The sequence below is a fragment of the Variovorax soli genome, from assembly GCF_031454625.1.
Taxonomy (GTDB): Bacteria; Pseudomonadota; Gammaproteobacteria; order Burkholderiales; family Burkholderiaceae_C; genus Variovorax; species Variovorax soli_A.
On record NZ_JAVDRF010000001.1, the window covers coordinates 721401 to 777985 of the forward strand.

General features: G+C 69.4%; 50 protein-coding genes (3 of these 50 running past the window's edge). 21 read left to right on the forward strand and 29 right to left on the reverse strand.

From position 1 onward, the window contains the following. Window positions 1–74, forward strand: the final stretch of a protein-coding gene (locus J2739_RS03500; RefSeq protein ID WP_309898552.1) for a cysteine-rich CWC family protein. 202 nt of this gene lie to the left of the window's left edge; the window shows 74 of its 276 coding nt (coding positions 203–276); its start codon lies off the left edge, out of view; the stop codon is at window positions 72–74. On the opposite strand, the gene J2739_RS03505 is transcribed toward J2739_RS03500, so the two are convergent. Continuing rightward, a protein-coding gene (locus J2739_RS03505; protein WP_309898554.1) for a zinc-binding metallopeptidase family protein crosses the window boundary here: on the reverse strand, window positions 1–1299 show its 5' portion. It extends 6 nt beyond the left edge of the window; 1299 of the gene's 1305 nt are visible here — the first part of the coding sequence; it begins with the start codon at window positions 1297–1299; the stop codon falls past the left edge of the window. The two genes, J2739_RS03500 and J2739_RS03505, sit on opposite strands and share 80 nt — an antisense overlap. Window positions 1300–1419: 120 nt before the next feature. On the opposite strand from J2739_RS03505, the gene J2739_RS03510 reads away from it, so the two are divergent. Further along, window positions 1420–2871: an MFS transporter gene (locus J2739_RS03510; RefSeq protein ID WP_309898557.1), complete on the forward strand. Its 1452-nt coding sequence runs from the start codon at window positions 1420–1422 to the stop codon at window positions 2869–2871. A gap of 27 nt (window positions 2872–2898) precedes the next feature. Beyond that, window positions 2899–3663 (forward strand): class II glutamine amidotransferase, encoded by a 765-nt coding sequence (locus J2739_RS03515; protein WP_309898559.1) that lies wholly within the window; start codon window positions 2899–2901, stop codon window positions 3661–3663. A 45-nt stretch (window positions 3664–3708) separates the two neighbouring features. Here J2739_RS03515 and gshB read toward each other — a convergent pair whose 3' ends face one another. The 11 genes from gshB to J2739_RS03570 form a co-directional block, all read right to left on the reverse strand. Continuing rightward, entirely contained in the window at window positions 3709–4653 is a 945-nt protein-coding gene (gene gshB, locus J2739_RS03520) for a glutathione synthase (RefSeq protein WP_309898561.1), read from the reverse strand. A 186-nt stretch (window positions 4654–4839) separates the two neighbouring features. Beyond that, on the reverse strand, window positions 4840–6708 hold the full coding sequence (locus tag J2739_RS03525) for a potassium transporter Kup (RefSeq protein WP_309898563.1): 1869 nt from the start codon (window positions 6706–6708) through the stop codon (window positions 4840–4842). 162 nt (window positions 6709–6870) lie between these two features. Continuing rightward, on the reverse strand, window positions 6871–8169 hold the full coding sequence (gene gshA, locus J2739_RS03530) for a glutamate--cysteine ligase (protein ID WP_309898565.1): 1299 nt from the start codon (window positions 8167–8169) through the stop codon (window positions 6871–6873). A gap of 165 nt (window positions 8170–8334) precedes the next feature. Further along, complete coding sequence (locus J2739_RS03535) at window positions 8335–9627, reverse strand: glutamate-5-semialdehyde dehydrogenase (RefSeq protein ID WP_309898567.1); 1293 nt, start codon at window positions 9625–9627, stop codon at window positions 8335–8337. Between the two features lie 86 nt (window positions 9628–9713). Beyond that, window positions 9714–10775: a DNA polymerase III subunit delta gene (gene holA / locus J2739_RS03540; protein ID WP_309898569.1), complete on the reverse strand. Its 1062-nt coding sequence runs from the start codon at window positions 10773–10775 to the stop codon at window positions 9714–9716. Then, window positions 10775–11284 carry an LPS-assembly lipoprotein LptE gene (locus tag J2739_RS03545; protein ID WP_309898572.1) on the reverse strand — a complete coding sequence of 170 codons (510 nt, stop codon included), beginning with the start codon at window positions 11282–11284 and terminating at the stop codon, window positions 10775–10777. The genes holA and J2739_RS03545 overlap by 1 nt, the downstream gene beginning before the upstream one ends. Window positions 11285–11295: 11 nt before the next feature. Continuing rightward, entirely contained in the window at window positions 11296–13959 is a 2664-nt protein-coding gene (gene leuS, locus J2739_RS03550; protein WP_309898574.1) for a leucine--tRNA ligase, read from the reverse strand. Between the two features lie 122 nt (window positions 13960–14081). Further along, window positions 14082–14540 carry an ExbD/TolR family protein gene (locus J2739_RS03555; protein WP_309898576.1) on the reverse strand — a complete coding sequence of 153 codons (459 nt, stop codon included), beginning with the start codon at window positions 14538–14540 and terminating at the stop codon, window positions 14082–14084. A 14-nt stretch (window positions 14541–14554) separates the two neighbouring features. After that, entirely contained in the window at window positions 14555–15253 is a 699-nt protein-coding gene (locus J2739_RS03560; RefSeq protein WP_309898578.1) for a MotA/TolQ/ExbB proton channel family protein, read from the reverse strand. Then, window positions 15250–16050 carry a 4-hydroxy-tetrahydrodipicolinate reductase gene (dapB, locus tag J2739_RS03565; protein ID WP_309898715.1) on the reverse strand — a complete coding sequence of 267 codons (801 nt, stop codon included), beginning with the start codon at window positions 16048–16050 and terminating at the stop codon, window positions 15250–15252. Before dapB ends, J2739_RS03560 begins: the two co-directional genes overlap by 4 nt. A 91-nt stretch (window positions 16051–16141) precedes the next feature. Continuing rightward, entirely contained in the window at window positions 16142–16705 is a 564-nt protein-coding gene (locus J2739_RS03570; RefSeq protein ID WP_309898580.1) for an outer membrane protein assembly factor BamE, read from the reverse strand. A 92-nt stretch (window positions 16706–16797) separates the two neighbouring features. Here J2739_RS03570 and fur point away from each other — a divergent pair, with 92 nt between their 5' ends. Continuing rightward, window positions 16798–17217 carry a ferric iron uptake transcriptional regulator gene (gene fur / locus J2739_RS03575; RefSeq protein WP_309898582.1) on the forward strand — a complete coding sequence of 140 codons (420 nt, stop codon included), beginning with the start codon at window positions 16798–16800 and terminating at the stop codon, window positions 17215–17217. Window positions 17218–17242: 25 nt separating this feature from the next. Here the strand turns inward: fur and J2739_RS03580 are convergent, their stop codons facing one another. Continuing rightward, complete coding sequence (locus tag J2739_RS03580) at window positions 17243–17446, reverse strand: hypothetical protein (protein WP_309898584.1); 204 nt, start codon at window positions 17444–17446, stop codon at window positions 17243–17245. 112 nt (window positions 17447–17558) lie between these two features. Between J2739_RS03580 and J2739_RS03585 the strand changes: the two genes are divergently transcribed. Further along, on the forward strand, window positions 17559–18374 hold the full coding sequence (locus J2739_RS03585) for an isocitrate lyase/PEP mutase family protein (protein ID WP_309898586.1): 816 nt from the start codon (window positions 17559–17561) through the stop codon (window positions 18372–18374). A gap of 84 nt (window positions 18375–18458) precedes the next feature. Here the strand turns inward: J2739_RS03585 and J2739_RS03590 are convergent, their stop codons facing one another. From J2739_RS03590 to apaG, 5 genes are all read right to left on the reverse strand, one after another. Then, window positions 18459–19376, reverse strand: coding sequence for an aspartyl/asparaginyl beta-hydroxylase domain-containing protein (locus J2739_RS03590; protein WP_309898587.1), 918 nt, complete (start codon window positions 19374–19376; stop codon window positions 18459–18461). A gap of 115 nt (window positions 19377–19491) precedes the next feature. Further along, window positions 19492–20460, reverse strand: a complete 969-nt coding sequence (gene thiL, locus J2739_RS03595; protein WP_309898589.1) for a thiamine-phosphate kinase — start codon at window positions 20458–20460, stop codon at window positions 19492–19494. A 12-nt stretch (window positions 20461–20472) separates the two neighbouring features. Then, window positions 20473–21591 carry a YbdK family carboxylate-amine ligase gene (locus J2739_RS03600; protein ID WP_309898717.1) on the reverse strand — a complete coding sequence of 373 codons (1119 nt, stop codon included), beginning with the start codon at window positions 21589–21591 and terminating at the stop codon, window positions 20473–20475. 154 nt (window positions 21592–21745) lie between these two features. Beyond that, window positions 21746–23014: a cation:proton antiporter gene (locus J2739_RS03605; RefSeq protein WP_309898591.1), complete on the reverse strand. Its 1269-nt coding sequence runs from the start codon at window positions 23012–23014 to the stop codon at window positions 21746–21748. A 99-nt stretch (window positions 23015–23113) separates the two neighbouring features. Then, window positions 23114–23509: a Co2+/Mg2+ efflux protein ApaG gene (gene apaG / locus J2739_RS03610; protein WP_309898593.1), complete on the reverse strand. Its 396-nt coding sequence runs from the start codon at window positions 23507–23509 to the stop codon at window positions 23114–23116. A gap of 50 nt (window positions 23510–23559) precedes the next feature. Between apaG and rpe the strand changes: the two genes are divergently transcribed. Continuing rightward, window positions 23560–24255, forward strand: a complete 696-nt coding sequence (rpe, locus tag J2739_RS03615) for a ribulose-phosphate 3-epimerase (RefSeq protein WP_309898595.1) — start codon at window positions 23560–23562, stop codon at window positions 24253–24255. Here the strand turns inward: rpe and J2739_RS03620 are convergent. Then, window positions 24245–24517, reverse strand: a complete 273-nt coding sequence (locus tag J2739_RS03620; protein ID WP_309898598.1) for a hypothetical protein — start codon at window positions 24515–24517, stop codon at window positions 24245–24247. The genes rpe and J2739_RS03620 overlap by 11 nt on opposite strands. A gap of 74 nt (window positions 24518–24591) precedes the next feature. Between J2739_RS03620 and J2739_RS03625 the strand changes: the two genes are divergently transcribed. The 4 genes from J2739_RS03625 to ligD all read left to right on the forward strand — a co-directional run bounded on the left by J2739_RS03625 (window position 24592) and on the right by ligD (window position 29532). After that, window positions 24592–25587, forward strand: coding sequence for a succinylglutamate desuccinylase/aspartoacylase family protein (locus J2739_RS03625; RefSeq protein ID WP_309898600.1), 996 nt, complete (start codon window positions 24592–24594; stop codon window positions 25585–25587). A 329-nt stretch (window positions 25588–25916) separates the two neighbouring features. Next, window positions 25917–26843 carry a hypothetical protein gene (locus tag J2739_RS03630; protein ID WP_309898602.1) on the forward strand — a complete coding sequence of 309 codons (927 nt, stop codon included), beginning with the start codon at window positions 25917–25919 and terminating at the stop codon, window positions 26841–26843. A 123-nt stretch (window positions 26844–26966) separates the two neighbouring features. Then, window positions 26967–27929, forward strand: coding sequence for a non-homologous end joining protein Ku (ku, locus tag J2739_RS03635; RefSeq protein WP_309898604.1), 963 nt, complete (start codon window positions 26967–26969; stop codon window positions 27927–27929). Between the two features lie 10 nt (window positions 27930–27939). Continuing rightward, window positions 27940–29532, forward strand: coding sequence for a non-homologous end-joining DNA ligase (gene ligD / locus J2739_RS03640; RefSeq protein WP_309898606.1), 1593 nt, complete (start codon window positions 27940–27942; stop codon window positions 29530–29532). Between the two features lie 3 nt (window positions 29533–29535). Here ligD and J2739_RS03645 read toward each other — a convergent pair whose 3' ends face one another. Beyond that, window positions 29536–30354: a transglutaminase-like domain-containing protein gene (locus J2739_RS03645; protein WP_309898608.1), complete on the reverse strand. Its 819-nt coding sequence runs from the start codon at window positions 30352–30354 to the stop codon at window positions 29536–29538. Between the two features lie 296 nt (window positions 30355–30650). On the opposite strand from J2739_RS03645, the gene J2739_RS03650 reads away from it, so the two are divergent. The 3 genes from J2739_RS03650 (at window position 30651) to J2739_RS03660 (ending at window position 35768) form a co-directional block, all read left to right on the forward strand. Further along, entirely contained in the window at window positions 30651–30791 is a 141-nt protein-coding gene (locus J2739_RS03650; protein WP_309898610.1) for a hypothetical protein, read from the forward strand. A gap of 36 nt (window positions 30792–30827) precedes the next feature. Continuing rightward, window positions 30828–33008, forward strand: a complete 2181-nt coding sequence (katE, locus tag J2739_RS03655) for a catalase HPII (RefSeq protein ID WP_309898612.1) — start codon at window positions 30828–30830, stop codon at window positions 33006–33008. A 147-nt stretch (window positions 33009–33155) separates the two neighbouring features. Continuing rightward, window positions 33156–35768, forward strand: a complete 2613-nt coding sequence (locus tag J2739_RS03660; RefSeq protein WP_309898614.1) for an ATP-binding protein — start codon at window positions 33156–33158, stop codon at window positions 35766–35768. On the opposite strand, the gene J2739_RS03665 is transcribed toward J2739_RS03660, so the two are convergent. Beyond that, window positions 35740–39492 (reverse strand): alpha/beta fold hydrolase, encoded by a 3753-nt coding sequence (locus tag J2739_RS03665; RefSeq protein ID WP_309898615.1) that lies wholly within the window; start codon window positions 39490–39492, stop codon window positions 35740–35742. The two genes, J2739_RS03660 and J2739_RS03665, sit on opposite strands and share 29 nt — an antisense overlap. Further along, complete coding sequence (locus J2739_RS03670; protein WP_309898617.1) at window positions 39489–41033, reverse strand: hypothetical protein; 1545 nt, start codon at window positions 41031–41033, stop codon at window positions 39489–39491. Before J2739_RS03670 ends, J2739_RS03665 begins: the two co-directional genes overlap by 4 nt. Before the next feature lie 218 nt (window positions 41034–41251). Between J2739_RS03670 and J2739_RS03675 the strand changes: the two genes are divergently transcribed. The 4 genes from J2739_RS03675 to J2739_RS03690 all read left to right on the forward strand — a co-directional run bounded on the left by J2739_RS03675 (window position 41252) and on the right by J2739_RS03690 (window position 44745). Continuing rightward, the gene (locus J2739_RS03675; protein ID WP_309898619.1) at window positions 41252–41905 is read left to right on the forward strand and encodes a GNAT family N-acetyltransferase; all 654 of its coding nucleotides are present in this window, start codon (window positions 41252–41254) and stop codon (window positions 41903–41905) included. 60 nt (window positions 41906–41965) lie between these two features. Next, window positions 41966–43402 (forward strand): cytochrome P450, encoded by a 1437-nt coding sequence (locus J2739_RS03680; protein WP_309898621.1) that lies wholly within the window; start codon window positions 41966–41968, stop codon window positions 43400–43402. Window positions 43403–43480: 78 nt separating this feature from the next. After that, the gene (locus J2739_RS03685) at window positions 43481–44482 is read left to right on the forward strand and encodes a S1C family serine protease (RefSeq protein WP_309898623.1); all 1002 of its coding nucleotides are present in this window, start codon (window positions 43481–43483) and stop codon (window positions 44480–44482) included. Between the two features lie 137 nt (window positions 44483–44619). Then, window positions 44620–44745: a hypothetical protein gene (locus tag J2739_RS03690; RefSeq protein ID WP_309898626.1), complete on the forward strand. Its 126-nt coding sequence runs from the start codon at window positions 44620–44622 to the stop codon at window positions 44743–44745. A 15-nt stretch (window positions 44746–44760) separates the two neighbouring features. Here J2739_RS03690 and J2739_RS03695 read toward each other — a convergent pair whose 3' ends face one another. The 5 genes from J2739_RS03695 to J2739_RS03715 all read right to left on the reverse strand — a co-directional run bounded on the left by J2739_RS03695 (window position 44761) and on the right by J2739_RS03715 (window position 49947). Beyond that, window positions 44761–45645 (reverse strand): 2-hydroxy-3-oxopropionate reductase, encoded by an 885-nt coding sequence (locus J2739_RS03695; protein ID WP_309898628.1) that lies wholly within the window; start codon window positions 45643–45645, stop codon window positions 44761–44763. Window positions 45646–45657: 12 nt separating this feature from the next. Then, the gene (locus J2739_RS03700; RefSeq protein ID WP_309898630.1) at window positions 45658–46449 is read right to left on the reverse strand and encodes an HpcH/HpaI aldolase family protein; all 792 of its coding nucleotides are present in this window, start codon (window positions 46447–46449) and stop codon (window positions 45658–45660) included. Window positions 46450–46472: 23 nt separating this feature from the next. Beyond that, the gene (gene gudD, locus J2739_RS03705; protein WP_309898632.1) at window positions 46473–47807 is read right to left on the reverse strand and encodes a glucarate dehydratase; all 1335 of its coding nucleotides are present in this window, start codon (window positions 47805–47807) and stop codon (window positions 46473–46475) included. A 7-nt stretch (window positions 47808–47814) separates the two neighbouring features. After that, window positions 47815–48774, reverse strand: a complete 960-nt coding sequence (locus J2739_RS03710; RefSeq protein ID WP_309898634.1) for a Bug family tripartite tricarboxylate transporter substrate binding protein — start codon at window positions 48772–48774, stop codon at window positions 47815–47817. Between the two features lie 141 nt (window positions 48775–48915). Then, entirely contained in the window at window positions 48916–49947 is a 1032-nt protein-coding gene (locus tag J2739_RS03715) for a LacI family DNA-binding transcriptional regulator (RefSeq protein ID WP_309898636.1), read from the reverse strand. Between the two features lie 236 nt (window positions 49948–50183). Between J2739_RS03715 and J2739_RS03720 the strand changes: the two genes are divergently transcribed. Next, window positions 50184–51923 carry a serine/threonine protein kinase gene (locus J2739_RS03720; protein ID WP_309898638.1) on the forward strand — a complete coding sequence of 580 codons (1740 nt, stop codon included), beginning with the start codon at window positions 50184–50186 and terminating at the stop codon, window positions 51921–51923. Then, complete coding sequence (locus J2739_RS03725) at window positions 51920–53131, forward strand: OmpA family protein (protein WP_309898641.1); 1212 nt, start codon at window positions 51920–51922, stop codon at window positions 53129–53131. Before J2739_RS03720 ends, J2739_RS03725 begins: the two co-directional genes overlap by 4 nt. A gap of 53 nt (window positions 53132–53184) precedes the next feature. Here J2739_RS03725 and J2739_RS03730 read toward each other — a convergent pair whose 3' ends face one another. Next, a complete protein-coding gene (locus tag J2739_RS03730; RefSeq protein ID WP_309898643.1) occupies window positions 53185–53508 on the reverse strand; it encodes a hypothetical protein in 324 nt (107 codons plus the stop codon). A gap of 144 nt (window positions 53509–53652) precedes the next feature. After that, window positions 53653–54126: a PA2169 family four-helix-bundle protein gene (locus J2739_RS03735; RefSeq protein WP_309898645.1), complete on the reverse strand. Its 474-nt coding sequence runs from the start codon at window positions 54124–54126 to the stop codon at window positions 53653–53655. Between the two features lie 264 nt (window positions 54127–54390). Here J2739_RS03735 and J2739_RS03740 point away from each other — a divergent pair, with 264 nt between their 5' ends. Continuing rightward, window positions 54391–56535 (forward strand): CHAT domain-containing protein, encoded by a 2145-nt coding sequence (locus tag J2739_RS03740; RefSeq protein WP_309898647.1) that lies wholly within the window; start codon window positions 54391–54393, stop codon window positions 56533–56535. Then, a protein-coding gene (locus tag J2739_RS03745; RefSeq protein ID WP_309898649.1) for a ShlB/FhaC/HecB family hemolysin secretion/activation protein crosses the window boundary here: on the forward strand, window positions 56532–56585 show its 5' portion. It continues 1674 nt past the right edge of the window; the window shows 54 of its 1728 coding nt (coding positions 1–54); it begins with the start codon at window positions 56532–56534; the stop codon falls past the right edge of the window. Before J2739_RS03740 ends, J2739_RS03745 begins: the two co-directional genes overlap by 4 nt.

The following is a 56585-nucleotide window of genomic DNA, read 5'->3' on the forward strand; positions in this document are numbered from 1 at the left end:
GGGCGGGCTTGCCGGCGCCGTCTGCATCCGGCGCGCAGCCTCCGGAGGCTGCGACGGCGCTTCTTCGGGATTGAGCGGCGCCTGCGGCTGTTTGCCGCGCTTGCGCTGTTCAGCGATCACTTCGTGAATGAATTGCAGCTTTCCCACCGTCACGCGCGGCAGCACGAAGGGGTAGTAGTCGGGCTGGCCCATGCTGCGGGAGAGCTCGTTGAGCACATTGGTCAGGCGCACCCAGCCGTTGAGGAAGTCGAGGAACTCGCCGGCCTCGGGGTGCTCCGGCTGCCACAGGTCCGAGAAATCGAACAGGTCGCTGGTGAGCTCCACGTTCTGCGCGTCGACGCCGAAGCTCATCGCGGTGTCGGCGCTGTCGGCCATGTGCAGGTAGTGAGCCCAGGTCTCGGCCCAATCCTCCCACGGATGTGAGCTCGCGTAGCCGCTGACGAAGCGGTTGGCCCAGTCCGGCGGCGGGCCGCTCTCGTAGTGCGCCTGCAGTGCCGCGGCGTAGTCGCGGCGCTCGTCGCCGAAGAGCTCGCGGAAGGGCTCGAGCCAGTGGGTGGGCTGGACCAGCAGATCCCAGTAGTAGTGGCCGATCTCGTGGCGGAAATGGCCGACCAGGGTGCGATAGGGCTCGCGCATCTCGGCGCGGATGCGCTCGCGCACGGCGTCCTCGGCCTCCTGGGCGTTGAGGGTGATCACGCCCATCTGATGGCCGGTCATCACGTGCGGCCCGCCCGGGAGGTTGCCCAGGAAGTCGAAGGCGAGGCCATGCACCGGGTCGGCCAGCCGGGTGACCACGGGCAGCTCGAGCGCGAGAAGTTGCGAGATGAGCCGGCGCTTGCCCAGTTCGAGCTTGCGCCACAGCTCGCCATTGCCCTCGATGGAGAGGTCGGGGATGGTGCGCGTGACGCTGCAAGCCAGGCAGAGGCCGGGCACCAGCCCGTCGGTGTTGAACGACGGATCGTCGCCTTCGCGCGGCGCCGGCACCATCCAGTTGCAGGCCGCCGGCGTCAGCAGGTTGGCGCAGCGGCGGTAGGCCTTGCCTTGCGGGTCGCCGAAGAGGGTGAAGGTGTCGGGCTCGGCCCCCTCGCGCGTGTCGGGTGCGAGCGGCACCACCCCCAGGTTTTCGATCACGTAGCCAAGCGGCGTGTGGCAGGCCAGGCATTGGCTGTTGCGCAGGAACACGGGGCGGCCGCACTGGCACTGGTAGGCGCGCGTGACCGTCGGCGCCTTGAGCTCGGCGGCGATCGTGGGCGCAGGCTCGGTGCCGGCAAATGTCTTGTCGTCGGTGGCGGATTCCATGTCTCTCTTCTCTTTGCGCTGTGTGTGGAAGAACGACGCGCCATTGTCGAGGCGGCCGGTGCGGCGGCGGGCCGTGCAATGCCCGTATCCTTGTAGGACAGCCCGAACAGGCTGCCCCAGATGATCGACACTGCCCCGCCTCTCTCCCTCAGCGCCCGCTATGGGCCCCGCTATCGCTGGCTGCTGCTCCTCACGGTGATGGTGGGGGTGATGGCTTCGATCATGTCCTCGACCATCGTCAATGTGGCGATCCCGGGCATGAGCCACCATTTCGGGCTGGGGCAGGAGCGGGCCCAGTGGGTCAGCTCGGGCTTCATGGTGGCGATGACGGTCTCGATGCTCACCACCCCCTGGCTGCTGGCGCGCTACGGCTATCGCCGCACCTATGTCGGCACCATGCTCCTGCTGCTCGCGGGCGGCATCAGCGGCGGGCTGGCCAATCACTTTCCGCTGGTGCTGGTCGCGCGGGTGGCCGAGGGGCTGGCGGCCGGCGTGGTGCAGCCGATCCCGGCCATCATCATCCTGCGCGCCTTCGAGCCGCACGAGCAGGGCCGCGCAAGCGGCATCTTCGGCATGGGCGTGGTGCTGGCGCCGGCGTTGGGGCCGAGCATCGGCGGCGTGCTGGTCGACCTGTTCGGCTGGCGCTCGATCTTCTTCATGGTGGTGCCCTTCTGCCTGGCCTCGATCTGGCTGGCCTACAGGTTCGTGCCGGTCACCGCGCCGGGAGGCGTCACCGCCGCGCGCAGCGGGGCGCTGGACTGGGGCGGCCTGGCGCTGGGCACCGTCGGCACGCTGTGCCTGCTGAACGGCCTGGTCGAGCTGCGCGGCGAAGCGCCCCTGCAGGCGGCGGCGCTGCTCGCGGGCGCGGGGCTGGCCTTCGGCGCCTTCATCGCCTGGCAGCGGCGCGTGGCCGCCGCGGGCGGCACCGCGCTGATGAACCTGGCGCTGTTCCGGCACCGGCAGTTCGCCATGGGCAGCGTGGTGGCCTTCATCTACGGCACGGCGCTGTTCGGCTCGACCTACCTGCTGCCGGTGTACATGCAGGTCGGGCTGCATCTCTCGGCCTCGCACGTGGGCACCATCCTGCTGCCGGCCGGGCTGGTGCTGGCCTTCACCATCGCGGGCGTCGGCCGGCTGGCGGACCGGCGCCCGACCTGGCTGCTGGTGTGCATCGGCCTGGCTCTGCTGGCTGCCTCCTTTGCGCTGATGCTGCTGCTGCGGCTGGACAGCGCCATCTGGCTGCTGGCCGTCTTCGCGGCGATCGGGCGGGTGGGGCTGGGCTTCATCCTGCCCTCGCTCAACCTCGGATCGATGCGCCCGCTGGAGAAGCCGCTGATCCCGCAGGGCGCCAGCGCGATCAACTTCCTGCGCATGCTCGGCGGGGCCGCCGGCGTGAGCCTGTGCGCGATCGTGCTCGAATGGCGGCTGGCCGCGCATGGCGATTCGCTGGCGAACACCGCCACCAGCACGGCGCGGCTGGCGGCTTTCGACGAGGTGTTCATGCTGCTGGCCGGGCTGTGCGCGCTGGCCATTTGCGCGGCCTGGCAATTGCGGGAAAAGCGCGAGCCCTGAGTCCTTCGCTGCGTTCTAATCACCGGCATGTGCCAGCTTCTCGGAATGAACTGCAACACGCCGACCGACGTGACCTTCAGCTTCACTGGATTCGCGCAGCGCGGCGGGCGCACCGACCACCATGCCGATGGCTGGGGCATCGCGTTCTTCGAGGACCGCGGCCTGCGCCATTTCGTGGACCACCAGCCGGCCTGCGAGTCGCCGGTGGCCGAGCTGATCCGCCGCTACCCGATCAAGAGCCGCAACGTCATCGCCCACATCCGCAAGGCCACGCAGGGCGCGGTGAACCTGCAGAACTGCCATCCCTTCGTGCGCGAGCTGTGGGGCCGCTACTGGGTGTTTGCCCACAACGGCGACCTGAAGGACTTCCGGCCGCGGCTGCACGGCAGCTTCCGCCCGGTGGGCAGCACGGACAGCGAACATGCCTTCTGCTGGCTCATGCAGGAGCTGGCCAAGTCGCATGCCGGCGTGCCGAACGTCGAGGAACTGACGCTCACGCTGCGCGAGCTGGTGCCGCGCTTCGCACGCCAGGGCAGCTTCAACTTCATGCTTTCCAACGGGCAGGCGCTGTGGTCGCATGCCTCGACGCATCTCTGGTACATCGAGCGGCGCCATCCCTTCCTGACGGCAGAGCTGTCGGACGAGGACTTGTCCATCGACTTCGCCCAGCACACCACGCCGAATGATCGCGTCGCCGTGGTGGTGACCGCGCCGCTGACCGTCAACGAAACCTGGACCCCGTTCGCGCCCGGCGAGCTGGCACTCTTCGTCGACGGACAGCGCAGGGCCTGAACGCCGGACCCTGAACATCGTTCAGGGGCGTCCGGTCCCGATGTCCTATCTCAGCTCGGCCTCGAGCGCATCGATGAACATGGCCGGCACGTCGAAGCCGGTCTGGTCGGTGATCTCCTGGAAGCAGGTCGGGCTGGTGACGTTGATCTCGGTCAACGAGTTGCCGATCACGTCGAGGCCAATGAGCAGCAGGCCGCGCTCGTTCAGCACCGGGCCGATGGCCTCCGCGATGCGCCGGTCCTGCTCGGTCAGTGGCTGCGCCACGCCCTTGCCGCCGGCGGCGAGGTTGCCGCGCACCTCGCTGCCCTGCGGGATGCGCGCCAGGCTGTAGGGCACGGCCTGGCCCCCGATCACCAGGATGCGCTTGTCGCCTTGCGTGATCTCAGGCACGAAGCGCTGCACCATGATGGTCTGCGCGCCGTGCCGGTTGAGTGTCTCGACGATGGAGCCGAGGTTCAGCCCGTCGGGGCCGACGCGGAAGATGCCCATGCCGCCCATGCCGTCCAAGGGCTTGAGGATGATCTCCTGGTGCTCGGCATGGAAGGCGCGCACCGCGTCCGGGTCGCGCGTCACCAAGGTCGGGGTGGTGTATTCGGCGAACTCCATGATCGCCAGCTTCTCGGGATGGTCGCGCAACGCGCGCGGACGGTTGATCACGCGTGCCCCCTCGCGCTCGGCCTGCTCCAGGAGATGCGTGGCGTAGATGTACTCGGCGTCGAAGGGCGGGTCCTTGCGCATGAGCACGGCGTCGAAGGCGTGCAGCGGGCGCTCGATCACTGCGTCCTCGCGGAACCAGGGCTGTTGCTCGCCGGTCAGCACGACCTCGCGCACCTTCGCGGTGACGGGGCGGCCGCGCTGCCAGTTGAGGTCCTGCGGCACGCAGGCCGAGAGCTTGTGGCCGCGGCGCTGCGCCTCGCGCATCATCGAGAAGGTCGTGTCCTTGTAGATCTTGAACTGCTCGAGGGGATCGGCAATGAAGAGGATGTGCATCAGGAGGTCTTTCCGGCGGTCGATGAGGGACGGGCCGCGTCGTCGTCGGCGGCGGCCCGGGCGTCTTGTCTGATCTTGCAGGCAGGCGCGATGTCCTTGCCGGCGAAGGGTTTGCGGCGTCCATGCCGGATCGCCAGCGCGCGGGGCTCGGGTCCTGGAAAGTGCATGGCGGCACGGAGTGCGGGTTCAGATCTCGATTTTCGAGCCGAGCTCCACCACGGCATTGTTCGGCAGACCGAGGAAGCCGGCCGCGCCGCTCGCGTTGTGGTGCATCTGGGCGAACAGCTTCTCGCGCCAGGGCGCCATGCCGCTGCCGAGCGTGGGAATGACCACGTCGCGGGAGAGAAAGTAGCTGGTGGTCATCGGCTCGAGCTGGCAGCCGCGCAGGCGCGCATGCTCGAGCGCGCGCGGCAGGTCCACGTCGTTCTTGAAGCCGTAGTGCACCACCACCTGCCAGCAATGGTGGCCGAGCGGCTCCATTTCGATGCGCTTGTCCATCGGAATCCACGGCACCTCGTGATTGCGCACCGTGACGAACAGGTTCTGCTCGTGCATCACCTTGTTGTGCTTGAGGTTGTGCAGGAGCGCGTTGGGCACCACGCCCGGCTCGGCGGTCATGAAGACGGCGGTGCCGTCCACCCGCGCCGGCGGGTTGACGAAGACCGAGTCCAGGAAGCCGCGCAGGTCGATGGCCTCGGCCATCTGCATCTGGCCCATGAGGCGGCGGCCTTCCTTCCAGGTCAACATCAGCATGAAGATCGAGCCGCCGATGAGCAGCGGGAACCAGCCGCCCTCGAACAGCTTCAGCAGGTTGGAGGCGAAGAACAGGAAGTCGACCACGAAGAACCAGCCGGTGGCGGCGATGCACAGCGCCAGCGGGTACTTCCAGGCGTAGCGGATCACGAAGAAGGTCAGCACCGTGGTGATCAGCATGTCGGTGGTCACGGCGATGCCGTAGGCCGCGGCCAGGTTGCTGGAGGAGCGGAACATGACCACCGCCAGCACGATGGCGACGAACAGGCCCCAGTTGACGAAGGGGATGTAGATCTGTCCCGCCGTTCGCACGCTGGTGTGCTCGATGTTCAGCCGTGGCAGGTAGCCCAGCTGGATCACCTGCCGGGTGACGCTGAAGGCGCCGGTGATCAGCGCCTGCGAGGCGATCACCGTGGCCGCGGTGGCCAGCAGCACCAGCGGGATCAGCGCCCACTCGGGCGCCATCATGAAGAATGGGTTCTTCACCGCCGCCGGGTTCTCCAGCAGCAGCGCGCCCTGGCCGAAGTAGTTGAGCGTCAGCGCCGGCATCACGACCGAGAACCAGGCAACGCGGATCGGCCGCTTGCCGAAATGGCCGAGGTCCGCGTACAGCGCTTCCGCCCCCGTCACGCACAGCACGGTCGCACCCAGGATGATGAAGCTGGTGCCCGGGTTCTCCCACATGAAGCGCAGCGCGAAGTAGGGGCTGATGGCCTTGAGAATGGCGGGATGGGTGAGGATCTGCGAGACCCCCAGCAGCGCGATGGCGAGGAACCAGGTCAGCGTGATGGGCCCGAAGAAGCGGCCGATGCCCGAGGTGCCGTGCTTCTGCACCGCGAACAGGCAGAACAGCACGACCAGCGTGATCGGGATCACATAGTGCTTGAAATGCGGCGACACGACCTCCAGGCCCTCGACCGCCGACAGCACCGAGATGGCCGGGGTGATGACGCCGTCGCCATAGAACAGCGAGGTGCCGAACACGCCCACCACGAGCAGCACGTTGCGCAGGCGCGGTTTGTCGACCACGGCCTGCGAGGCCAGCGCCAGCATCGCGACCAGGCCGCCCTCGCCCTCGTTGTCGGCGCGCAGCACCAGCACCACGTACTTGAGCGAGACGATCACCGTCAGCGTCCAGAAGAACATCGACAGGATGCCGTAGACGTTCTCGGCCGTGAACGGGACATGGCCGTGGCCGAACACCTCCTTGACCGCATACAGCACGCTGGTGCCGATGTCGCCGTAGACGACGCCGATGGCCGCGAGGATCAGCGCGGCGGAGGAGGATTTGGTCGGGGACACGAAAATCGGTGCACAAGGGTGTGCGGCGTGAGATTCACGCCCCGGCGCCTCGGCGGCCTCTTGCGGCCCGCCCGTCGCCCTCCGCCCTCGGGGTTTTGCGTTGCTGTGGGGTCGCTATTTTGCCGCCACCCGGACCTGCCGCAAAACCGGGCGATTAAGAAATCATTCGTACGTCTCGGCGTCCGGGTCGGTGGCTTCCATTTCATAGCTCGCGGCCACCATGGCCAGCCGGCCGATCACCCCGTACATGTAGAAGCGGTTGGGGGCACTCGCGCCGGGCTTGGCGCCTGGCTGCGGTAAGTGCGCACTCTCCGAAAAAGCCAACGGCACGAAGCTGGCGCCGGGAATGTTGAGGTTCTCGTCGGGGCTGCGGCCGGCGTGTACGCGGTAGAAGCCGCCGACCACGTAGCGGTCCATCATGTAGACCACCGGCTCGGCCACGCCGTCATGCACGCGCTCGTTGGTCAGCACGCCTTCCTGCACGATCAGGTCGCTCGCGATCCGCAACTCGTCGTTGGCGGCGGCCGTGCGGGTGCGTGCGCGGTGGTTGAAGACCTCCAGATCCTTGAGGTCGCGCACCGTCATCACGCCCATGGGATCGGCGCCGTTGTCCGCCTTGACCACCACGAAGGGCTTCTCGTTGATGCCGTATTCCTTGTACTTGCGGCGGATCTTGGTGAGCAGCGCATCGACATGGCTGGTGAGCACGTCCAGGCCCTTGCCTTCCGCCAGGTCGACGCCGCCTGCGCGCGCGTGCATGGGGTTGATCAGCCAGGGGTCGATGCCCAGCAGCTTGCCGAAACGCTTGGACACTTCCTCGTAGCTGTGGAGGTGGTTGCTCTTGCGGCGCACCGACCAGCCCGCATGCAGCGGCGGCAGCAGGTACTGCTCGTGCAGGTCTTCGAGGATGCCCGGCGTGCCGGCCGAGAGGTCGTTGTTGAGCAGGATGGTGCACGGGTCGAAGTGCTTGAGCCCGAGGCGGCGCCGGCTGCGCACCACCGGTTCCAGGCACACGCTTTCGCCGTTCGGCAGCTCGATCGTCTTGGGCGACTTGATGGCCGGGTCGATGGAGCCCACCCGCACGTTGAGCCCGGCCATGTGGAAGATCCGCACCAGCCGCGCCACATTGGCCAGGTAGAAGGTGTTCTTCGAGTGGTTCTCGGGGATCACCAGCAGGTTGCGCGCCTCGGGGCAGATCTTCTCGATCGCGGCTTGCGCCGCCTGCACCGCCAGCGGCAGCATGTCGTCGGTGAGGTTGTTCCAGCCGCGGGGATACAGGCTGGTGTCGACCGGCGCCAGCTTGAAGCCGGCATTGCGGATGTCGACGGAGCTGTAGAACGGTGGCGTGTGCTCCATCCATTCGAGCCGGAACCACCGCTCGATGGCCGGCATGGAGTCGAGGATGCGCTGCTCCAGTTCGTTGATCGGGCCGGTCAGGGCAGTGACGAGGTGGGGAACCATGAGGCGGCCTTGTTATGCGTGTTCTGCAACGAAAGGTGGAGTGGAATTGTAGGATTTGAGGGTGCCGGGGTGGATGACAAGGCGGGATGAGTTCGGGAACGCGAAGACGCGGAGGTTTCGCAGAAGACGCGAAGCCTCTGCGCCTTCTGCGTTCGGATGTCCGCCTCAGGTCCGCACTTCGCCCTGGCCCAGCACCACGTACTTCAGCGAAGTCAGCCCCTCGATCCCCACCGGCCCGCGCGCATGGAACTTGTCGGTGCTGATGCCGATCTCGGCCCCCAGCCCGAATTCGAAGCCGTCGGCGAAGCGCGTGCTGGCGTTCACCATCACGCTGGCCGAGTCCACCTCGCGCAGGAAGCGCTGGGCGTGCAGGTGGTCGCGGGTCACGATGGCGTCGGTGTGATGGCTGGAATAGCGGTTGATGTGGGCGATGGCCTCGTCCACGCCCGCCACCACCTTGATGCTGATGACGGCCGCCAGGTACTCCTCCGACCAGTCGGACTCGACCGCGTCGACCACCCTGGCACCCGGAGGCAGCGCGCCCTCGGCCCGCAGGATGCGCGCTGCGGCGGGGTCGCAGCGCATCTCGACGCCCTTGGCCGCGAAGATGGAGCCGATCTCGGGCAGGAAGCTCTCGGCCATGGAGGCCGCCACCAGCAGGCCCTCGGCCGCATTGCAGGGGCTGTACTTCTGCGTCTTGGCGTTGTCCACGATGCGCACCGCCATGTCGAGCTCGGCCGTGTCGTCGACGTAGACATGGCAGTTGCCGTCGAGGTGCTTGATCACCGGCACCTTGGCCTCGCGGCTGATGCGCTCGATCAGGCCCTTGCCGCCGCGCGGGATGACCACGTCCACGAACTCGGGCATGGCGATCAGACGGCCCACCGCCTCGCGGTCGGTGGTCTGCACCAGCTGCACCGCCTCGACCGGCAGGCCGGCCTCGGCCAGCGCCTCGCCCACCAGTGCGGCCAGGGCGCGGTTGGACTCGATCGCCTCCGAGCCGCCGCGCAGGATCGCCGCGTTGCCGCTCTTGATGGCGAGGCTGGCGGCCTCGATCGTCACGTTGGGCCTGCTTTCGTAGATCATGCCGAAGACGCCGATCGGCACCCGCATCTGGCCCACGCGGATGCCGCTGGGCTGCTGCCGCATCCCGATGACCTCGCCGATCACGTCGGGCATGGCGGCCAGCTGCTCGCAGCCCTGCGCCACGGTCTCGATGGCCTTGGGCGTGAGCTTGAGGCGATCCACCATCGGGGCCGAGAGCCCGGCGGCCTGGGCCCGCTCGATGTCGCGCGCATTGGCGGGCGCCAGGGCCTCGGCGTTCTCGCGCAGGCGCCGCGCCAGCGCCTTGAGCGCCTGGTTCTTGGTCGCGGCGGGGGCCTTCGCCATCCGGGCGGAAGCCGTCTTGGCCTGCAGCCCCAGGGCCTGCATGTGTTCGTTGACGTTGAAGGCGTTCATGGCGGTCATTTTCCCACGCGAGGCTCGTGGGACTGAGCTGCGTATGGAAACGCCGGGTTCCGGAACCAGCAACGCCCGGAGCGCGTTCAGCCCCGCGCCGGCACCGTGCAGGCCCTGCACAGCATCAGCGCCAGCCGCTGCAGCGCCTGCCAGCCGTTGGCCGGCCAGTCGGGCTGCTTCAGGCCCTTGACGATGCCGTCGACCACGTGGGCGGCGCGCAGCAGGCGTGCCAGCGCGCGTTCGTCCAGCCGCGGCAGTACGCGCTCGAAGGCACGCTCGCGCGGGCCCCAGATGCGGTTCTCGCGCAACGCCATGGGCAGCGGGCGGCCGGCCGACATGGCGTCCTTCACCCGCTTGAGCGCGCGGATGTCCTCGGCGAGCGTGTAGTGCACCAGCACCTCGGCCTCGCCCTCGGCCTGCAGGCCCTCGAGCATGCGCGCCACCCGCTGCGGATTGCCGCCCAGCACCGCCTCGGAAAGCTTGAAGACGTCGTAGCGCGCCACGTTGTTGACGGCGGCCTCGACCTGCTCCCAGCCGAGTTCGCCGGCCGGATACAGCAGCGCGAGCTTCTGGATCTCCTGGTGCGCAGCCAGCAGGTTGCCTTCGACACGGTCGGCGAAGAACTGCAGCGTGCGCTGGCCCTCCTCGCCGCCCTTCACCCGCTGCGCCTGGCGCGCCAGCCGCTGCGCGATCCACTGCGGCAGCGCCGCGCGCTCGATGGTCTCCACTGGCAGGCTGACACCCTGCGCTTCGAGTGCCGCGAACCAGGCGCCGCTGCGGGTGGCCTTGTCCAGCCGCGGCAGCAGGACCAGGGTCAGGGTGCTGTCGTTGCCGGCAGCCGCCTCGGCGATCTGCTGCAGTGCGGCGCTGCCATCCTTGCCCGGTTTGCCGGAAGGGATACGGATCTCGACGATCTGCCGATCCGCGAACAGGCTCAGCGAGCCGCCGGCCGCCAGCACCGCGCTCCAGTCGAAATGGGCGCCGGCCACCGTGTAGGAGCTGCGCTCGGTGTAGCCCTGCTGCCGCGCGGCCGAGCGGATCGCGTCGGCCGCCTCCTGCGCGATCAGGGGCTCGTCGCCGTGGATCACGTAGAGCGGCTTCAGCCCCTTTTGCAGGTGGGCTTCGAGCTGGGCCGCTGCGAGCTGCATCAGAGGCTCTTGACCGCCGCCAGCCGGCGCAGGGTCTGCTGGGCGATGTCGGCCTGCATGTCGCGGTACAGCAGCTCGGTCTCGCTTTCTTTCGCGAGGGCGGCGGTTTCGTTGTAGGTGATGTCGCGGGACTGCTCGATCAGCGTCGGCCCCAGCAGCTCCTTGCCGCCGGGGGTACGCAAGCGGATGCGCATCGCCAGACGCAGCTGCAGCTCGCGCACCTGGCCGGCCGAGTTGGTGGAGAGCACGGCGCTGCCGCGGTTCTCCGACAGGACCTCCAGGATCGCCTCGGCGCGGTCCTTCTCTTCCTCCGGCACCAGCTCGACGTTGCCGGCGGCGCGAAACTGCCGGCGCAGGGCGTTCACGAAGGCCGATTTGCCCGGCACCGCCAGCGACTTGAAGGCGAAGTCCGGCGCGCGGCGCAGCTCGAAGCCGCAGCCCGCAAGGACCAGCGCGGAGGCGGCAGCGCCGGCAAGCAGGGCCCGGCGCGACGGGAAGGATCTGTTCATGCCGTCTTTCTTCATATCACCACGTTGACCAGTCGCCCGGGCACCACGATCACGCGCTTGGCCGGGGCGCCCTCGGCGTGCTTGACGAAGGCCTCGCTCGCCAGCGCGATCTTCTCGATCTCCGACTTGCTGGCGTTGGCCGGCACGCGCAGCGAGCCGCGCAGCTTGCCGTTGACCTGCAGCATCAGCTCGATCTCGTCCTGCTCGAGCGCGATCGTGTCGACCTCCGGCCAGGGCGCGTCGAGCAGCACGCCGTGCAGCTTGTCGTAGCCGAGCGCATGCCACAGCGCGTGCGTGATGTGCGGCGTGGCCGGGTAGAGGCAGCGCAGCAGGATGCCGAAGCCTTCGCGCACGGCCGCCCGGTCGCCCGGGCTGCCATCGGCCTTGAAACCCTCCAGCGCGTTCAGCAGCTTCATCGCGCCCGACACCACGGTGTTGTATTGCATGCGCTGGTAGTCGTAATCGATCTGCCGCAGCACGGTGTGCACCTCGCGGCGCAGCGCCTTGGCTTCCTTGCCGAAGGCCGAGCGCGGATCGACCGTCTCGATGTCGATCTCCGTGCCTTCGGGCACGGCCGCCTGCGCCGTGCCGAGCGCGACGCCGTAGTTCCAGACCCGGCGCAGGAAGCGGAAGCTGCCTTCCACCGCGGCGTCGTTCCACTCCAGCGTGGCCTCGGGCGGCGCCGTGAACATGGTGTAGAGACGCGCGGTGTCGGCGCCGTACTTCTCGATCAGGTCCTGCGGGTCGACGCCGTTGCGCTCGCTCTTGCCCATCTTGCCGACGCCGCCGTACTCGACCGCCGTGCCGTCGGCCAGCGTGCCCCCGGTGATGCGGCCCTGCGCATCCACCGCCTGCGTCACCTCCGAAGGCGGGAAGTACTCCTTGCCGCCCTTCTCGGTGCGCCGGTAGAAGATGTGGTTGAGCACCATGCCCTGCGTGAGCAGCTTGCTGAAAGGCTCGTCCACCTTCACGAGGCCGAGGTCGCGCATCACCTTGGTCCAGAAGCGCGCGTAAAGCAGGTGCAGGATCGCATGTTCGATGCCGCCGATGTATTGGTCCATCGGCATCCAGTACTCGGCGCCCTCGGCGACCATGGCCTGGTCGTTCTTCGGATCGCAATAGCGCATGAAGTACCAGGCGCTGTCGACGAAGGTGTCCATGGTGTCGGTTTCGCGCCGCGCCGGCTTGCCGCAGACGGGGCAGACCACGCCGGCATGGAAGGCCTCGTGCTTGTGCAGCGGGTTGCCCGAGCCGTCGGGCACGCAGTCGGTGGGCAGCACGACCGGGAGATCCTTCTCAGGCACCGGCACCGCGCCGTGCTGCTCGCAGTGGATGATCGGGATCGGCGTGCCCCAATAGCGCTGGCGGCTCACGCCCCAGTCGCGCAGGCGCCAGGTGGTCTGCATCTCGCCCAGGCCCTTCTGGCCCAGCGCATGCGCCACCGCCTTGACCGCCTCCGCATAGGACATGCCGCTGAAGTTGTCGGAGTTGATGGTCACGCCGCGCTGCTTGTCGGCGTACCAGTCCTGCCAGCGGTGATAGTCGAAGTGCGGTTCGTCGTCGACCAGCACCACCTGGATGATCTCGATGCCGTACTTGTTGGCGAACGCGAAGTCGCGCTCGTCGTGCGCCGGCACGCCCATCACGGCGCCGTCGCCGTAGCCGATCAGCACGTAGTTGCCGACCCACACCGGCACCGGCTCGTCGGTGATCGGGTGGCGAACGTGCAGGCCGGTGGGCACGCCCTTCTTCTCCTGTGTCGCCAGCTCCGCCTCGGTGGTGCCGCCGCTCTTGCATTCCTCGATGAAGGCGGCGACCTGGGGCGCGTTCTTCGCGGCGTGCAGGGCCAGCGGGTGCTCCGGCGCCACCGCGCAGAAGGTGACGCCCATGATGGTGTCGGCCCGCGTCGTGAAGACGTACATGCGGCCGCCCTGGATGAGCTCGCCCTTCTCGTCCCGGATGTCGTGCGGGAAGGCGAAGCGCACGCCCTCGCTCTTGCCGATCCAGTTCTCCTGCATCAGCTTGACGCGCTCGGGCCAGCCCGGCAGCTTGTGCTGGGTGTGGTCGAGCAGTTCCTCGGCATAGTCGCTGATCTTCAGGTAGTAGCCCGGGATCTCGCGCCGCTCGACGGTCGCGCCGGTGCGCCAGCCCTTGCCGTCGATCACCTGCTCGTTGGCCAGCACGGTCTGGTCGACCGGGTCCCAGTTGACCACCTGCGTCTTGCGATAGGCGATGCCCTTTTCGAGCATCTTGAGGAACAGCCACTGATTCCACTTGTAGTAGCTGGGGTCGCAGGTCGCGATCTCGCGGCTCCAGTCGATCGCGAGGCCCATCGCCTGGAGCTGGCCCTTCATGTAGCCGATGTTCTCGTTCGTCCATTTCGCCGGTGGCACGCCGTTCTTGAGCGCTGCGTTCTCTGCCGGCAGGCCGAAGGCGTCCCAGCCCATGGGCATCAGCACGTTGTAGCCGCTCATGCGCAGGTAGCGCGTGAGCATGTCGTTGATCGTGTAGTTGCGCACATGGCCCATGTGCAGCTTGCCGCTGGGGTAGGGCAGCATCGAGCAGGCGTAGTACTTCTTCTTGTTCGCGTCCTCGGTCACGCGGTAGGCATCGGCCGCCGTCCAGGCGGCCTGGGCGGACGACTCGACATCGCTGGGTTTGTAGCTGGGGTTCATTGGGCAGAGAGCAACAACAGCCCGGCAGCGGCTGGCCGGGGAAGGGTGATTATCGCGGCTGGCCGCGCCCGCAGCTGGCCGAATCCCGGAAGGCCCGGCCGGTGTCCTCTCGCTGGAGGATCTCAGGGCTTCCTGGCGGGCGCTTCGGTCACGAAGCCGATGCGGCTGAGCCCGGCTTTGTTGGCGATGCCCATCAGCTCGACCACTTTGCCGTAGGGAACGGTCTGGTCCGCGCGCAGCTGGACCTCGGTGTCGCGGCTGTCGGCTGCAGCCTTCTGGAGCCGGGCTGCGAGTTCCTCGGCCGTCACGGGCTGGTCGTTGAGGAAGAGCCGGCCGGCCGCATCGACCGACAGGCTCACGAACTTCGGCGTGTCGGTCGGCTGGCCGGCGTCGGTGCGCGGCAGGTCCAGCCTGATCGAGCTGGCCATCAGAGGGGCGGTGATGATGAAGATCACCAGCAGCACCAGCATCACGTCTACCAGCGGCGTGACGTTGATGTCCGACAGCGGCCGCTGCCCGCCTGCGCCGATCGCACGGCCGCCGGTCGCGGTGCTGCCGAGGGAGGTGCGACCGAAGGCCATCGCGTGTCCGCGGGCTACGCAGGCATGGGCCGGGCAGGCGGCAGCGGCGCCTCGCGCGCCGGATCTTCGCCGAGGGCGCCCAGCAGGTCGTGCGCGAAGCCCTCGAGCTCGGCCTCGATGCGGCTGACGACGCGGCCGAACACGTTGTAGGCCAGCACGGCCGGAATGGCCACCGCCAGGCCGAAAGCGGTCATGATGAGCGCCTCGCCCACCGGCCCGGCCACCTTGTCGATGGTGAACCCGCCGGCTTCGCCGGCAATGCCCGTCAGCGCGCCGTAGATGCCCCAGACCGTTCCCAGCAGCCCGACGAAGGGCGCGGTGGCGCCGACGGTCGCCAGCAGGATCTGGCCCGACTGCAGGCGCCGAAGGGCGGCATGCAGGGCGTCGCGCAGCACGCGCGTGAGGCGCTGGGCGCGGGCCACTGCGCCTCCGAGCGTGGCCGGATCGGGCTGCGCGCCCAGCTGTCTGACCGCGCTCACCGCCGGCCAGACCAGCGCCGCGCGGTCGAAGCCGCGCAAGCGCTGCTCGGCGTCCCCCAGCGAAGCCGACTGCCAGAAGGCCGCGATGCTTCGCACCACGTCATGGGTGCCGCCGCGCAGCAGCCACGCCTTCCAGAGAATCACGACCCAGCTCGCCACCGACATCAGCAGCAGCAGCGCCGCCACCGAGCGGCTGACGCCATCGCCGTGGGTGAGCAGCTCCAGGACCGTCATCGCAGCCCGAGGACGTCGAACATGTCGTACAGGCCCGTCGTGCGCTCGGCCAGGAAGCGGACCGCGCGCAGGCTGCCCTGCGCGTAGGTGGCGCGGCTGGCGGACTTGTGCGTGATCTCGATGCGCTCGCCGGTGCCGGCGAAGAGCACCGTGTGGTCGCCCACGATGTCGCCGCCGCGGATCGCCGAAAAGCCGATCGTCGACGGGTCGCGCTCGCCGGTGATGCCCTCGCGCGCATAGACCGCGCAGTCCTTGAGATCGCGGCCGAGCGCGCCGGCGATCACCTCGCCCATCTTGAGCGCCGTGCCCGAGGGCGCATCGACCTTGTGGCGGTGGTGCGCCTCGATGATCTCGATGTCGTAGCCGGTGGACAGGGCCTTGGCCGCCATTTCCAGCAGCTTGAAGGTGACATTGACGCCCACGCTCATGTTGGGCGCCATCATGATGGCGATGTCCTTGGCGGCGGCAGCGATCTCGGCCTTCTGCGCCTCGCTGAAGCCGGTGGTGCCGATCACGGCCTGCACGCCGAGCTCGCGGCACACGGCCAGGTGCGCCAGCGTGCCTTCAGGCCGGGTGAAGTCGATCAGCACCTGGGCGTCCTGCAGGCCGGTGCGCAGGTCGGACACGATGGGCACGCCGCTGGTGAAGCCCAGGAAGGCGGCGGCATCGCTGCCGATGCCCGGGCTGCCGGCGATGTCGAGGGCGCCTGCCAGGCGGCAGTCCTGCGCTTCGCGCACGGCCTCGATCAGCATGTGGCCCATGCGCCCGGAGGCGCCGGCGATGGCGATGCGGCGCAGCGGCAGCGTGGAGGAGGAGGGGGAATCGGTCACGCGGGGGCCTTCGTGAAAGGCCGGCCGGTGCGGCCGGCAGGGAGGCGGGGGAGTCGTTCTAGCGCGTCGCTTCGAGCGGCGGATAGCTTGGGGGCAGCGGCGGCAGCGAAGCGGCGGAGGTGTCGGCGTCGCCGTCCTTGACCTTGTCCTTGGCCGGCTCGAACTTCTTGAGCTGGTCTTCGGTGGCTTCCAGGACCGGTACCTTGCCGGCGTGCCCGCGGGCGTCGACCGCGGCGACGAATTCCTGCTCGCTGGGCATCGGGTCGCCCTCGAAGCGGTCGAGCACGTCGCCGTTGAAGAACAGCGTCAGGCGGCGCTGCTGGGCTTCGACGCCCTGGCGCCGGATGGTGAAGACATAGTCCCAGCGATTGGCGTGGAACACGTCGGCCAGGAGCGATGTGCCGAGGAGCTCGCGCACCTGCTGGCGCGACATGCCGGGCTTGAGCTGCTCGACCTGCTCCTTGGAGACGAAGTTGCCTTGAACGACTTCGACCTTGTAGGGCGTGATGGCGGTGAGCGCACTGCGCGAGCGCTCGCTGAAGCTGCTGCAGGCCCCCAGGCTCAGCGTCGCGGCGACGGCGCCGGCGAGCAGCCAGAGGCGGCTTTGGGAAATCTCAGGCATGAAAAAGGGCCAGGAGGGCAAGCGATATGATCGGCCCATTGTAGCGGCTGGCCCTGCGTGGGCCCCTCGCAGGGACGGGCGCAGGAACCATCATGGGCAACATCGACGAACTCAAGAACACCGGCCTCAAGGCCACGCTGCCGCGCCTCAAGATCCTCGAGATCTTCCAGAACGGTGGCCAGCGCCACATGACGGCGGAAGACGTATTCCGGGTGCTGCTCAACGAACATTCCGACATCGGCCTGGCCACCGTCTATCGCGTGCTGACGCAGTTCGAGCAGGCGGGCATCCTCGAGCGCAGCCACTTCGAGAGCGGCAAGGCGGTGTATGAGCTCAACGAGGGCAAGCACCACGACCACCTGGTGTGCACCGGGTGCGGCAGGGTGGAGGAGTTCTACGACGCGGAGATCGAGCGCCGCCAGCAGATGATCTCGAAGGACAAGGGCTGGATCCTGCAGGATCACGCGATGTCCCTGTACGGCCTGTGCGCCGACTGCGCCAGCAAGCGCTAGGGCCGACCTGCGCAGGCGCCTGGCATCATTCGCAGCGGAACAGCACGCCCTGCTCGGCCGGAGCCTTGCCCAGCATGCGGGCGGTCGACCCCTTTTCCCGGCAATGGTCTGCGGCCTGGACGTAGGTGGTGGCGCGCAGGGTGCCGTCGCGCAGCGGAACGACCTGGTTGGGAGGCACCCCGCAGCCGGCGATGAGCAATGCGACGGGAAGGGGTGCGAGCCAGTTCATCCGGGTATTCTGCAGTAGTTCCGCCGTCCCGCCGCCGCTGTGCGGTTCTCGCTGTTCTATAACCTGGCTGGATGGCGTCCGAAGCCGACCACCCTCTCAAACCGAGGTTCCCATGACCCGTACCGTTGCCGAAAAGCGTGCCCTTTTCCGCCAGCTCCATGCCGAGGGCTGCTTCGTGCTGCCCAATCCCTGGGACCTGGGCAGCGCGCGATTCCTGGAGAGCCTGGGCTTCCAGGCGCTCGCCACGACCAGCTCCGGCTTCGCCTGGTCGCGCGGCCAGGCCGACGGCGCCCTTTCGCGCGCGCAGGTCCTGGCCCACCTTCGCGAGCTGGTCGCGGCCACCGAGCTGCCGGTGAACGCGGACTTCGAAAGCGGCTTCGCCGCCGACGCGCAGGGCGTTGCGCAGGGCGTGCGCATGGCCATCGACACCGGCGTGGCCGGACTGTCGATCGAGGACTCGACCGGCGATGCGGACCATCCGCTGTACGACATCGACGTGGCGGTGGCGCGCCTGCGCGCCGCGCGCGCGGCCATCGACCAGGAGGGCGGCGAGACGCTGCTGGTCGGCCGGGCGGAGAACTTCTTTCTGGGGCACCCCGACCTCGCGGACACCATCGCACGGCTCAAGGCCTATTCGGAGGCCGGTGCCGACTGCCTTTACGCGCCGGGCATCCGCACGCGCGAACAGATCTCCGCCGTGGTGGCCGCAGTGGCACCCAAGCCGGTGAACCTGCTGATCGGCTCCACCAGCGAGTTCACGCTGCAGGACATTGCCGGCCTGGGCGTGCGGCGCGTGAGTGTCGGCGGCGCGTTGGCGCGCGCGGCGTGGGGCGGATTCATGCGTGCCGCGCGCCCCTTGCTGGAGGGCCGCTTCGACGGCTTCAGGGACGCGGCCTCCGGGCAGGAGCTCAACCAGCTGTTCGGCTAGGCCTCTGTCAGCCCGGGTTGGCCGTCACGCGCCGTCGATCGTCGATGGGTCCTCGGGTTGGCGAGCCGCCGGCGAGCGCAGCGCTCAGAAGAACAGCCAGTAGAACAGCCCGCCGAAGATCGCCCACTTCACGAGGTAGTAGCTGGGCTTGTTCCAGGCCTTCAGGCGCTTGCCCAGCACGCGGATCTTGTAGACCTGCGCGAAGGCCTTGTTCAGCCCGCCGATCGGCTCGCCGTCCACGTTCTGCGTGGCCGCGGCCTTGATCATGCGCCAGCCGATCTCGCGGTTGATCCAACGCGCCACGGGGTTGCTGAGCGGCCGCTCGATGTCGCAGAAAAGGATGAGCCGGGTCTCGTCCGTGAGGTTCTCGGCGTAATGGATGTAGGTCTCGTCGAACATCACGGCTTCACCCTCTTTCCAGTGGTAGGGCTGGCCATCGACGAAGATGCGGCAGCTCGGCGCGTCCTGCGGCACCTTGAGGCCCAGGTGGTAGCGCAGTGAGCCGGCGAACGGGTCGCGGTGCCGCACCAGCGTGCTGCCCGGCGGCAGGATCGCAAACATCGCCGCGCGCACGGAGGGAATGCCTGCCAGCAGCTCGGTGGTCTTCGGGCACAGGCCCTTGGCGGACGGCAGGAAGTCGCCGTACCAGTTGAGGTAGAAGCGCTTCCAGCCGGTGCGGAAGAAGGAGTTGAAGCCGATGTCGGTGTAGCCTGCCGCGGCGCGGATATGGCCCTCGTCGAACAGCGCCAGGCCCTCGTCGCGGATGGTCTGCCAGTTGTTCCGGAGCACGTCCAGCTCGGGGAACTGCTTCAGGTCGATGTAGGGCTTCGAAGGCACCGACGAGAACCAGTACATCACCACGTTGAGCGGCGCCAGGAAGGTCGAGTGGTCGCTCAGCTGCCGGCCGAGCCGGTGCCGCACCTGGCCGCGCAAATGCACGTAGAGGCCGGAGCCCAGGAAGACGAGCGGGATCAGGAGCTTGTAGGAGAGAAAGCTGAACATCGGTGCGCGGGAGACGTGACGACCCTGGGACGTCGTCGCCGGGAGGAAGCGGGGCCTGGATTTTCGCTGAATCTCCCGTGGGGCGCAGCCCCGGACCCCGCAAGGCCGCGGCGCCCTACGTCCGGACCTGGAAATGATCGAAGGCCGCGAATGGCTGCACGACCGGCACGCCCTGTGCATCGACGATGCGCAGGCCCGCCGCCGCCTCGATGCGGCCGATGCGCGCGACCGGAGTCGCACTCTGCCGACCGGCCTCGCGCACGGCGGCCGCCGCGGCAGGCGGCGCGCTGAAGAGCAGCTCGTAGTCGTCGCCCCCGGCCAGCGCGCAGGTGCGGCGCAGCGCCGGGTCCAGCGCGGCCGAGGCGGGAACACCGGTCACGGCGCAGGCGGCATCGGCATCGACCGTCGCGCCGACGCCGCTGGCAGCCAGGATATGGCCGAGGTCGCCGACCAGCCCGTCGCTCAGGTCGATCGCGGCGCTGGCGATGCCGCGCAGCGCCTGGCCCAGCGCGACGCGCGGCTCCGGCAGCTCCATGCGCCGGCGCGCCTGCTCGAAGGCCTCGGGCGGCAGCGCCAGGGTGCCGCGAAAGACTTCCAGCGCCAGCCGCGCATCGCCCAGCGTGCCGCTGGCCCAGAGCTCGTCCCCCGGCCGGGCACCGGAGCGCAGCAGCGCCGCGCCGGCCGGCACCTCGCCGAACACCGTGATGCACACATTGAGCGGCCCGCGGGTGGTGTCGCCGCCGACCAGCTCGCAGCCGTGCGCATCGGCCAGCGCGAACAGGCCGCGCGAAAAAGCCTCCAGCCAGGCCGTGTCGACCGCCGGCAGCGACAGTGCGAGGGTGAAGGCCAGGGGCTTCGCCCCGCAGGCGGCCAGGTCGCTGAGGTTGACCGCGAGTGCCTTGTGGCCCAGGCGCGCGGGGTCGACCGTGGAGAGGAAATGGCGGCCTTCCACCAGCATGTCGGTGGACACGGCGAGCTGCATGCCCGGGGCGGGTGCCAGCAGCGCGCAGTCGTCGCCCACGCCCAGGGGCGAACGCGTGGCCGGACGCTTGAAGTAGCGTTCGATGAGGTCGAACTCGCCCATGGTCATGGCTTCTCAGCCGTGGCGGAAGCGCAGCGCCGCCTGCCGCACGACCTCGGCCAACAGCCGCTCCCTGGCCTGGCGCTCGCGCAGCCAGCGCGCGTCGTTGCGGTTGGCTTCCACGCTGGTGCGCAGCTGGCCCAGGGCCTGGGTGGCGTCCAGGGCCTCGCTGTGCCATTCGAGCTGGGTCATGGTCATGAGGATATGGTCGCGCAGCGGCATGTGGCTGCCGGTGGCGGGGTCGACGTAGAGCGCGTCCAGGCCGAAGCGGCAAGCCTGGAAGCGGTTGTAGGTGTAGACCAGGTAGTCGTCCTCGGTCGGCGTGAAGGGCTGCTCCTGCAGGAACCAGGCCGCCAGCGATTGCACGTAGCCGGCCAGCGCCGCGGCGCGTTCCACCGTGAGCGGCGTGTCGAACACCCGGATCTCGATGGTGCCGTATTCGGGCTTGGGCCGGATGTCCCAGTAGAAGTCCTTCATGCTGCGCACGACGCCGGTACGGGTCATGCGCTCGAAATAGGCGCCGAACTCCTTCCACGACAGCGTGAAGGGCGCGCGGCCCGACAGCGGGAAGGCGAACACCGAGTTGAGCCGCGCCGAATCGAACTGCGTGTCCTGCCCCTGCACGAAGGGCGACGAGGCGGACAGTGCGATGAAGTGCGGGATGTAGCGCGACATGCGGTGCAGCATCAGCAGGGCGCCGTCCGCGTCGGGACAGCCGATGTGCACGTGCTGGCCGAAGATGGTGAACTGCTTCGACAGGTACCCGTAGAGCTCCGACAGCTCGCGAAAACGCGGCTTGTCGTAGATGCGCCGCTCGTGCCACTGCTGGAAGGCGTGCGTGCCGCCGCCCACCACCGCGATGTTGAGCTTGTCGGCATTCTTCACCAGCGCATCGCGAATGGGCGTGAGCTGCGCCACCACGTCCTTGGCCGAGTGGCAGATGTCGGTCGAGATCTCGATCATGCTCGACGTCATCTCGGGCACCACGCTACCGGGCAGCGGCGTCTGGGCCATCAGGCGCAGCATGTCCTCGGCATAGGGGGCGAGATCGTAGTCGTGGGTGTTGACCAGCTGCAGCTCGAGTTCGACGCCCAGCGACAGGGCGACCGACTTGTTGAAAGGCTCGAGCGGCACGACGCGGCTCTCGGGGGAGCCGGGCACGGGCGGCGTCCCCGCGAGCGGCACGCCGGTGTTGAAGACGCTCATATCGACCCCCGCGCTCTGCACTTCGTGTCATCGCTGCCCCCCGAGGAGGCGCGAGCTTGCCTGGGGCGGCGCTGCGCTGCGCTCATCGCTGCGTCTCCTCCGTGATGCTGAACGCTTCGGGCATCCACGGCCTGGAGCTTTCGCCGGCGCCGTGGATGGCGACGGTGGCCATCACCGCGCCCAGGATTTCCATCAGCAGGATCGCCGGGAGCGCGATCTGCGTGATCATCGCGCCCAGCAGCGGCGAGGCGGTCACGAAGCCGGAGGTGATCAGGAGCGCGATCGAGGACAGCGGCGCCATCGCGCAGCCCACCCACAGGGCCTGCCGCCAGCTCGCGCCGCTGCCCGGGTTGGCGATCGCCACGCCGGCGATCTTGGCCACCGTGCGCACGGCGATCACCGCCAGCACCACGCTGGCAATGGGCAGGCTCCAGTCGGCCTGGGCCGCCACCACCGACACCAGCACGAACATCAGCATGGTCAGCAGCGAAGCGGCGGTGCCCAGCTGCCGCGGCCAGACCCAGGGCTTGGGATGCAGGGCCTTGAGCAGCACGCCGCCGATCAATGCCGCCAGCGGCGCCGAGCCGCCGAAGTGCGCGGCCAGCGCGGCGCCGGCCGCGATGATCGCGAGCAGCAGGATGGAGGTGTTCTCGCTGGTCGGGCTCATCACGCGCAGGGCGGAGCGCAGCGACAGCGCCATCAGCGCACCCACCACGAAGGACAGGCCCAGCACCACCGCCACCGGATAGAGCTTCTGGAGCAGGCCCAGCGGTGCATGCTCGATCAGCCCCGCCTGCGCGTAGCCCAGGGCCAGCGCGTAGAAGGTATTGAGCGTGGCCAGCGTCAGCGCCCGCTCCGTCACCGGGCCGGAGCCGCGGGTGTCGATCACGACCCGGCTGAGCACGGCCGGCGAGGCCACGATGGCCATCAGCGCGATCGGGTTGGCCACGGGGTCGGGCACGTCCATCCAGTGCAGCACCCAGAACACGCCGAAGTAGGTCAGCGTGGCTTCGAGCAGGCTCTGCACCAGCACCATCGGGTTGTGGCGAAACCAGCGCAGCGGCAAGCGGCCCCCGGCCTCGAACAGCACGATCGCCACGCCGAGCTCGAGCAGGAACAGGCTGATGCCTTGCAGCGGCCACATCGCGCCCTCGAAGCCGGCCAGGCCGACCAGCGTTCCGACCATCGAATAGCCGACCACCTTCGGCATGCCCGCGTAGCGCTGCACCAGGTGGCCGGCCGCGGCCGCGGCGGCCAGCAGCAGCGACCACAGCACGGTGGGCAGGCCCGCCGAGGGTCGCAGCCACTCGGACCAGAAGCCGAGGAGGTCATCGGGAATGAAAGAACTCATCTTTCCAATCTGTTCAACAAAGTGCGCGGGCGCCGGGCAGGCGCTGCGCATCGAGCAGAGCGCACGCGGCGTTCATGGCTCGAGGAAGAAGGCTTGCGTTCAGTGCAGCACGCGCGAGACGGGCGGTGCGCCCGCGTCGGCTTCCAGCACGAACATGGGGATCGCGACGTCGAAGCGTTCGCCGCGCTCGGTCACGAAGAAGTAGCTCCCATGCATGGTACCGCTGGGCGCCTGCAGCCGGCATCCGCTGGTGTAGCGGAAGGACTGCCCCGGCGCCAGCAGCGGCTGCTGGCCGATCACGCCGAGGCCCTTGACCTCCTGCGTCTGTCCGCTTGCGTCGTTGATGACCCAGTGCCGCGCGATCAGCTGCGCCGCCACGTGCCCCGTGTTGGTCACGGTGATCGTGTAAGCGAAGGTATAGACCCGGTCTTCGGGCGAAGACTGTTCGGGCAGGTAGCGCGGCTCCACCTGGATGTTGATCGGATGGCTGGACATCGGCGCGATGTTAACAATTGGTGAAGCACGGCCTGCGACAATTCGCCCCCATGAGCAGCAGCCGCACTTTCCGCATCGCCCCCTCCATCCTCTCGGCCGACTTCGCGCGGCTCGGCGCCGAAGTGGCCGATGTGATCGCCGCAGGCGCCGACTGGATCCACTTCGACGTCATGGACAACCACTACGTGCCGAACCTCAGCTTCGGCCCCATGGTCTGCCAGGCGCTCAGGCCGCATGCGAAGACCGCCGGCGGCACCGCGGTGCCGATCGACGTGCACCTGATGATCGAGCCGGTGGATGCGCTGGCGGCCGCCTTCGCGCAGGCCGGGGCCGACTACATCAGCTTCCATCCCGACGCCTCGCCCCACACGCACCGCAGCATCCAGGCCATCAAGGCGGCCGGCTGCAAGGCCGGGCTGGTTTTCAACCCGGGCGCCGGGTTGGAGCCGCTGGACTGGGCGATCGACGACATCGACCTCATCCTCATCATGAGCGTCAACCCGGGTTTCGGCGGTCAGAGCTTCATCGATTCGGCCCTGCGCAAGATCGAGCTCGCCCGCAAGCGCATCGAGGCCAGCGGGCGCGACATCCGGCTGGAGGTCGATGGCGGCATCAAGGCCGACAACATCGCGCGCGTGGCAAGCGCGGGCGCGGACACCTTTGTGGCCGGCAGCGCGATCTTCAATGCCGAGAATTACGCGGACGTGATCGCGGACATGCGCGCCCGGCTCGAGCTCAAGGCTTGAGCTTCTCGTTGTAGACCCGGTCGGCCGCCGGGCCTCGGTCGGTATCGACCACGCCGCGTTCCACGTCCTCCATGCCCTTGCGGCCCCGCTCGGCCGAGCCGCCCTGGTTCTGCTGGCTGTCGGACGACTGGTCGCGCTCGTGCGGCAGGCGCGGCGCCGATTCGCCGCCTTGCTCGACCTGGGTCCTGCCATCGCCGGCGTCCTTCGGCCGATCGGTTTTCGCGGGCGCCTTCTTGCTGGCCATTGCTTGCTTCTTGCTCATGCCTGCCTTGTGGCACGGCATCGCGGAAAGCCCGGTAGGACCGCCATGCGCCGCCCTGTAGGATCAGCGGCGAGATGAGCGCGCAGCAACCCCACGTTTCCGACCTTCTTCGCATCCATGGATTCACCGCCCTCGAGCCCGGGCCGAGGCTGATCGTCCTCGGCGGCGTGCATGGCGACGAGACCTGCGGCACCGCAGGCATCGAGCGCACGCTGGCCGAGCTGGACGGCGGCGCGCTGCAGCTGCTGCGCGGTCAGCTCACGCTGGTGCCGGTGGCCAATCCGCTGGCGCGCCGATTGATGCGGCGCGAGGGCGAGCGCAATCTCAACCGCCTGTTCAAGCCCACGCCGGCGGGCGAGGCGCCGGCCGATTACGAGGCCCGCATCACGAACCTGCTGTGCCCGCTGCTCGAGCGGCACGACGTCCTGCTCGACCTGCATTCCTTCCAGAGCGCGGGCGAGGCCTTCGCGATGATCGGCCCGCGCGACAACGCCGGCACGCTCGAGCCCTTCGCGCGCGCCTTCGAGGAAGGTCAGCTGGCGCTGCACATGGGCACGCCGCGCGTGGTCGAAGGCTGGCTCGAGATCTACGCCGCCGGCCTGGCGCAACGCGCCGGCGGCCGGCCGGCCGACGAGGCCGCGCTGGCCTTCGGCTGGGGCACCAACGAATACATGCGCAGCCGCGGCGGCTACGGCGTCACGCTCGAATGCGGCCAGCACGAGGACCCGGCCGCGCCCGAGGTCGCGCACCGGGCCATCCATGCGGCGCTGCGGCTGCTGGGCATGGTCGCGCCCGATCCACACGCGAAGCCGCCGGCGACGCCTTCGCTGCTGCGGCTGGTCAGCGTGACCGATCGAGACGACGAGGACGACCAGTTCGTGCGCGAATGGGCCACCTTCGACCCGGTGGCCAAGGGCGAGCCCATCGGCGTGCGCGCCGATGGCAGCGTGCTGGCGGCCGACCGCGACGGCTTCATCGTGTTCCCGAACGCGCAGGCCCTGCCCGGCGCCGAGTGGTTCTATTTCGCCGTCGAGAGCGATCGCGACCTGCGCCGGCCGGCCTTGCCGTAGCTGTTCGAGCACGCTTCCTTGGAGCGGGAACAACGCGTCACAGGCGTGTTACGAAGAAATGGCCGGCGCGTCTGCCGGAGTCTCAGCCGAGGAGCCTATGTCGACAGCCCCCAACGATTCACCGGTGCGCGTGACCCATGGATAGGCGCACCCGCCATTACCTTCAACAAGCCCCAAGCTCGCCGCGCCCCCGGAACGCGGTAGAAGCGCAGCAAGGCCAGCAACCAGTGCCGGTCGTTCAGGATCCGTGGCCACTCAGAAATGCCGTTCGCGCGAGCGGCTTGCAAGGCCGCCTCTTTCCCACCACCATCCCTGCTCTCACGCCGATCATGGAATTCGTGCCGAACGCACTCGTGCGCGAGTTTCCGCCACCTCTGCCGATCGAGAACCCGATGCGCAGGCATCTCATTCCGGCGGATGACGAATCGTTCGACGAAGACGAATTCGAGCATGGGCTCGAACGATTGCCAGTCGAGCAGGATCAGGACCTCCGTTCGAGCAAGCGGCAGCGCACTGAAGAAGCGGCACTCCGCGAGGGCGGCACCTTTGCACATCCCCGGTCCCCCGCGCACCTGCGCCACCTTCACTCCGAAGGCCTGCATCTCCAGCCGCCGCATCCTCTTCGGGTGCAGGCGCATGGGTGCCTCGTCCATCCGCCAGGCGCTGAGCACCCCGGTGAACGAGCCTGGACTTTCGTGGAGGAGATGCTGCCGCCCGGCCCCATGCCGCGGCCGTTGCGCCCGCTGCGGACGCAGACGCGGATCCCGGCTCCGCAGAGCATGGCTGCACCGGAAAACCAGCGATCGGACAAGTCCGGCACGGTCCTCGCGAAGGCATTTGAAACCCACCGGATGCGCGCTCAGATCGACAACGAGTCAATCCATCTCGCGGAGCTGGGTCAACTGGATTCTTTTCACCGCATGGTGGGGTATGTCGCCCACCTCAAATCGATTGCGTCGCAGTCTCTCGCCACAACCTTGCTGAAGTTCGCTTGGACGGGGGTGACCGATGTGGGCTCGCGCGACGTGCCGGCGGCGCATCTCGCCACTGTGTTGTTTCTCTTCACCTACCGGGGTTGCCCGATGGGGTTCACGAAGCGCCTGGCCCAGCTGCTGCCCCGTGAGTGGCCCGCCGACATTGCGGCCCTGCGAGCAGATTGCGTCGAGCGCTGGAGGCGCATCTCGCCATGCACGCCGCAGCGAAAGATCGTTCAGGGCATCGTCTTGAGCCGTTACGGGGAACCGGATCGAACTTGATTCCCCGTGGCGCCGCGAGCTCGATGCCGCCGCCCGAGACGCCCGGCCCTGACGCAGGCCCCCGCCGCGTTCCTACATCCGCCCCCGCCCCGGCCGCCTAGGGTAGCGTTCCGGAGAATCGCCATGCCTGCCTCGAAGACCAAGACCCCCGCCCCGCGCGTCCTGTGGAAGGGCGCCATCAGCTTCGGCCTGGTCCACATCCCCGTGGCGCTCTATTCGGCCACCGTCGACCACAGCATCGACTTCGACTGGCTCGACAAGCGCAGCATGGACCCGGTGGGCTACAAGCGCGTCAACAAGAAGACCGGCAAGGAGATTGCGCGCGAGCAGATCGTCAAGGGCGTGGAGGTCGAGGACGGCCAGTACGTGGTGCTGAGCGACAAGGAGATCTCCGACGCCTATCCGCGCACCACGCAGACGATCGAGATCGAGACCTTCGTTCCGGCCAACAGCATTCCCTTCGTCTACCTCGAGCGGCCTTACTACCTCGCGCCGATCAATCGCGGCGGCAAGGTCTATGCGCTGTTGCGCGAAACCCTGCAGCGCACTGGCCGCATCGGCGTGGCGCGGGTGGTGATCCAGACCAAACAGCATCTCGCGGCCCTGGTGCCCGTCGGCCCGGGGCTGGTGCTGAACCTGCTGCGCTGGGGCGAGGACATCCGTCCTTGGAAGGACCTGCCGCTGCCTGCCGAGGATGCCAAGAAGGCTGGACTGGCGGAGCGCGAGCTCAAGATGGCCACCGAGCTGGTCGAGGACATGAGCTCGGACTGGGACCCCGAGTCGTTCAAGGACTCCTTCAAGGACGAGATCCTGCGGCTGGTCGACCGCAAGATCGAAGCCGGCAAGACCGAAGCCGTGGCCAAGCTCGGCCCCGTCGAAGAGCAGGAAGCCCGCCCGAGCGCGAAGATCCTGGACCTCACCGAGCTGCTGCAGCGCAGCCTGCGCAAAGGCAGCAAGGCTGCGGACGCCGAGGATGAAGGCGGCGAGGAAAAAGCGCCCGCCAGGACGCGCAAGCCGGCCGCCAGGCGCGCTGCCGGCAAGCGCGCACCGGCCCGCAAGGCGGCGGCACGCCGCAAGGCCGCCTGAGGTTGCCGGCGTGGCCAGAAGCCCACGTGCAAGCGAAGCGCTGGCGCCTTACCGGCGCAAGCGCGATTTCAAGAAGACGCCGGAGCCGCACCAGGTCGGCCGCGGCAGTCAGCGCGGCGATTCCTTCGTGGTGCAGAAGCACCATGCCCGCCAACTGCACTACGACTTCCGGCTCGAGCTCGACGGCACGCTGAAGAGCTGGGCCGTGCCCAAGGGCCCCTGCCTCGATCCGTCGGTCAAGCGCATGGCGGTGCATGTGGAGGACCACCCGGTGTCCTATGCCGGCTTCGAAGGCACCATCCCGCCGCAGCAGTACGGCGCGGGCACGGTGATCGTCTGGGACCGCGGCGAATGGCAGGCCGAGGGCGATGCGCGCCGCGGACTGGCCGAAGGCAAGCTCAAGTTCGAGCTGCGCGGCAACAAGCTGCGCGGCCACTGGACGCTGGTGCGCATGCGCGGCAAGGGCGAGAAGCAGGAACCCTGGCTGCTGATCAAGGAGCAGGATGCGCATGCGCGTCCGCTCGCCGATTACGACATCGTCGAGGCCGAGCCCGACAGCGTGTTGAGCGGCCGCGACGTCGATCATCCACCGGAGGTGACCTACGGGCGCAAGGCCGACCCGGCGCCCGTCCCCGCGTCCCCCCGCGCGCCAGCGCCGCGGAAGCAGGCCGCGGCCGCCCCCCATCCCGACCCCGAAGCGAGCCCCTCGATGAAGGCACTGCACATCACCCATGCCGAGCGCGTGATCGACAAGACCAGCGGCGTCACCAAGGGCGAGCTGGTCGCCTACTACGACCAGGTCGGAGCGCTCATGCTGCCGCACCTCAAGGGCCGTCCGGTCGCGCTGGTGCGCGCACCCGAGGGCGTGGGCGGCGAGCTCTTCTTCCAGAAGCACGCGAACCAGAACGAGATGCAGGGCGTGAAGCTGCTGGACCCCGCGCTCGACCCGGAGCACGAGCCGCTGCTGCAGATCGACAGCGTGCGCGGGCTGCTCTCCGCTGCGCAGATGAACGTGCTGGAGCTGCACACCTGGAACGCCACCTCCAACGCGATCGACCGGCCCGACCGCATCACGCTGGACCTCGATCCGGGCGAGGGCGTCGAATGGGCGACGATGCAGGAGGCCACCCTGCTGGTGAAGACCCTGCTCGACGAGCTGGCGCTGCCGGCCTTCCTCAAGACCAGCGGCGGCAAGGGCATGCACGTGGTGGTGCCGATCCGGCGGCACTACGGCTGGGAGGCGGTCAAGGGCTTCGCGCAGGCGCTGGTGATCCACCTGGCAGAAACCATCCCGGACCGCTTCGTCGCCAAGAGCGGACCGCGCAACCGCGTCGGCAAGATCTTCGTCGACTACCTGCGCAACGGCTTCGGCGCGACCACGGTGAGCGCCTGGTCGGCGCGCTCGCGGCCGGGGCTTGGCGTGTCCGTGCCGATCGAGTGGGACGAATTGCCGATGCTGCAAGGCGCCGCACACTGGACGGTGCGCGCGATCGGCGAGCGCCTGGCCATCGGCAACAAGCCCTGGGCGGCGATGGAGAAGAGCCGCAAGGGGCTGGCTGCGGCGATGAAGCACATGGGCTACACGCCCCCGGATGCGCCCTGAGCCTCAGCCCACCACTTCCTCCGTCACCACCTCGAAGCGCTCCAGCGTGTGCTCGCCGAACACCATGGTGATCGGCACATCCGCCGCGTCGCGGCCGTGCGCGATCATGATGCGGCCGATGCGCGGCTGGTTGTGGCGGGCATCGAAGGCCCACCAGCGGTCGCCGAGGTAGACCTCGAACCAGGCGCTGAAGTCCATCGGGTAAGGGACCGGCGGTATGCCGATGTCGCCCAGGTAGCCGGTGACGTAGCGTGCCGGCACGTTCATGCAGCGGCACAGCGTGATGGCAAGGTGGGTGAAGTCGCGGCACACGCCCGCGCGCTCGCGCCAGGCCTCCAGCGCGGTGCGCGTGGGGCGCGCGCGCTGGTAGTCGAAGACCAGGTGCTGGTGCACGTAGTCGCAGATCGCCTGCACCAGCGGCCAGCCCTTGGGCACGTTGCCGAAGCTGCGCCACGCGAAGCCCAGCAGCTCGCCATCCACTTCGCAATAGCGGCTGGGCAGCAGGAAGCGCAGGGTCTCCACAGGCAGCTGGTCCGGCGTGTGCTCGACGGCGCCGAAGTCGATCGGGTCGGGCCAGCCGGAGTCGAAGACCTGCGCCTCGTTGCGCAAGCGCACCCGCTCGACCCCCGCGGGCACGCGCACGCGTGCGCATTCGTTGTCGAAGGCATCGCGGTAGAAGTCGGTCGCGAGCGGCGGACTGATGGTGATGTTCTCGTCGCCCAGCACGTCGCCGGCGCGCGAAGGGTGCACCTGCAGCATGTAGATCAGGGCGGTCGGCGAGCTCAGGGTGAGTTCGATGTCGAAGCCGATTCGGATGAGCATGAGCGATGCGAGATGGGAGAAGGTGAGGGTGTGCCAGGACGAAGAAAGATCCTAAGCGGCCGTGCTCCCTTTGTGCGTGGGCCGTCGCGCGAAGGTGCGTAGGCCGCCTTTCAAATCCGTCAGTGCGGTCCTACCGCGGCCCGCTGGGACCTCCCACAGACGCCGGTGCGGGGCCACTACGGTGCGGCAGCGGCGACCCGCCTAAGCTCCTACCTCGCATGCGGCCGCCTTGCCGGCCGCGCCCGCCACGCATCCGGACCCGAGAGTTTGCCCACCACCATGACACGGAGAGAACCATGGAGCTTTCCACGCTGCTCAGCGTCCTCGATGCACCCTGGATCGACGATCTCATCATCTGGACCGTGGCAGGCGTGGCCGGCATCGTCGGCCTGGCGGTCGTGGTCAACGCCCTGGACGTCTTCTTCGATGCCGGCTGATGCCGCGGCGCTCCGGGACCACCGAAAGAACTCCCGATGACGCCAACGAACAAGAGCGCGGGCAGCCGCCGCCCCAAGCCGACCGACGGCAGCAACGAGAAGCAGGACCAGCTGGCCGCGTCGACCGCCGAGAACGCGCCGCGGATCACGACCAACCAGGGCGTCCAGATCCCGGACAATCACAATTCGCTGCGCGCCGGCGTGCGCGGCCCCTCGCTGCTCGAAGACTTCATCCTGCGCGAAAAGATCACGCACTTCGACCACGAGCGCATCCCCGAGCGCGTGGTGCATGCGCGAGGGGAGGCGGCCCACGGCTACTTCGAGGTCTACAAGTCGATGTCGCAGTTCACCTCGGCCGATTTCCTGCAGGACCCTTCCGTCAAGACGCCGGTCTTCGTGCGCTTCTCGACCGTGGCCGGCTCGCGCGGCTCGGCCGACACGGTGCGCGACGTGCGCGGCTTCGCCGTCAAGTTCTACACGCGCGAGGGCAACTACGACCTGGTGGGCAACAACATCCCGGTGTTCTTCATCCAGGACGCGATCAAGTTCCCCGACCTGATCCACGCCGTGAAGCCCGAGCCGCACCACGAGATGCCGCAGGCCGCCAGCGCGCACGACACCTTCTGGGATTTCGCCTCGCTCATGCCCGAGACCACCCACATGCTGATGTGGATCATGTCGGACCGCGCCATCCCGCGCAGCCTGCGCATGATGGAGGGCTTCGGAGTGCACAGCTTCCGCTTCGTCAATGCGCGCGGCGAGAGCCACTTCGTCAAGTTCCACTGGAAGCCCAAGCTCGGCATCCATGGCCTCGCCTGGGACGAAGCGCAGAAGATCGCCGGCAAGGACCCGGACTTCCACCGACGCGACCTGTGGGAGGCGATCGCGCGCGGCGACTTCCCGGAATGGGAGCTGGGCGTGCAGATGATCCCGCAGGACAAGGAGCATTCGCTGCCCTTCGACCTGCTGGACCCGACCAAGCTGATCCCCGAGGAGATGGTGCCGGTCCAGCGCATCGGTCGGCTGGTGCTCAACCGCAACCCCGACAACTTCTTCGCCGAGACCGAGCAGGTCGCCTTCCATCCGGGCCACCTGGTGCCCGGCATCGATTTCACCAACGACCCGCTGCTGCAAGGGCGGCTGTTCTCGTACACCGACACGCAGCTCTCGCGGCTGGGCGGGCCCAATTTCCATGAGCTGCCGATCAACAGGAGCGTCTGTCCCTTCCACAACTTCCAGCGCGACGGCATGCACCGCCAGACCATCACGCGCGGCCATGTGGCCTACGAGCCGCACTCGCTGAACGACGGCAGGGAGTTCCGCATCGACGGCGGCAGCGCCGGCTTCCAGTCTTTCCCCGAAGAGATCGCGACGCCCAAGCTGCGCCGCCGCAGCCCGAGCTTCGACGACCACTTCACGCAGGCGCGCCTGTTCTTCAACAGCCAGAGCGCGGCCGAGAAGGAGCACATCATCGCGGCCTTCCGCTTCGAGCTCTCGAAGGTGGCGGGGGCGATCATCCGCCAGCGCATGGTCGACAACCTCGCGCTGGTCGACGAGAAGCTGGCGCGCCGCGTGGCCGAGCCGCTGGGCATCGGCGCGCCCGATCCGAAGGCCGCCGCCGGCCGCGCGGGCTATCGCGAGCACCGGATGAAGCTGCCCCTCGAGGAATCGGCGGCGCTACGCATGGCCGACACCGGCGACGGCTCGATCAAGACCCGCCAGGTCGCGATCCTGGCCACGGACGGCATCGACTCGGCGTCGCTCAAGCCCATCCGCGAGGCGCTCGAGCAGGCCGGCGCGCAGTGCAAGGTGGTGGCGCCGCGGCTGGGCACCGTCACCAGCGCGTCCCGGCGGCAGCTCGAGGTGGACGCCACTTTCCAGAACATGCCCTCGGTGATGTTCGACGCCGTGCTGGTGCCGGCCGGCGCACAGGGCTGCGAGGCGCTGGCGCGCAACGGCGACGCGGTGCACTTCGTGCTGGAGGCCTACAAGCACTGCAAGGCGATCTGCACCGTGGGCGAGGGCGTGCAGCTGCTGGCAACCCTGGGCATCGGCGCCGGCGCCAGGTCGTACCCGGCCGGGATGGTCGTGGCCACCACGCCGACCACCAACCTCGGCGACAACACGGCCGCCCTGAAGATCGCGCACGAGTTCATCGCGGCCATCGCGAAGCACCGCCACTGGGACCGGGCGAACCTCGACGGCGTTCCCGCCTAGACTTGCGCGCCGGCCCGCGGCACGCCCGTCGGGCGCCGGGGCGGCCTGGCCGCTGGTCCAGGCAACAATTGTTACCGGAGTTGTTACTTTCGACCGACGCGGTTACAAACCTGGGTTTGCCAGTGTTCATACCGCTTGAGGTTGCTCGTGCTTCCCAATGATTCGATCTACCGCTTCGACAACATCGAACTGCGCCCTTCCACCCGTCAACTGCTGGTAGAAGGCCAGCCGGCCCCCCTGGGCGCCCGGGCGTTCGATGTGCTTTCGGCCCTGATTGCCCACCGCGAGCGGATGTTGACCAAGAACGAGCTGCTCGAAATGGTGTGGCCGGACGTGGTGGTGGAGGAAAACAACCTCCAGGTGCACGTGAGCGCCCTTCGCAAGCTGCTGGGGCCCAAGGCCATCGTCACGATTCCAGGCCGAGGGTATCGCTTCGCTGCCGCGCTGGATGCCCTGCCCGCATCCGTCCCTCCCGCTGCCGTGCGCGCCGGTGCGCCTGCACTGAACACCCGGGGCGCTCCGATGGCTTCAGCCGCCCGGTCCCTGCGCTCGGACACCGGCAACCTGCCTGCGCTGCTGCCTCCTTTGCTGGGCCGGGATACGGAGCTGGCAATGCTGCACGCGCAGGTGCAGGCGCATCGGCTGCTCAGCCTGCTGGGCCCGGGCGGCATCGGCAAGACCAGCCTGGCGCGCGCCGTGGCCCGCCAGGTGGCGCATCGCTTCCGGGACGGCGCCTGGATGGTGGAGCTGGCCTCCGTCTCCGACCCGGCCGCGCTGCCCGGCGCGGTGGCGCTGTCCCTGGGCATCCACCTGCCCGGCCGGTCGGACCCGGCCTTCGAGCTGGCCGAGCGCCTGCGCGGCCACGAACTGCTCGTGCTGGACAACTGCGAGCACCTGATCGAAGCCGTGGCCGCGCTCGTGGGCCAGCTGCTCGAAGCCGTGCCCCTGCTGCATGTCCTGGTCACGAGCCAGGAGCCCCTGAAACTGGCCACCGAGCGGCCAGTGCGGCTCGGTGCATTGGCCGTGCCGGACCATGCCGTCCTGGCCGATGCGGCGACGCACGGCGCGGTGGCCCTGTTCGTCGCCCGGGTCGGCGCCACGCAGCCGGGTTTCCGACTCGACGAAGGCAACCTGGATGCGGTGGTCGACATCTGCCGCGAGCTCGACGGCCTGCCGCTGGCGCTGGAGCTCGCCGCCGCGCGCGTGCCGCTCCTGGGCGTGCAGGGCGTGCGGCAGCACCTGGCCCAGCGCCTGCATGTGCTGAAGAACGGCGTGCGCGATGCGCCCACGCGCCATCGCACCTTGCGTACCACGCTCGATTGGAGTCATGCCCTGCTGAGCCCGGACGAGCAGAAGGTGTTCCGCCGGCTCGGCGTGTTCGTCGGCGGCTTCGGCCTCGAACTGGCGCAGCAGGTCGCGTGCGACGAGCACATCGACGTCTGGGCGGTGCTGGACCATCTCGGCAATCTGGTCGACAAGTCGATCGTCGTGGTCGATGCCGGGCCGGTGCCGCGCTACCGCCTGCTGGAGACCGCCCGCGCCTACGCGCGCGAGCAGCTGGAGGCGGCCGGCGAATGGGACACCCTGCGGCAATGGCATGCGCGCTGCATGCACGCGGCGCTCGACCGCCGCGTCTACGCGGGCCGTCAGGGCGCCGAAACGGTGGACCAGTGGGTGCTGGCCTGCACCCCGGAGATCGACAACCTGCGCAGCGCGATCGAATGGGCCTGCGGGCCGGGCGGCGATGCCGCCGTGGCGCTCGACCTGGTGAACGTGGCCGCCGTGCTGATGTACCAGGCCGGCCGCTATCCCGAGTGCCTGCGCTGGATGCTGATGGCCGAGCCCCTGATCGACGAGTCCACGCCGGCGCAGGTGGTGGCCGAGTTCAGCCTGGGCCTGGCGCTGGTCGGGCTGCATGGCGGCGTCGGCGTCCAGCGGCGCGTGGAGCTGCTCGACCGGGCCTGTGACATTTTCGAGCGGCAGCCGCCGGACGGCCTGCTCGCCCTCAGCCTGTGTTCGAGCGCCTACGTGGCCGCCGTGAGCGGCGACTTCGACAAGGCCGAGCGCAGGCTGGCGCAATGCCGCAAGCTGGTCGAGCAGCCCGGCCTGCGCGCCTTCAAGGGCACCTTGCTGTACTGCACGGGCATGGTGCGGCGCTACCAGGACCAGCCGGTCCAGGCGCTGGCCGCCTTCACCCAGGCGCTGCCGCATGTGCGCTCGGAAGGCAACGCGCGAACGCTGTTCCACGTGCTCAACAACCTGGCCGCCATGCACCAGGAACTGGGGCACGTGGACGAGGCGGTCGCCCAGTTCCGCGGGCTCATCGACCATCTGCAGCGCTCGCCGCTGGCCGACGCGCAGATGATGGCCTTCGCGCTGAACTGGTATGCGCATGCGCTGACCGGCCAAGGTGCGCTCGACGAGGCCCAGGCCCAGGTGCTGCGCAGCCTGCCGCATTGCCGCCGATCGGTGGGGCTGCGTCACTTCACCGGCATGCTGGCACTGCTGGCCGCGCGCCGGGGCCGGCTGCGCGAGGCCGCGCTCCTGGTCGGCTGCGACGATGCCGCGCGCCAGCGTCGCGGCGAGCGGCGCTCGCCCAGCGACGAGCGCACGCTGGCCGCCGCCCTGGCACTCATCGGCGCCGGCCATCCGGCCGCGGACGTCGAGGCCTGGCGCCTGGAAGGGGCGGGGCTCGACGAGGACGCCACAGTGGCGCTGGTGTCCGGGCAACTCAGCGATCCCCACGCTCGAGCTGCGTGATCAGGTAGGGAAAGACGTCCCGCGCCGCATCGCGCCCGATGAACAGGTCCATGTGGGCATAGCCGTCGAAGATGTGGCGGGTGTAGAGCGCCGGGTCGTTGTGGGCCGCCAGCCAGCGCTGCGTGCGGATGCAGGTTTCCGGGAAGAAGAGCTCGTTGCCGGCCCCGGCCACGAAGCTGATCGGCAGCGCCAGCCGCGCCGCCTTCTCCGGCACCACGTAGACGTCGCGCCCCTCGCTGTCCACTGCCTTGGCCTGCTGCATCATCAGGCTCAGCTGCTCGAAGGGGCGCAGCGATACGCAGCCGAACATTTCCGCCAGCGCGATGTGGGTGGCGTTGTTCAACTGCGCATGCGTGTACGAAGGGCCGAAGATGGAGAACACGCGGCGGCACAGCGGGTTCTTGCATTCCTCGCCGGCGGGAACGGGCACCTTCCAGGCCAGCGTGTCGATCTCGCGGTCCAGGTCGGTGGTGCCGGGCACGCTGTCGAAGCGGTCCTCCAGCGGCGCATAGCTTTCCAGCATCCGGGCCAGCCCGAGGTCGGCCTTGGCATGGTTGAGCCAGTTGGTCACCGGATGCAGCGTCAGTTGCGAGCTGACGATCGAGCGCACGCCGGTCATGCCGTCGAGCAGGGCCATCAGCAGGCTCATCGAGCCGACGCAGTGCGCGATCGCCTGCAAGTCCCGCGCGCCCGTCGCCGCCAGGATGAAGCGCACCGCGGCCGGCCAGTCGATGCGCGCGATGTCGTCGATGGTGAAGGGGGCGATCGGGCTGCCCGAATCGGGGCTGGCCCGGTAGTCGAACAGCCACACGTCGTAGCCCTTCGCACAGAGCGCTTCCACCAGGTTCTGCTCCACGGTGTCGGTGGCGAAGGACGAGGCCCGCACCGAGAAGCCCGGTGCCAGCACCACCGGCCCGCGCGCGCCCCCCGCATAGCGGGTGAGCTTGATCTTGAAGCCGTCGCCGACATCCACGCTGTGCGGCACCGGCGCCGGCGCGTGCAGCGCGCGCCGCTGCAGTTGCGGCAGGTCGAGTGCCGGGAAATTGTTCAGGTCCGACAGCAAGCCGCCGTACGCGCGAAACAGCGTCGTGCCGAAGAAGCCGCCGAACTTGGCCAGGTAGACGGCGTTGATGGCGTCGCGCGCGGCCGGCACGTGCTGCTCGAGCTCGCCCAGCAGATTCGTCGGCGGCTCGAGGCGGATGGAGAACGCCTGCCGCAGCAGGTCTTCGAGATCGAGCGTCAGGATGCCCTGCGCGACCAGCGGGCTGTCGGCCTGCTCCACGTCGTGCACCCGCACGAACAGCGTGGTGGTATCGGTCCAGGGTGAGGACCCGGGCCGCTGGTGCAGCACCTTGTGGCCCTTGAAGCGAAGCCGCGCGTCGCCGCGCTGCAGCATCATCTCGTAGGTCATCGTCCAGGTCTCCACGCGCTGCGCGTCGGCGGGCAGGAGGTGGAACACGCCGCTCGCGACAGGCATGGGCGCGTGCCACAGCGCCGGGCAGGTGACGGTGCCGGAGATGGTGGCGGCGTGCGTGGGGTCCGAGACCATTCCGTAGAGGTCGTCGGTATGGATGGTCAGCTCGAAGTGCATCGGCTGGTTGCGCACGCGGCCCCAGGCGCTGGCGACTTCGTAGTCGTCGGCGATGCGCCGCGCCGTGTCGCGGCGCGCGACCACTGCCTCGGTGCTGATCCAGCCTTGCATGGTTTCGGTGAACTGGAAGCTCGGGCTCAGCAGCGCCGGGTCCTTCTCGATGAGCAGCTTGATCGCGTGCTTCGCCAGCTCGACGGCGCCCGTTTCGAGATGGCCGGCCGCGCTCTGCAGCAGCGCTTCGGCGTTGTGGGCGATCGTCGAGATCTCTTGCTGCAGCCGCTCCAGCAGGCCCGAAGACTTTGCGGCAGGCGGCGCGGCCGCGCTGCTGTGCGCCGGCAAGGCCTGGCGCGGTGCCAGGCCGAGCTCGATCGCCCAGCCGCGCGCGTCGCACAGCTTCTGGCAGGCGCGCTCGGCCAGCGCGGTGATGGTCAGCAGCGGATTCACGCCCGCCGCGCCCGGCAGCGCCGCGCCGTCGCAGACGTACAAGCCCTCGTGCACCGCCTCGCCCTCGTTGCCCGAGAACACCTGGCCCTGGTGGTTGACCACGCCCTCGCCGGCGCTGTCGCCCATGCCGCAGCCGCCGAGCGGATGCACCGTGATCAGCTTGCGCCCGAGCGATTCGCTCGACAGCGGATTCGGGATGAACTGGCCCCGCACCGCATCGTTGGCAGCCCGCAGCCACGCCTCGTCCTTGACGATGGTGGGGCTCTCGCCGGCCTTCGGCCAGTCGATGCGCAGCCGGTCGTCCTCGAGGTGCAGGCGGCCGGCCGCGTCGTCCACGCTCATCACCAGGTAGGTCTGCGTGCGGGCCACCGCGCCGGTGTAAGCCAGCCGCGTCATGCTGCCGGGGTCGTTCTGCACCGCCTCGCCGAGGGCCTGGGCGTCGAGCAGGCGCGGCTTGGCCTGCGAGGCGCCGTAGGCGAACTCGCCACCCAGCATCGCGTCGGCGAAGAACAGCGCCGGCGTCAGCATCGGGGCCAGCGCGCCGGGAATCACGCCTTCCTCGATCACCAGGGCGTCGCCCACCTCGGGCGTCTGGCGCATGTCGATCACGCCGGTGATGCACGGGCCGGGCAGGTCGGCGGGCGCGACTTCGTTGCACCCCAGGCCCACGCCGTTGATGTTGCGCTGGACCGCCTCGCCCTTCGCATCGGCATCGGACTGCCAGTAGCTGTTGTAGCCCAGGGCGAGCACGTCGCCGTTGCCGGAGAAGCGCTGGCCGAGCCGGTCCGACAGCGGCAGGCCGTTCGCCTTGGAGCGCAGCAGGATCTCGGTCGAGCCCAGCGCGCCGGCGCCGAGCATCACCACGTCGGCGGTGACGCTGCGCCGGCCCGCACCGGCCGGCCCGGCCGCGCCGCGCAAGGCGACCGCGTCGAAGACCACCCGCCAGCGCGCGCCGTCGCGCTCGACGTGGCTCACCCGCGCGCCGGTGAAGATCTGCGCGCCGTGGCCGTGCGCGTCTGGCAGGTAGTTCATGCGCGTGGTGTTCTTCGCACCCACGTTGCAGCCGCTGGTGCAATCGCCGCACAGGTTGCAGCGCGGCTGCGCCACGCCGAAGGGGTTCACCTGGTCGACGAAGTTGACCGCGATCGGCGGGCGCTTGAACGGCTTCTTCATCGTCGCGGCCGATTTCTGCAGCGCCAGCAGCTTGTTCAGCGGCGGGAAGTCTTTCGAATCCGCCGGGTAGGGCGAGGGGTCGAGCATTTCCCGTGCGCGTGCGATATAGGGGTCGAGCAGCTTCGGGTCGCGGCGGAACTCGGCCGGCCAGGGCGTCGCATCGAACAGGCGCGGATCGATCTCCAGCGCGACGTTGGCATTGATCAGCGAGGTGCCGCCCAGGCCGCAGCCCACCATCGCCAGCATGTCGTCGTTCAGGTGCAGGTTGTAGAGGCCGTCGGCGGCGCCGAGCTTGCCGCGCGCGCCGTCGATCTGCATGTCCGCCTGCGCCGTGGGGAGGTCGTTCGGAAACTGGCCGGGCAGGATCTCGCGGCCGCGCTCCAGCACGCAGACCGTCTGGCCGGCGCGCGCCAGGCGCGAAGCGGCCACGCCGGCGCCGTAGCCCGAACCCACCACGACCACCGTGTAGTGGGGCGCGATGTCGTCGAGCGAGAGGGAAATGGGCTGGATCGTCATGCGCTCGCCTTTGCCTTGGCCCCGGCCCGGGCCTGCATCCCGGCCCGCGCGCTTGCGATCACCCCGACCGAGGCGTTGAAGAACTCGTCGAGCAGCAGCGTGGCGCGGCTCTGGGTGGCCTGCTGCGCATTGCGCGAGAAGGTCTCCCAGGCCGGCGCGCTGCGCTCGACGCCAGCGGTCAGCGCCTCCAGCATCGGGTTGTCCCGGTCGCGGAAGCCGCCGACGCCGCGTGCGTGCACGGGGGGGATGCGCCCGTTCACCGGATCGTTGAACAGCCGCAGCGACGCCACGTTCAGCGCCTCGTCGATGAACATGGCCGAGGCGCCCTGCGTGCTGGTCATGGTGGGCTGGTCCATCACCCAGCCACCGGTGTTGAAGATGCCGACCGGCCGATCGAACCCCGCCACCGGCAGCTCGTCCTCGAAAGGCTTGTGGCTGTGGCCGAAGACGAAGCTGAAATCCAGCGCCGCGGGCGTGAGCCCGGCGTGCTCCAGCTGCAGCTTGACCGGCCCCGACAGGTACCAGCGCAGGTCCGCCACGTCGTCCGCGCTCATCACTTCGGCATAGCCGTCGCGCTGCGACTCGGCGCCCCGGCCCAGCGTCGCGTCGAGCGCGCCGAGCACGAGCTGGCTGACCGTGACGCCGTGGAACACGTCCGTGCTCCCGCTCATGCCGAAGTTCTGGTCGAGCTTGGCCACCAGCAGGGCGGCCAGCCGCTGCGAGAAATCGTGCGACGCGGCGGCATCGCGCATCACCTCGTAGAGCTTGCCGGCGCCGGCGCCGGTCAGGCCGGAGCTGCCGAGGTCGGACCACATGAAATCGACCCAGGCGCCGTTCTGGCCCTCCAGGTCCGAGACCGTCACGGAGGCGGGATTGCGTCCCGCGCTGCGACCCGGGGCCTGCGCATTCAGCATCGTCATCACCCGGTACATCGGGTCGATGTAGTGCCCGTGGTGCAGGACCACGCAGCGGCGGCGCGACGCATCGAGCAGGCCGAGGTTCGGGTAGGCGATGTCCACCCGCGCGTCGGCCAGCCCCGGGCAGCGTGACGCGAGCCGGGTCAGCATCGCCGAGCCGATGCGCGAGGCCTCGGCCTCCTCGCCGGCGGGCTCGAACAGCGCGGTGTGCTTGATCAGGTCGTCCTGGACGCGGCCCTGCTCCAGCGCGTCCTGGTACTGCTGGTCCTGCGCGATGCGCCAGAGATGGTGGTCGTGGTTGCCGGGCACGTACAGCACGCGCGGGGCGAACACCGGGCGGCCGCCCTCCTGCATCACGGTCTGGACGAAGCACCGGAAGGCCGCCGCCACGTCGCCCATCGGGGACAGGCCCAGGTCGAGCACGTCGCCCAGCAGCACCAGCGTGGGCGGCGGCCCGTCCATGGCGGACAGCAGCTGGCGCAAGGCGATTCCGAAGGCCACTTGGGTTTCGCTGGGGCGGGTGGGGTCGGGCCGGCCCTGCGCGTCGGCGTAGGTCAGGGTGCTGTAGGCCGCGCCGAGGTGAAGGTCGGACAGGCAGACGTAGCGTGGTGCTTTCAGGGCCATGGTTCGTGGGCGGATCGGTCGGACCCGGCCGGGCCCATGCCGGAACTGTCGCCGAAGGCGGCCCCCGAATCATGAATGCGGCCCTTAAACGTTCTGAAATTCGAGGGGCGGGCAACCGCCTGAAGCCGGCTTCAGGACGCTTCAGTACCACTTAAGGACTGGAAGGCCGGCGGCACGAGAAGCTTGCGGCTCTTTTCACAAGCCAACGGAATTGCGCCATGAACGTGAACACCTGCCCTGCCGCAGCCATCGCCGCAACGCGACGCGCCGTGGGACTGCCGCGGCACGTGCGGCTGCGCAACGGCGCGCCGGCCCAGCTCCGCGCCGTGCGCTCCGACGATGCGAAGCGCTTCGGCGCCTTCTTCGCCAGGCTGTCGGCGGCATCGCGTGGCGAGCGCTTCGGCCGCGGCCTGGAGGCAGCCTGCTCGCCGGCCATGCTGGTGGACCTGGTCAACGTGGATGGCGTTCGCCATGTCGCTTTCGTCGCCACGCTCCGGCTGGACCACGACGAGGAGCTGATCGGGGAGGCGCGCTACGACGTCGCCGCGGACGGCGACAGCGCGGAGCTGGCGCTCGTGGTGGCCGACAGCTGGCAGGGGCAGGGGCTGGCGGACCAGCTGCTCGATCTCCTGCTCGAGGCAGCGCGCCATGCCGGCCTGCGCCGGCTGGTTTGCGAGGTGCCCGCGTCCAACCGCCGGGCGATCCGCTTCATGCAGCGCATGGGCTTCGTCGCGGGTGCCCCGGGTGCCGATCGGCTGGTGCTGCGCATGGAGCGCAGCGTGGCCTCTCGGGTGCCTCCGGCGCCCGCGCCGCGGGCCGTGGATATGCTGCGGCGATGGCTGAACAACCAGTTCTTCCAGTTCGGCTTCTGAGCAGCGCCGCGGGGGATAAGATGCCGCGCTTCTGGCACGCCGGCGCACGAAGGGACCGACATGGCGATCACCACCGATGAACCGCGTGCGGGCGCACCCCTGCGGCGCATCCGCGAGCTGCCGGGGCCGCGCGGCGTGCCCCTGCTGGGCAATGCCCTCCAGATCGAGCGCGAACGCCTGCACCAGAAGGTCGAGCAGTGGGCGCGCGAATACGGCGAGACCTATCGCTTCCGCATCGCCTCGCGCGAGTTCGTCGTCATCTCCAATCCGGCAACAGTCGCCGCGGTGCTGCGCGACCGCCCGGACGGATTCCGGCGCAGCGCGAAGCTCAATGCGGCCGCTCGCTCGCTGGGCTTCAACGGCCTGTTCACCGTCAATGGCGACGAATGGAGGCGGCACCGGCCCATGGTGCTGCGCGGCCTGGACCCGACCCACATCAAGGCTTTCCATCCCACGCTGGTGAAGGTCACGCAGCGTTTCGAGGGCCGCTGGCGCCGGGCCGCGCAGGCAGGGCAGGCGATCGACCTTCAGGCGGACCTCATGCGGTTCACCGTCGACGTCACCGCCGGCCTGGCCTTCGGCACCGACATCAACACCCTGGAGTCGGACGAAGAGGTGATCCAGCAGCACCTGGACACGCTGCTGCCCGCCCTGGCCAAGCGCGTGCTGTCGCCGCTGCCGCGCTGGCTGACGCGGCGCGACCGGGCGGTGGAAGCGGACCTGGCGGCAGTGCACGGCGCGGTGAACGGCTTCATCGCTGCCGCGCGGCAACGGCTCGCCGACGAGCCTGAACTGCGCGAGCACCCCCGCAACCTCATCGAAGCCATGGTCGCCGAGCGCGACCGTCCCGGCTCCGACCTGAGCGACGAGGACGTTTCCGGGAACATGCTGACGATGCTGCTGGCCGGCGAGGACACGACGGCCAACACGCTGGCCTGGATGATCTGGCTCCTGCATCGCCACCCCGAGGCCGCACAACGGGCCGCCGAGGAAGTCCGCCGCGTGCTCGGCACGCAATCCCATCCGACCCATGAGCAGCTGAGCCGACTCGATTTCGTGGAAGCCTGCGCCCACGAGACGATGCGGCTGAAGCCGGTCGCGCCGCTGCTCATCCAGGAGGCGGTGCGCGACACCGTGGTCGACGGCGTGGCCGTGCCTGCCGGCACGCCGGTGATGTGCCTGATGCGTCCCGCGGCCGTGAGTGCCGCGCACTTCGCCGATCCGCAGGCCTTCCGGCCGGAACGCTGGCTCGACGGGGAGGGGCCGGGCCGCGCCGCGGGCTCGTCCAAGCGCGTCGCCATGCCCTTCGGCGCCGGGCCGCGCACCTGTCCCGGCCGCTACCTCGCGCTGTCGGAGATGAAGATGGTGGCGGCGATGCTGCTCGGCGCCTTCGAGATCGCCGAGGTATCGAGCGGCGAAGGCCCGGAGGTGCAGGAGCGGCTGGCGTTCACGATGTCGCCGGTGGGGCTGAAGTTGCGGCTGCGCGAGCGGGGCTAGCAACCGGGGTTGAGACCTGCCCACCCGGGCAGGTGCGCTTGCTCTTGCGCCTTCGGACAATGCGGCCATCTGAAGCAGATGCTCGACGCCGCTTCCCCATCCATCGAACCGCCGGACGGCGCCCCGCTCGGGCCCGCGCAGGAGGCGCTGATCGACGCCTATTCCCGTGCCGTCGCCGAAGTGGCCGACCGCGTCGGCCCGGCGGTGGTGCGGGTACAGAATTCGGCGCCCGGCCGCCGCGGTGGACTCGGCTCCGGCGTGGTCATTGCCGGCGACGGCCTGGTGCTGACCAACAGCCACGTGGTGGCCGGCGCGCGGCGCGCACGGATCGGCCTGGCGGACGGCGGCGAACGCGACGCCGAAGTGCTCGGCGACGATCCCGCCACCGACCTCGCCTTGCTGCGTGCCGAACTGCCGCGCGGCGCGAGCGTCGCGACGCTCGGCGACTCCAAGCTGCTCAGGCGCGGTCACCTGGTGGTCGGCATCGGCAACCCTCTGGGCTTCGAGTCGACCATTACCGCCGGCATCGTCTCCGCGCTCGGCCGCTCCCTGCGCTCGCAGAGCGGGCACCTGATCGACGACGTGATCCAGACCGACGCGGCCCTCAACCCGGGCAACTCCGGCGGCGCGCTGGTGGCCGCCTCCGGGCAGGTGGTGGGCATCAACACGGCCATGATCGCAGGCGCCCAGGGCCTGGCCTTCGCGGTCTCCAGCAACACGGCGCGCTTCGTGATCGGCGAGTTCATCGCCCACGGGCGCGTGCGGCGCGCCCACCTGGGCATCGCGGCGCAGACGGTTCCGCTGTCGCGGCGCGTGGCCCTGGCCGTGCAGGCGGGGCCGAATGCGGTTCGCATCGGCGAGGTGCTGGCCGGCGGCGCAGCAGAGCAGGCCGGGCTGCGCGTGGGCGACATCCTGCTCGCGCTGGACGGAGTGGTGGTGGGCGGGGCCGACGACCTGCTGCGCCTGCTCGACGCCGCGCGCATCGGGCGTGCGGTGCAGGTGTCGCTGCTGCGCGAAGGGCGGCAGCTCACGCGAACCGTGACGCCGCAGGAGCGCATGCAGCCGGTGCGTGCGGGTTGAGGCGCAAGCGCGTCGCGCAATGGTGACGCATTGCACGAATGGCACCAGGCTCGCCGGCCGGTGGACCGTTGGGCCGATAGGCAAGCGCGTGCGCCGGGCCTAGCATGGCATCGCATCTTCTCGAGGAGTTCGACGCCATGAACACCAAGCACGCCAGCCTGCAGCCGCAAGACCCGGTCGCCGCCAGGCTCGGGACCTACATCACGCGCGCCGGGATCGGCCTGGCCGCCATCCTCTTCGCGCTGTCGTACCTGCGCGGCTGACGCGGCCCGGCGGGTCTACGCGCCGTCCGGCGCCACCGGGTGCGCCGCCATCTGCTCGAGCGCCTTGACCAGGGCCGAGTGATCCAGCTGGTCCCAGCCGTGCGCGGCGCAGGACTGCATCAGTTGCGCGGCCGAGGCCGTCTGCGGCAACGACACCCCCATCGAACGGGCGCCGGACAGCGCCAGGCTCAGGTCCTTCTGGTGCAGCGCGATGCGGAAGCCCGGGTCGAAGGTGCGCTTGATCATGCGCTCCCCGTGCACTTCCAGGATGCGGCTGGCCGCGAAGCCGCCCATCAGCGCCTGCCGCACCTTGGCCGGATCGGCGCCCGCCTTGCTCGCGAACACCAGCGCCTCGCCGACTGCCGCGATGTTGAGCGCCACGATGATCTGGTTGGCCACCTTGGTGGTCTGGCCGTCGCCATTGCCGCCGACGAGCGTGATGTTCTTGCCCATCTTCTCGAACAGCGGCTTCGCGCGCTCGAAGGCGGCCTCGGGTCCGCCGACCATGATGGTGAGGCTGGCGGCCTTGGCGCCCACCTCGCCGCCGGAGACCGGCGCGTCCAGGTAGTCGCAGCCGAGCGCGTTGATCTTCGCGGCAAAGCGCTTGGTGTCGATGGGCGAGATCGAGCTCATGTCGATCACGAGCTTGCCCTTCGACAGGCCGGCGGCCACGCCCTCTTCGCCGAACAGCACCTGCTCCACGTCGGGCGTGTCCGGCAGCATGAGGATGACGACCTCGGCCGCGCGCGCGACCTCGGCATTGGTCTTGCAGACGGTGGCGCCCTTCAGCGCATCCGGTACCTTGCTGCGCGTGCGCACGATCATCTCGTGGCCGGCCTGCATCAGGTTCTGCGCCATCGGCGCGCCCATGATGCCCAGGCCGATGAATCCGATCTTCATGTCGATGTCCTTTCAGTAGGTGGAGGAGGAGGGCGTGGCCGCGGGCGCGGTGCGCATCGCGGCGAGCGTCTGTTGTGCGCCTGCGGCCATGAGCCGCGCGTCCGAGCTCACGGTGACGAACTGGAAGCCCTTGGCGATGCGCGCGAGCGCCACGTCGGGCCTTCCGTTGTGGATGCCGGCGACCAGCCCGTGCGCCTTGGCACGCGCAAGGATGTGGTCGATGGCCTGCTCGACCGGCGGGTCCACATCGTCGAAAGCCGGCCGGCAGCCGAGCGCGAGCGACAGGTCCGAGGGACCGATGTAAACCGCATCGAGGCCCTCGACCGACAGGATGGCATCCAGGTTGTCGAGCGCCTGCGCGGTCTCGATCATCGCGAAGCTGACGATGGTGTCGTTGGCGTGCTGCGGGTAGTCGGCCCCTCCGTAAAGCAGCGCGCGCACCGGGCCGAAGCTGCGCGTGCCGCGCGGCGCGTAGTGCGTCCATGCCACCAGGCGCTGGGCGTCCTCGCGCGTGTTGACCATCGGGCAGATCACCCCGTAGGCGCCTGCGTCCAGCGCCTTCATCAAGGCGCCCGGCTCCAGCCACGGCACGCGCACCACGGGCACGGTGTCGGTGGTGGAGATGGCCTGCAGCATGCCGACCATGGCCTGGTAGTCGACCACGCCGTGCTGGAGGTCGATGGTCAGCGAATCCCAGCCCTGGTGGGCCATGGTCTCGGCCGAGAAGCCGTTGGGGATGGCGAGCCAGCCGTTGACGGCGGCGCCCCCGGACTTCCACAGCGTGCGCAGGCGGTTCTCTCTCATCGGGCTTCCTTCAAGGAGGTGGGTCAACGGACGAAGGCGGGACGCTTCGGATCGAAGGTCCAGCCGGGGATCAGGTATTGCATCGCCGTGGCATCGTCGCGCGCGCCCAGGCCATGCTGCTTGTAGAGCTGGTGCGCCTTCTCGACCTCGGCCATGTCCAGCTCGACGCCCAGGCCGGGCTTCTTCGGCACCTGCACCAGGCCCCCTTCGATCTTGAGCGGCTCCGTGGTGAGGCGCTGGCCGTCCTGCCAGATCCAGTGCGTGTCGATGGCGGTCACGCGCCCCGGCGCCGCGGCACCCACGTGCGTGAACATGGCCAGCGAAATGTCGAAGTGGTTGTTGGAATGCGAGCCCCAGGTCAGCCCCCAGTCCCGGCAGGTCTGGGCCACGCGCACCGAGCCGGCCATGGTCCAGAAATGCGGGTCCGCCAGGGGAATGTCGATCGACTGAAGCGACAGCGCGTGGCTGAGCTGGCGCCAGTCGGTGGCGATCATGTTGGTCGCGGTCGGCAGGCCCGTCGCGCGGCGGAACTCGGCCATCACCTCGCGGCCCGAGAAGCCGTCTTCGGCGCCGCAGGGGTCTTCGGCATAGGCAACCACGCCGCGCATGTCGCGCATCAGCCGGATCGCGTCCTTCAGCAGCCAGCCGCCGTTCGGGTCCAGCGTGACGCGGGCCTGCGGAAAGCGCGCGTGCAGCGCGCTCACGGCCTCGATCTCTTCCTCGCCGCGCAGCACGCCGCCCTTGAGCTTGAAATCGTTGAAGCCGTAGCGCGCCCGCGCGGCCTCGGCCAGTCGCACGATGGCCTCGGGCGTCATCGCCTTCTCGTGGCGCAGGCGCGACCAGTCGTCGGCGGCATCGGCCTCGCGCGCGTAGGGCAGGTCGGTCTTGTCGCGGTCGCCGACGTAGAAGAGGTAGCCCAGCATCTCCACCGCGTCGCGCTGCTGGCCTTCGCCGAGCAGCGCGGCCACCGGCACGTCCAGGTGCTGGCCCAGCAGGTCGAGCAAGGCGGACTCGATGGCCGTCGCCGCGTGGATGGTGGTGCGCAGGTCGAAGGTCTGCAGGCCTCGCCCGCCGCTGTCGCGGTCGGCGAACTTCTTCTGCACCTGCTGCAGCACCCGCTGGTGCGCGCCGATGGGCTGGCCGACGACCAGCGCCCGCGCGTCTTCCAGCGTCTGGCGGATCTTCTCGCCCCCGGGCACCTCGCCGACGCCGGTGCGGCCGGCGCTGTCGGTCAGCACCAGCAGGTTGCGGGTGAAGAAAGGACCGTGGGCGCCGCTCAGGTTGAGCAGCATGCTGTCGCGGCCGGCAACCGGGATCGCGCGCAGTTCGGTGATGACGGGGGTGGCGTTACTGGACATGGGGGCCTCAATCGATCGTGATCTTGCCGGTCTCGATCACTTTCTTCCAGCGATCGAACTCCTGTTTCTGAAAAGTAGCGAACTGGGCCGGCGTGTTGCCGACGACCTCGAGCCCAATCGCGGTGAACTGCTGCTTGACCGCCGGCTCGTTGAGCGCCGCCACCATCGCCTCGCTCGCCTTGGCGCGCACGGCGGGCGGCAGGCCCTTCGGCGCGACGATGGCCTGCCACGAGTAGACCTCGACGTTCTTCACGCCGGCCTCGGCCATGGTAGGCACCTCCGGCAGCACGGGCGAGCGCTTTTCGCCGGTCACCGCCAGCGCCTTGAGCTTGCCGCTCTTGATGTGCGGGAACACCGCGTTGACGTTCTGGAAGGAGGCGTCGACCTGAGCGCCGAGCAGGTCGGTGATGGCCGGCGCCCCGCCCTTGTAGGGCACGTGCAGGCCGGTGGTGCCCGTCTGCTGCCAGAACAGCTCGGCCGTGAGGTGGTCGCTGGAGCCGTTGCCCGAAGAGGCGAAGGTCATCTTGCCCGTGTTCTTTTTCTCGTAGGCGATCACGTCGGCCACGGTCTTGTGCGGCGAGCCGGCCGGCACCACCAGCACGTTGGGCGCCTGCACCGCCACGGTGATGAGGTCGAAGTCCTTCAGCGGGTCGTATTGCAGGCCCTTGATCAGGTGCGGTGCGATCACCAGCGGGCCGAGCGAGGTGACGAGAAAGGTGGAGCCGTCGGCGGGCGCGCGCTTGACGAAGGTCGCACCGATCGTGCCGGTGGCGCCGGCCTTGTTGTCCACCAGGAAAGGCTGGCCGAGCTTTTCGGTGAGCTTGGGCGTGATCGCGCGCGCCACCATGTCGGTGGAGCCGCCGGCCGGGAAGGGGACGACCAGCGTCACCGGTTTCTGGGGCCATTCCTGGGCGTGGGCGAGGCAGGCGGCCATTCCGATGGCCAGTGCGCCGAGCAGTTTCTTCATAGGGCGTGTCTCCGGGAAAAACGTGGGAAGGAGGATTGCCGCCTGAGGTGGTCGGCAAATGGTAGCGCTACCAAATAGCAAGCCATATGGTAGCGCTACCGTTCGTCGCGTCAAGTGCCGACGGCTCAGGGTTTTTCCGTATCAGGCGCTGGCCCGCTCGACGATGGAGAAGCCGATGTCGACCACCCGCTCGGTCACCTCGCGGCCCTCCGCCCGCTCCACGATGAAGCGTGCCGCCTGCCGCCCGATCGCCGCGCTGTCGATGCGCACGGTACTCAGCGCCGGGTGCAGGTCGGCTGCGAACTCCAGGTCGCCGAAGCCCACCACCGCCAGCTGCTGCGGCACCGCGATCCCGCGCGCCTGGGCCTCGGTCATGACGCCCAGCGCCAGCAGGTCGGAACTGCAGAAGACCGCCTCGATCCCCGGCGTGGTCGCCAGCAGCTCGGCGAGGGCGGCGCGTCCGCTCTTCAGCGTCGTCGGCGCGGGAACATAGATCAAAGGCACCTCGGGCAGGCCGGCAGCGCGCGCCGCATCGCGGAAGGCCTGGTGACGCCGCCGCGAGCGTTCGTCGTCCCCGGCTACCACCGCCAGTTGGCGATGCCCCTTTGCGCGCAGGAAATCGACCACCGCGCGTCCCACTTCGGCGTGCGAAAAGCCCACCAGCATGTCCAGCGGCGTCGGCGTGAGGTCCCAGGTCTCGACCACCGGGATGCCGGCCGCCAGCAGGCGCCGCCGGCCTTCGACCGAATGCAGGATGCCGGTCAGCACGATGCCGTCGGGCCGGCGGCCGATGATGGCTTCCAGCAGCGCGTCCTCGCGCGATTCGGTGTAGCCGCTCTGGCCCAGCATCAGCTGGTAGCCATGCTCGGCTAGCGCCTCGGTGAGCGATTGGATGGTCTGCAGGAACACCGGCCCCGCGATCGTCGGCACCACCGCGGCCACCAGCCGGCTGCGCGTGGACGCCAGGCCGCCGGCCAGGCCGTTGCGCACGTAGCCTGTGCGGGCGACGGCGTCCGTCACCTTCCTGAGCACCTCGGGAGAGACCTGTGCCGGCGTGTTGAGCGCCCGCGACGCCGTGATGGGCGCGACGCCGGCCAGCTTGGCCACGTCGTGCAGGGTGACGGCGCCGCTGCCGCGGCGGTTGCGGCGGGCGGGAGAAGCCTCGGTGTTCATGGTGTGATTCTAGGGGTGATAGCGCTACCGTCCGGAGCTTCGGCACCGCGGCCGCGAGCGCTGCTGCGCGGCGCTGGGAACTCCTTTCGGCTAGTGCTTCTGGTGAATGCTTCCGTATGCATCGCGCAGTAGAGTCAACGCTCACATAGGGGATCGGCCATGGCCATGCAGATCTGTATCACGCGGCGCGGAGCTTGGAAACGAGGCGGGCGGGCGGTCGGCGCGGCCTGAATGCGATGGACAGCCTCGATGCACTCGCTCTGCCCGTCGCGCCTGCGCCCGCGACCCTGAGCCAGCACGGGCCGACGCAGTTGCCCGACGGGGCCGACTTCGAACGCGAGGGCGCCCGCGTCCTGCCCGAAGGGCTGCGCCTGCAGGACTACGAGATCGTCGGGACCATCGGCGAAGGCGGTCTCGGCGTCGTCTACCTGGCCTGGGACCACGCGCAGGAGCGCCATGTCGCGATCAAGGAATACCTGCCGGCCGTGCTGGCCGGGCGCGCCAGCACCTCCACCGCGGTGGCCGTCACGTCGCCGCGCCACCAGGACAGCTTCCGCATCGGGCTTCGCGCCTTCGTCCACGAGGCGCGCATCCTGGCGCGCTTCGACCATCCCGCGCTGGTTCGCGTGCTGCACCACTGGGAAGAGAACGGCACGGCCTACATGGCGATGCCCTATTACCAGGGCCCGACGCTGGCGCGCGCGCTGGCCGAGCTGGGGCGCCCGCCCGAGGAGGGCGAGTTGCGCGGCTGGCTGCGGCCGCTGCTCGATGCGCTCGGCACGATGCACACGCTGAGCTGCTTCCACCGCGACGTCTCGCCGGACAACATCCTGCTCACCGAGACGGGCCCGGTGCTGCTGGACTTCGGCGCCGCGCGGCGCGTGATCGACAGCGCCGGGCAGTCCTCGGCCGTCGTCTCCAAGCCGGGCTACACGCCCATCGAGCAGTACGGCGAACTCGCCTCGATGCGCCAGGGACCCTGGACCGATCTGTATGCCCTGGCGGCGGTGGTGTACGGCGCGATCACCGGCCAGCCGCCGATCTCGTCGATCGAACGCATGCCGGACGACCCTCTGCAGCCGCTCTGCAGACTCGCGCATGGCCGCTACGGCGAGCGCTTCCTGGCCGTGATCGATGCGGCGCTCGCCGTGCTCCCGCAGGACCGCCCGCAGAGCGCCGCCGAGTTCGCGGGACGGATGGGCGAAGACGCCGTCCCATGCGGATCAGCGAGCGACACCGTGCCCAGCGCGTCCCGTGGGCCCACCACCCGGCCTCCGGCCGTGGAGGCCGCCCAGGCAGTTGCGCTGCACGCCGCGGTCCGGGGCTTCGGGCCCGCGGTTTCCGCGCCGACGCGTCGCAGCGAGCTTGTCGCGGCCATGGCGCTACGCCCACGCTCGCAACGGGCGCCGGCGCCTGCGCGCCGCAGCCGCTTCGGGTTCCCGGTGCTGGCGGGGACGGCGGCGCTGCTCGTCGGCGTGGCGATGGCCGCGCATCACCGGATTGGCGATCCGACCCGAACGCAGGCGCCGCTGCTGGCCGCCTTGCCTGCCACGACGGCTGACCTTGCGACGCCCACGCCGGCCTCGACCGAATCGTGGCCGCTGCGCGCCGTCGCCGTGCCGCCGGCGCCGCTCGACGCGCCGGAGTCTGCCCCCGTCGCCGAAGCCCCGTTGCCGCCGCCGCACCCCGCGTCCCAGCCCTCTGCCGCTTCAGCTGCCGCTGCCGCACCCGCACTCGCAGCCGCAGCCGCACCGGCGCGCGCCTATCCCTCGTTCGCGACGGTGTCTCGCCCGCCCGTCCAGCCGGTGCGCCCAGTCCGGCGCGAATCGCGCGCGCGGGCGGTCGAGCCGCCAGCCACCGTGATGGCCGAGGCCGCGCCTGCACGTACCGGCCGCTGCAGCGAGCTGCTGCTGCGGGCGTCGCTCGAACCCCTGGGCGCCGGCGAGGCGGCCGTTCTGAAGAAGGGATGCGAATGATGATCTCGATCCTCGCCTGCGGTCGGCGGCCCCTGCCGCTGTTCGGTGCCCTGCTGTTCGTGGCCACCCTGGCCGGCTGCGCGACGCCCGCGGCGCCACCGCCTTCCAAGGGCGAGCTGCCCTTCGAGCAGGCCGTTGCCGAGGTCACCGACGCGCTCGTCCTGCAGATACCGAAGCCGTCGGCGCTGATCGCGCGGATGAGCGCCAGGCGCGGCGTGGTGCTGGACCCGATGATCGACGCCGGCAGTGCCCAGCAGACGGTGGCCACGCAGCTGCTGCAGGAGCGCGTCAGCGAGCGCATCGGCGCCAGGCACGACTCGATCGAGATCCTGCCTTTCCAGAGCGCGAACCTGGCCAGGGCCCGCTACCTGCTCACCGGCACCATGACCCGGCTGTCGGTCGAGCAGGCGCGCAGCCCGCTGCGCATCGACCTGGCGCTGACCGAACTCGCCAGCGGCATGGTGGTGGCCCAGTCTTCGGGGGTGGCGCGCGACGACGGCCTGGACCACACGCCGCTGCCCTACTACCAGGACGCGCCGGTGCCCATCAAGGACCCGATCATCGAAAGCTACGTGCGCACCACCGCCACCCCGGCGGGCCAGCGTGCCGACCCGTACTACCTGGAGCGCATCGCCATCGCGCCGGTGATCAAGGACGCCACCACGCATTACAACGCCGAGCGCTACCAGGACGCGCTGACGCAGTACAACAGCGCCGCCGGCGGCACGGCCAGCGACGCCCAGCTGCGCGTGCTCAACGGCATCTATCTCAGCTCGGCCAAGCTGGGCCGCACGGCGGAAGCCGAACAGGCCTTCGGCAAGATCGTGGCCTACGGTATCGCCCACCAGCAATTGGGCGTGAAGTTCCTGTTCAATCCGGGCGGCACCGTGTTCTGGGCAGACGCCAAGGTCAGCGGCCCCTACCCCATGTGGCTGCGCGAGATCGCCAAGGCCAGCGCAGGTGCCAATGTGTGCATGGACATCGTCGGCCACACCAGCCGCACCGGCTCGGTGGCCTTCAATGACGCGTTGTCGATGCAGCGGGCGCGCTTCATCCGCCAGCGGCTGATCGGCGAGGCCGGCGTGCTGGGCGATCGCACCAGGACCGACGGCAAGGGCTTTCGCGAGAACATCATCGGCAGCGGCACCGACGACGCGGTCGATGCGCTGGATCGCCGGGTCGAGTTCAGGATCGTGGGTTGCGGCTGAGCGCCGCCGTCTTTTCGAGGGCCGGCCCGGTCCGGTTGCGCTGGGGGTGTGCGTCAGGCGCTGCCCGCCGCCAGATCCCGCGCAGAGCCCTCAGGCGAGGGACGCACGCGCCGGTTCGACAGCTTCACCAGCAGTTCGTCGGCGACCTCGATCGCGCGGTGCGCCATGACCGCGACCGGATAGCTGCCGATCACGACGTTGTCGAAGCTGACGGTGGCGTAGCTGAATTCGCGGCCCAGGGCGGCCGCTGCATCCTGCAGGCATTGGGCCACCGTCGTCAGTCCTTCGCGGGCGTAGCGGCGGGTGCCGTCGCCGATGCCGATGCAGGAGTTGAAGTTTCTCTCGCCGTGCTTGGTGATCTCGACCGCGGGTTGCATCGCTTTTCTCCCAGAGTTCGCTGGGGCGATTCTGGCGAGCGCCCGGATCGTGCGGAACTGGCCATTGGTCTAATTCGACCCTTGCCATCCGCCGAAATCCCTCATGTTGAGGAGGCCGCCCGGCCTGGGCGGCCTCCTCGTCGTTCAGCTGCGGGCGCGCTCCTGGTCGCGCAGCAACTTGATCTGGTCGTGGTTGCGCTGCGCGCCCTGCGCCTGGCGCTCGACCACGGCGCGCACGTCGGCCGGCAGGTTCTGCTTCAGCGCCTTGCGATAGCGTGCCACGGCCGCGTCCTCGCCGCGCTCGCATTCCTCGAGCATCGAGAGATCGCTGTTGGCGCCGACCATGCCCTTCGCATGCACCCAGCCGCGGTGCATCGCACCGGTCGCGGTGCCGCCGTCGGCCGGCTTGCCGCCCAGGGTCGCGATCAGCTGCGAGAGCTCGCTCGCGCCTTGTGCGCAGGAGGAGGCACGCTCATTGAACACGCGCTTCATCTCGGCCGACTTCACCTCCTCGGCACAGGTGCGAAAGCCGTATTCGCCGTCGCGCGAGGTCTCGAGCAAATCGTTCAGGATGTCGACCACGTCGCTGGTGGCCAGAACTTCGGTATCCACTGCCATGAAAATACTCCTTGGTTCAGAGGTCCCGTGCGGGAGTACGCGGGACGCTTGCTGGAGCCTTCATGATTGAGGTCTGGGCCGTTCGCTGCGTCAGCCTCGCCTGACGGCGCCTGTAGGGCGGTGCCGCCCTTCTCGCCTTCGCTGCCTACGCCCTTCGCGCTAGACCTTATTGCGAATAGGCGCTCCCGGACCCCCCTCCTAGACTCGCCCCCGACGAGGTCTGAGGGGCGCGCACTCCGCGCGTCGGCGGCACGCGGGGGTCGAATGCAAAGTCTTTCGGGATTCGGACGAGCGCACCTTGCGCGCAGGTGGATCGGCGCAGGTGCCCTCGGACTCGCGGCGCTGCTCGGCGGCCCAGGGGCGCTGGCCCAGGTGCCCGATGCCGAGGCCGCGGCCAGCAAGCAGGAACAGGCGCGGCTCGCCGACACGGACACGCTGCTCGCCCTCACCAGCGACGGGGCGGTGCTCTACGGGCAGGACAGTCCCAAGCTCTCGGGCTACCAGTACTGCAGCCAGGCCGTGGCGCTGGCCGAGGCGGGCGAGTTCCGCCAGAGCGTGCGGGCGGCGAGCAAGGCCTTGCACCTGGCCAGCACCACGCGCGACCCCAACCTGCTCGCGATGGCGAACCGCGATCTCGCCATCGTCTACAGCTACTCGGGCCAGCTGGAGAAGGCCGAGGAATTCGCACGCGAGGCGCTCAAGCACGAGGCGCGCGACCCGAAGCTGGTCGTCGGCCCGGCGAACAAGGTCATCGGCGATGTGCAGACGCGGCGCGGCGACTACGCCGGCGCGGTCGCGAGCTACGAGACCGCGCTCGCCAACAGCTCGCAGCGCTATGCGCCGCTGGTGCAGTCCTCGCTGGTCAACGCGCTGATCGAGTCCGGCGATGCGCCGCGCGCGCGCCAGCTGCTCGGCACGCTGCCGACGCCGCGCGAGGCGTCGCTCGCCGGCCAGCTCGAGCGCACCCGGGCACGGCTGCTGCTGGCCGAGAACAAGCCGGCCGAGGCGCGCGACCTGTACCTGCAGCTCACCACGCGCTCGGTCGGCACCGACAGCGGCTACTACCGCCTCTGGGCCTGGGACGGCGTCGCGCGCAGCGAGCTCGCGCTCGGGCAGAAGCAGGCAGCGGCCGATGCGGTGGGCCGCGCGCTCGGCGGCGTCGATGCGGTCCGCGCGAAGTTCCGCAGCGAGGAATTCAAGATGGGCCTGTTCTCCGACCTGCAGTCGGTGTTCGAGCGCGGGGTGGGGCTCTACAGCGAGGTGGGCGATGCGCGCCGGGCCTTCGAGCTGAGCGAGCGCAGCCGCTCGCGCGCGCTGCTCGATGCGGTGCGCGGCCGCGCGCGGCTGAACAGCGAGGCTGCGGCCACGGTCGACCTGGCGACGCTCCAGCGCACGCTGGCACCGGACGAGCGGGTGCTGCAATTCCATGCGCTGCCCGACCGCCTGCAGGCGTGGGTCGTGAGCCCGGCGGGCATCGAGTCCAAGAGCATCGCGATCAAGCGTGACGACCTCACCGAGCTGGTCGAGACCTTCCGCAACTCGGTGGTGCGCGGCCGGCGTGCCGCCATCGCCAATGCCGACAAGCTGGGCGCCGCGCTGATCGGGCCGCTGGGGCTGAAGTCCGGCGAGCGCCTGGTGATCGTGCCCCATGGCCCCTTGCACTACCTGCCGTTTCAGGCGCTGCGCGTCGATGGCCGCTACCTGATCGAGACCCATCCGGTCTCCGTCGCGCCGTCGATGAGCATCGCGGTGCAGTTGGCGCAGCGCTCGCCGCGTGCGGAGCCGGTGCTCACGGCCTTCGGCAATCCGCGCATCGAGGACAAGTACGACTTGCCGGGCGCCGAGACCGAGGTCAAGCAGCTGGCGCGGCTGTTCCCGCGCAACAGCGTCTACATGGGTGCGGCGGCGACCAAGACGCAGTTCCGCGACGTCGCCGCGCGCGCGCCGCTGATGCACGTGGCGGCCCATGCCGAGGCCGACCAGGTCGACCCGCTCTATTCGCGCATCCTGCTGGCCAACGAGGGCGGAAAGCAGAACTTCCTCGAGGCGCACGAGATCCTGGAGCTTCCGATGCAGGGCAGCGCGCTGGTCACGCTCTCGGCCTGCGAGTCGGGCCTGGGCCGCATCGCGCAAGGCGACGAGGTGCTGGGCTTCACGCGCTCCTTTCTGTCCGCGGGCACCGGCAGCTTGATCGCTTCGCTGTGGCCGGTCTCGGACGATGCCACCGCCATCCTGATGGGCACCCTCTATGCCGAGCTGGCCAGGGGCCGGGACATCCAACAGGCCATGCAGGCCGGCCAGCTCGCCGTATTGAAGGAACCCCGCATGTCGCACCCCTTCTTCTGGGCCCCTTTCAACCTGATCGGCAACTGGCGGCTCAAGGTGCGCAGCGCGGAGGCTGCGCAATGAGCGGGGCGCGCGCATCGTCGAAGCCCTCGCAGATCCGTCCCGTCGCGTTC

Excerpts from the sequence above, each read along its gene's own strand:
- J2739_RS03510 (WP_309898557.1), top strand. The coding sequence starts at position 1,420 with ATGATCGACACTGCCCCGCCTCTCTCCCTCAGCGCCCGCTATGGGCCC.
- J2739_RS03515 (WP_309898559.1), top strand. The coding sequence starts at position 2,899 with ATGTGCCAGCTTCTCGGAATGAACTGCAACACGCCGACCGACGTGACC.
- gshB (WP_309898561.1), bottom strand. The coding sequence starts at position 4,653 with ATGCACATCCTCTTCATTGCCGATCCCCTCGAGCAGTTCAAGATCTAC.
- gshA (WP_309898565.1), bottom strand. The coding sequence starts at position 8,169 with ATGGTTCCCCACCTCGTCACTGCCCTGACCGGCCCGATCAACGAACTG.
- J2739_RS03535 (WP_309898567.1), bottom strand. The coding sequence starts at position 9,627 with ATGAACGCCTTCAACGTCAACGAACACATGCAGGCCCTGGGGCTGCAG.
- holA (WP_309898569.1), bottom strand. The coding sequence starts at position 10,775 with ATGCAGCTCGCAGCGGCCCAGCTCGAAGCCCACCTGCAAAAGGGGCTG.
- J2739_RS03545 (WP_309898572.1), bottom strand. The coding sequence starts at position 11,284 with ATGAACAGATCCTTCCCGTCGCGCCGGGCCCTGCTTGCCGGCGCTGCC.
- leuS (WP_309898574.1), bottom strand. The coding sequence starts at position 13,959 with ATGAACCCCAGCTACAAACCCAGCGATGTCGAGTCGTCCGCCCAGGCC.
- J2739_RS03555 (WP_309898576.1), bottom strand. The coding sequence starts at position 14,540 with ATGGCCTTCGGTCGCACCTCCCTCGGCAGCACCGCGACCGGCGGCCGT.
- J2739_RS03560 (WP_309898578.1), bottom strand. The coding sequence starts at position 15,253 with ATGACGGTCCTGGAGCTGCTCACCCACGGCGATGGCGTCAGCCGCTCG.
- J2739_RS03570 (WP_309898580.1), bottom strand. The coding sequence starts at position 16,705 with ATGCCTGAGATTTCCCAAAGCCGCCTCTGGCTGCTCGCCGGCGCCGTC.
- fur (WP_309898582.1), top strand. The coding sequence starts at position 16,798 with ATGGGCAACATCGACGAACTCAAGAACACCGGCCTCAAGGCCACGCTG.
- J2739_RS03580 (WP_309898584.1), bottom strand. The coding sequence starts at position 17,446 with ATGAACTGGCTCGCACCCCTTCCCGTCGCATTGCTCATCGCCGGCTGC.
- J2739_RS03585 (WP_309898586.1), top strand. The coding sequence starts at position 17,559 with ATGACCCGTACCGTTGCCGAAAAGCGTGCCCTTTTCCGCCAGCTCCAT.
- J2739_RS03590 (WP_309898587.1), bottom strand. The coding sequence starts at position 19,376 with ATGTTCAGCTTTCTCTCCTACAAGCTCCTGATCCCGCTCGTCTTCCTG.
- thiL (WP_309898589.1), bottom strand. The coding sequence starts at position 20,460 with ATGGGCGAGTTCGACCTCATCGAACGCTACTTCAAGCGTCCGGCCACG.
- J2739_RS03605 (WP_309898591.1), bottom strand. The coding sequence starts at position 23,014 with ATGAGTTCTTTCATTCCCGATGACCTCCTCGGCTTCTGGTCCGAGTGG.
- apaG (WP_309898593.1), bottom strand. The coding sequence starts at position 23,509 with ATGTCCAGCCATCCGATCAACATCCAGGTGGAGCCGCGCTACCTGCCC.
- rpe (WP_309898595.1), top strand. The coding sequence starts at position 23,560 with ATGAGCAGCAGCCGCACTTTCCGCATCGCCCCCTCCATCCTCTCGGCC.
- J2739_RS03620 (WP_309898598.1), bottom strand. The coding sequence starts at position 24,517 with ATGAGCAAGAAGCAAGCAATGGCCAGCAAGAAGGCGCCCGCGAAAACC.
- J2739_RS03625 (WP_309898600.1), top strand. The coding sequence starts at position 24,592 with ATGAGCGCGCAGCAACCCCACGTTTCCGACCTTCTTCGCATCCATGGA.
- J2739_RS03630 (WP_309898602.1), top strand. The coding sequence starts at position 25,917 with ATGGAATTCGTGCCGAACGCACTCGTGCGCGAGTTTCCGCCACCTCTG.
- ku (WP_309898604.1), top strand. The coding sequence starts at position 26,967 with ATGCCTGCCTCGAAGACCAAGACCCCCGCCCCGCGCGTCCTGTGGAAG.
- J2739_RS03645 (WP_309898608.1), bottom strand. The coding sequence starts at position 30,354 with ATGCTCATCCGAATCGGCTTCGACATCGAACTCACCCTGAGCTCGCCG.
- J2739_RS03650 (WP_309898610.1), top strand. The coding sequence starts at position 30,651 with ATGGAGCTTTCCACGCTGCTCAGCGTCCTCGATGCACCCTGGATCGAC.
- katE (WP_309898612.1), top strand. The coding sequence starts at position 30,828 with ATGACGCCAACGAACAAGAGCGCGGGCAGCCGCCGCCCCAAGCCGACC.
- J2739_RS03665 (WP_309898615.1), bottom strand. The coding sequence starts at position 39,492 with ATGACGATCCAGCCCATTTCCCTCTCGCTCGACGACATCGCGCCCCAC.
- J2739_RS03670 (WP_309898617.1), bottom strand. The coding sequence starts at position 41,033 with ATGGCCCTGAAAGCACCACGCTACGTCTGCCTGTCCGACCTTCACCTC.
- J2739_RS03675 (WP_309898619.1), top strand. The coding sequence starts at position 41,252 with ATGAACGTGAACACCTGCCCTGCCGCAGCCATCGCCGCAACGCGACGC.
- J2739_RS03680 (WP_309898621.1), top strand. The coding sequence starts at position 41,966 with ATGGCGATCACCACCGATGAACCGCGTGCGGGCGCACCCCTGCGGCGC.
- J2739_RS03685 (WP_309898623.1), top strand. The coding sequence starts at position 43,481 with ATGCTCGACGCCGCTTCCCCATCCATCGAACCGCCGGACGGCGCCCCG.
- J2739_RS03690 (WP_309898626.1), top strand. The coding sequence starts at position 44,620 with ATGAACACCAAGCACGCCAGCCTGCAGCCGCAAGACCCGGTCGCCGCC.
- J2739_RS03695 (WP_309898628.1), bottom strand. The coding sequence starts at position 45,645 with ATGAAGATCGGATTCATCGGCCTGGGCATCATGGGCGCGCCGATGGCG.
- J2739_RS03700 (WP_309898630.1), bottom strand. The coding sequence starts at position 46,449 with ATGAGAGAGAACCGCCTGCGCACGCTGTGGAAGTCCGGGGGCGCCGCC.
- gudD (WP_309898632.1), bottom strand. The coding sequence starts at position 47,807 with ATGTCCAGTAACGCCACCCCCGTCATCACCGAACTGCGCGCGATCCCG.
- J2739_RS03710 (WP_309898634.1), bottom strand. The coding sequence starts at position 48,774 with ATGAAGAAACTGCTCGGCGCACTGGCCATCGGAATGGCCGCCTGCCTC.
- J2739_RS03715 (WP_309898636.1), bottom strand. The coding sequence starts at position 49,947 with ATGAACACCGAGGCTTCTCCCGCCCGCCGCAACCGCCGCGGCAGCGGC.
- J2739_RS03720 (WP_309898638.1), top strand. The coding sequence starts at position 50,184 with ATGGACAGCCTCGATGCACTCGCTCTGCCCGTCGCGCCTGCGCCCGCG.
- J2739_RS03725 (WP_309898641.1), top strand. The coding sequence starts at position 51,920 with ATGATGATCTCGATCCTCGCCTGCGGTCGGCGGCCCCTGCCGCTGTTC.
- J2739_RS03730 (WP_309898643.1), bottom strand. The coding sequence starts at position 53,508 with ATGCAACCCGCGGTCGAGATCACCAAGCACGGCGAGAGAAACTTCAAC.
- J2739_RS03735 (WP_309898645.1), bottom strand. The coding sequence starts at position 54,126 with ATGGCAGTGGATACCGAAGTTCTGGCCACCAGCGACGTGGTCGACATC.
- J2739_RS03740 (WP_309898647.1), top strand. The coding sequence starts at position 54,391 with ATGCAAAGTCTTTCGGGATTCGGACGAGCGCACCTTGCGCGCAGGTGG.